At 70.1% G+C, this 57,671-nt stretch carries 51 protein-coding genes and 1 pseudogene (1 of these 52 only partly in view); 34 read left to right on the top strand and 18 right to left on the bottom strand.

The genetic code is table 11. The features are described from left to right. From ACFQV6_RS34835 to ACFQV6_RS34820, 4 genes are all read left to right on the top strand, one after another. Window positions 1-224: the 3' end of a sodium:solute symporter family protein gene (locus tag ACFQV6_RS34835; RefSeq protein ID WP_378031922.1), read on the top strand. It extends 1,276 nt beyond the left edge of the window; only the last 224 of its 1,500 coding nucleotides appear in the window; its start codon lies beyond the left edge, outside the window; its stop codon occupies window positions 222-224. 112 nt (window positions 225-336) lie between these two features. Continuing rightward, window positions 337-1,137 carry a 5-dehydro-4-deoxy-D-glucuronate isomerase gene (gene kduI / locus ACFQV6_RS34830; protein ID WP_378031921.1) on the top strand — a complete coding sequence of 267 codons (801 nt, stop codon included), beginning with the start codon at window positions 337-339 and terminating at the stop codon, window positions 1,135-1,137. After that, the gene (locus ACFQV6_RS34825) at window positions 1,134-1,880 is read left to right on the top strand and encodes an SDR family oxidoreductase (RefSeq protein WP_378031920.1); all 747 of its coding nucleotides are present in this window, start codon (window positions 1,134-1,136) and stop codon (window positions 1,878-1,880) included. Before kduI ends, ACFQV6_RS34825 begins: the two co-directional genes overlap by 4 nt. 18 nt (window positions 1,881-1,898) lie before the next feature. After that, window positions 1,899-2,669, top strand: coding sequence for an IclR family transcriptional regulator (locus tag ACFQV6_RS34820; RefSeq protein ID WP_378031919.1), 771 nt, complete (start codon window positions 1,899-1,901; stop codon window positions 2,667-2,669). Between the two features lie 6 nt (window positions 2,670-2,675). Here the strand turns inward: ACFQV6_RS34820 and ACFQV6_RS34815 are convergent, their stop codons facing one another. Continuing rightward, window positions 2,676-3,800 (bottom strand): cellulose binding domain-containing protein, encoded by a 1,125-nt coding sequence (locus ACFQV6_RS34815; RefSeq protein WP_378031918.1) that lies wholly within the window; start codon window positions 3,798-3,800, stop codon window positions 2,676-2,678. A 211-nt stretch (window positions 3,801-4,011) separates the two neighbouring features. Between ACFQV6_RS34815 and ACFQV6_RS34810 the strand changes: the two genes are divergently transcribed. The 13 genes from ACFQV6_RS34810 (at window position 4,012) to ACFQV6_RS34750 (ending at window position 19,555) form a co-directional block, all read left to right on the top strand. Then, complete coding sequence (locus tag ACFQV6_RS34810) at window positions 4,012-4,395, top strand: YbaB/EbfC family nucleoid-associated protein (protein ID WP_378031917.1); 384 nt, start codon at window positions 4,012-4,014, stop codon at window positions 4,393-4,395. Beyond that, complete coding sequence (locus tag ACFQV6_RS34805; protein ID WP_378031916.1) at window positions 4,385-4,693, top strand: type VII secretion target; 309 nt, start codon at window positions 4,385-4,387, stop codon at window positions 4,691-4,693. The genes ACFQV6_RS34810 and ACFQV6_RS34805 overlap by 11 nt, the downstream gene beginning before the upstream one ends. After that, window positions 4,690-5,943 carry a hypothetical protein gene (locus tag ACFQV6_RS34800; RefSeq protein WP_378031915.1) on the top strand — a complete coding sequence of 418 codons (1,254 nt, stop codon included), beginning with the start codon at window positions 4,690-4,692 and terminating at the stop codon, window positions 5,941-5,943. The genes ACFQV6_RS34805 and ACFQV6_RS34800 overlap by 4 nt, the downstream gene beginning before the upstream one ends. Window positions 5,944-5,945: 2 nt before the next feature. Beyond that, complete coding sequence (locus tag ACFQV6_RS34795) at window positions 5,946-6,437, top strand: SitI3 family protein (RefSeq protein ID WP_378031914.1); 492 nt, start codon at window positions 5,946-5,948, stop codon at window positions 6,435-6,437. Between the two features lie 25 nt (window positions 6,438-6,462). Further along, entirely contained in the window at window positions 6,463-7,950 is a 1,488-nt protein-coding gene (locus tag ACFQV6_RS34790; RefSeq protein ID WP_378031913.1) for a TIGR02677 family protein, read from the top strand. Then, complete coding sequence (locus ACFQV6_RS34785; protein ID WP_378031912.1) at window positions 7,943-9,163, top strand: TIGR02678 family protein; 1,221 nt, start codon at window positions 7,943-7,945, stop codon at window positions 9,161-9,163. Before ACFQV6_RS34790 ends, ACFQV6_RS34785 begins: the two co-directional genes overlap by 8 nt. Next, window positions 9,160-13,221, top strand: a complete 4,062-nt coding sequence (locus tag ACFQV6_RS34780; protein WP_378031911.1) for a TIGR02680 family protein — start codon at window positions 9,160-9,162, stop codon at window positions 13,219-13,221. Before ACFQV6_RS34785 ends, ACFQV6_RS34780 begins: the two co-directional genes overlap by 4 nt. Then, a complete protein-coding gene (locus ACFQV6_RS34775) occupies window positions 13,218-14,477 on the top strand; it encodes a TIGR02679 family protein (protein ID WP_378031910.1) in 1,260 nt (419 codons plus the stop codon). Before ACFQV6_RS34780 ends, ACFQV6_RS34775 begins: the two co-directional genes overlap by 4 nt. A gap of 69 nt (window positions 14,478-14,546) precedes the next feature. Further along, window positions 14,547-15,827, top strand: a complete 1,281-nt coding sequence (locus tag ACFQV6_RS34770) for a hypothetical protein (RefSeq protein ID WP_378031909.1) — start codon at window positions 14,547-14,549, stop codon at window positions 15,825-15,827. Window positions 15,828-15,835: 8 nt separating this feature from the next. After that, the gene (locus ACFQV6_RS34765; RefSeq protein WP_378031908.1) at window positions 15,836-16,297 is read left to right on the top strand and encodes a SitI3 family protein; all 462 of its coding nucleotides are present in this window, start codon (window positions 15,836-15,838) and stop codon (window positions 16,295-16,297) included. 470 nt (window positions 16,298-16,767) lie between these two features. Continuing rightward, window positions 16,768-18,330 carry a cellulase family glycosylhydrolase gene (locus tag ACFQV6_RS34760; protein WP_378031907.1) on the top strand — a complete coding sequence of 521 codons (1,563 nt, stop codon included), beginning with the start codon at window positions 16,768-16,770 and terminating at the stop codon, window positions 18,328-18,330. Between the two features lie 131 nt (window positions 18,331-18,461). After that, entirely contained in the window at window positions 18,462-18,848 is a 387-nt protein-coding gene (locus tag ACFQV6_RS34755) for a BON domain-containing protein (protein WP_378031906.1), read from the top strand. A 110-nt stretch (window positions 18,849-18,958) separates the two neighbouring features. Next, a complete protein-coding gene (locus ACFQV6_RS34750; protein WP_378031905.1) occupies window positions 18,959-19,555 on the top strand; it encodes a hypothetical protein in 597 nt (198 codons plus the stop codon). Between the two features lie 186 nt (window positions 19,556-19,741). Here the strand turns inward: ACFQV6_RS34750 and ACFQV6_RS34745 are convergent, their stop codons facing one another. Then, window positions 19,742-20,773: a LacI family DNA-binding transcriptional regulator gene (locus ACFQV6_RS34745; protein ID WP_378031904.1), complete on the bottom strand. Its 1,032-nt coding sequence runs from the start codon at window positions 20,771-20,773 to the stop codon at window positions 19,742-19,744. 282 nt (window positions 20,774-21,055) lie between these two features. Here ACFQV6_RS34745 and ACFQV6_RS34740 point away from each other — a divergent pair, with 282 nt between their 5' ends. The 5 genes from ACFQV6_RS34740 (at window position 21,056) to ACFQV6_RS34720 (ending at window position 26,331) form a co-directional block, all read left to right on the top strand. Further along, entirely contained in the window at window positions 21,056-22,366 is a 1,311-nt protein-coding gene (locus tag ACFQV6_RS34740; protein WP_378031903.1) for an ABC transporter substrate-binding protein, read from the top strand. Between the two features lie 74 nt (window positions 22,367-22,440). After that, window positions 22,441-23,349 (top strand): carbohydrate ABC transporter permease, encoded by a 909-nt coding sequence (locus ACFQV6_RS34735; RefSeq protein WP_378031902.1) that lies wholly within the window; start codon window positions 22,441-22,443, stop codon window positions 23,347-23,349. Further along, entirely contained in the window at window positions 23,350-24,156 is an 807-nt protein-coding gene (locus ACFQV6_RS34730) for a carbohydrate ABC transporter permease (protein WP_378031901.1), read from the top strand. Window positions 24,157-24,163: 7 nt separating this feature from the next. Continuing rightward, the gene (locus ACFQV6_RS34725; protein ID WP_378031900.1) at window positions 24,164-26,080 is read left to right on the top strand and encodes a glycoside hydrolase family 127 protein; all 1,917 of its coding nucleotides are present in this window, start codon (window positions 24,164-24,166) and stop codon (window positions 26,078-26,080) included. Between the two features lie 77 nt (window positions 26,081-26,157). Further along, complete coding sequence (locus tag ACFQV6_RS34720) at window positions 26,158-26,331, top strand: CsbD family protein (protein ID WP_378031899.1); 174 nt, start codon at window positions 26,158-26,160, stop codon at window positions 26,329-26,331. 63 nt (window positions 26,332-26,394) lie between these two features. Here the strand turns inward: ACFQV6_RS34720 and ACFQV6_RS34715 are convergent, their stop codons facing one another. Continuing rightward, on the bottom strand, window positions 26,395-27,219 hold the full coding sequence (locus ACFQV6_RS34715; protein WP_378031898.1) for a PIG-L family deacetylase: 825 nt from the start codon (window positions 27,217-27,219) through the stop codon (window positions 26,395-26,397). Between the two features lie 92 nt (window positions 27,220-27,311). On the opposite strand from ACFQV6_RS34715, the gene ACFQV6_RS34710 reads away from it, so the two are divergent. The 3 genes from ACFQV6_RS34710 (at window position 27,312) to ACFQV6_RS34700 (ending at window position 29,852) form a co-directional block, all read left to right on the top strand. Beyond that, complete coding sequence (locus ACFQV6_RS34710) at window positions 27,312-28,127, top strand: SAM-dependent methyltransferase (protein ID WP_378031897.1); 816 nt, start codon at window positions 27,312-27,314, stop codon at window positions 28,125-28,127. A gap of 24 nt (window positions 28,128-28,151) precedes the next feature. After that, complete coding sequence (locus tag ACFQV6_RS34705; RefSeq protein ID WP_378031896.1) at window positions 28,152-28,958, top strand: hypothetical protein; 807 nt, start codon at window positions 28,152-28,154, stop codon at window positions 28,956-28,958. 123 nt (window positions 28,959-29,081) lie between these two features. Next, a complete protein-coding gene (locus ACFQV6_RS34700) occupies window positions 29,082-29,852 on the top strand; it encodes a hypothetical protein (RefSeq protein WP_378031895.1) in 771 nt (256 codons plus the stop codon). Between the two features lie 13 nt (window positions 29,853-29,865). Here ACFQV6_RS34700 and ACFQV6_RS34695 read toward each other — a convergent pair whose 3' ends face one another. Genes ACFQV6_RS34695 through ACFQV6_RS34680 form a run of 4 tightly spaced genes read right to left on the bottom strand, consistent with a single transcriptional unit; the run spans window position 29,866 to window position 39,051 of the window. Beyond that, on the bottom strand, window positions 29,866-30,837 hold the full coding sequence (locus ACFQV6_RS34695; RefSeq protein ID WP_378031894.1) for a hypothetical protein: 972 nt from the start codon (window positions 30,835-30,837) through the stop codon (window positions 29,866-29,868). A gap of 58 nt (window positions 30,838-30,895) precedes the next feature. Then, window positions 30,896-31,507, bottom strand: coding sequence for a hypothetical protein (locus ACFQV6_RS34690; RefSeq protein ID WP_378031893.1), 612 nt, complete (start codon window positions 31,505-31,507; stop codon window positions 30,896-30,898). Between the two features lie 2 nt (window positions 31,508-31,509). After that, window positions 31,510-34,485 carry a family 43 glycosylhydrolase gene (locus ACFQV6_RS34685; protein ID WP_378031892.1) on the bottom strand — a complete coding sequence of 992 codons (2,976 nt, stop codon included), beginning with the start codon at window positions 34,483-34,485 and terminating at the stop codon, window positions 31,510-31,512. Window positions 34,486-34,497: 12 nt separating this feature from the next. Further along, entirely contained in the window at window positions 34,498-39,051 is a 4,554-nt protein-coding gene (locus ACFQV6_RS34680; RefSeq protein WP_378031891.1) for an Ig-like domain-containing protein, read from the bottom strand. 267 nt (window positions 39,052-39,318) lie between these two features. Here ACFQV6_RS34680 and ACFQV6_RS34675 point away from each other — a divergent pair. Continuing rightward, window positions 39,319-39,678, top strand: a pseudogene (locus tag ACFQV6_RS34675) (signal peptidase I); the annotation flags it as partial. A gap of 103 nt (window positions 39,679-39,781) precedes the next feature. Here the strand turns inward: ACFQV6_RS34675 and ACFQV6_RS34670 are convergent. Then, a complete protein-coding gene (locus ACFQV6_RS34670; RefSeq protein WP_378031890.1) occupies window positions 39,782-40,225 on the bottom strand; it encodes a MarR family winged helix-turn-helix transcriptional regulator in 444 nt (147 codons plus the stop codon). Between the two features lie 705 nt (window positions 40,226-40,930). Between ACFQV6_RS34670 and ACFQV6_RS34665 the strand changes: the two genes are divergently transcribed. Next, the gene (locus ACFQV6_RS34665; protein WP_378031889.1) at window positions 40,931-42,100 is read left to right on the top strand and encodes a D-alanyl-D-alanine carboxypeptidase family protein; all 1,170 of its coding nucleotides are present in this window, start codon (window positions 40,931-40,933) and stop codon (window positions 42,098-42,100) included. Between the two features lie 107 nt (window positions 42,101-42,207). Here ACFQV6_RS34665 and ACFQV6_RS34660 read toward each other — a convergent pair whose 3' ends face one another. The 4 genes from ACFQV6_RS34660 to ACFQV6_RS34645 form a co-directional block, all read right to left on the bottom strand. Continuing rightward, complete coding sequence (locus ACFQV6_RS34660) at window positions 42,208-43,560, bottom strand: aromatic acid exporter family protein (protein WP_378031888.1); 1,353 nt, start codon at window positions 43,558-43,560, stop codon at window positions 42,208-42,210. A gap of 286 nt (window positions 43,561-43,846) precedes the next feature. Beyond that, a complete protein-coding gene (locus ACFQV6_RS34655) occupies window positions 43,847-44,470 on the bottom strand; it encodes a class I SAM-dependent methyltransferase (protein WP_378031887.1) in 624 nt (207 codons plus the stop codon). A 22-nt stretch (window positions 44,471-44,492) separates the two neighbouring features. Then, window positions 44,493-45,692: an RNA polymerase sigma factor gene (locus tag ACFQV6_RS34650; RefSeq protein WP_378031951.1), complete on the bottom strand. Its 1,200-nt coding sequence runs from the start codon at window positions 45,690-45,692 to the stop codon at window positions 44,493-44,495. A gap of 47 nt (window positions 45,693-45,739) precedes the next feature. Further along, on the bottom strand, window positions 45,740-46,081 hold the full coding sequence (locus ACFQV6_RS34645) for a YciI family protein (protein ID WP_378031886.1): 342 nt from the start codon (window positions 46,079-46,081) through the stop codon (window positions 45,740-45,742). 99 nt (window positions 46,082-46,180) lie between these two features. Between ACFQV6_RS34645 and ACFQV6_RS34640 the strand changes: the two genes are divergently transcribed. Further along, window positions 46,181-46,819, top strand: a complete 639-nt coding sequence (locus tag ACFQV6_RS34640; protein WP_378031950.1) for a ThuA domain-containing protein — start codon at window positions 46,181-46,183, stop codon at window positions 46,817-46,819. Here ACFQV6_RS34640 and ACFQV6_RS34635 read toward each other — a convergent pair. After that, entirely contained in the window at window positions 46,809-47,990 is a 1,182-nt protein-coding gene (locus ACFQV6_RS34635) for a zinc-dependent alcohol dehydrogenase (RefSeq protein ID WP_378031885.1), read from the bottom strand. The two genes, ACFQV6_RS34640 and ACFQV6_RS34635, sit on opposite strands and share 11 nt — an antisense overlap. Window positions 47,991-48,080: 90 nt before the next feature. On the opposite strand from ACFQV6_RS34635, the gene ACFQV6_RS34630 reads away from it, so the two are divergent. Together ACFQV6_RS34630 and ACFQV6_RS34625 are read left to right on the top strand one after the other, a co-directional pair. Continuing rightward, on the top strand, window positions 48,081-48,548 hold the full coding sequence (locus ACFQV6_RS34630; RefSeq protein WP_378031884.1) for a group II truncated hemoglobin: 468 nt from the start codon (window positions 48,081-48,083) through the stop codon (window positions 48,546-48,548). A 42-nt stretch (window positions 48,549-48,590) separates the two neighbouring features. Further along, on the top strand, window positions 48,591-49,181 hold the full coding sequence (locus ACFQV6_RS34625) for a putative immunity protein (protein ID WP_378031883.1): 591 nt from the start codon (window positions 48,591-48,593) through the stop codon (window positions 49,179-49,181). Here ACFQV6_RS34625 and ACFQV6_RS34620 read toward each other — a convergent pair. Genes ACFQV6_RS34620 through ACFQV6_RS34600 form a run of 5 tightly spaced genes read right to left on the bottom strand, consistent with a single transcriptional unit; the run spans window position 49,123 to window position 54,037 of the window. Further along, a complete protein-coding gene (locus tag ACFQV6_RS34620; protein WP_378031882.1) occupies window positions 49,123-50,754 on the bottom strand; it encodes a thiamine pyrophosphate-binding protein in 1,632 nt (543 codons plus the stop codon). The genes ACFQV6_RS34625 and ACFQV6_RS34620 overlap by 59 nt on opposite strands. Next, the gene (locus ACFQV6_RS34615; protein ID WP_378031881.1) at window positions 50,754-51,527 is read right to left on the bottom strand and encodes a cyclase family protein; all 774 of its coding nucleotides are present in this window, start codon (window positions 51,525-51,527) and stop codon (window positions 50,754-50,756) included. Before ACFQV6_RS34615 ends, ACFQV6_RS34620 begins: the two co-directional genes overlap by 1 nt. Window positions 51,528-51,573: 46 nt before the next feature. After that, entirely contained in the window at window positions 51,574-51,762 is a 189-nt protein-coding gene (locus ACFQV6_RS34610) for a hypothetical protein (protein ID WP_378031880.1), read from the bottom strand. Window positions 51,763-51,822: 60 nt separating this feature from the next. Continuing rightward, window positions 51,823-52,785, bottom strand: a complete 963-nt coding sequence (locus ACFQV6_RS34605) for an ABC transporter substrate-binding protein (RefSeq protein WP_378031879.1) — start codon at window positions 52,783-52,785, stop codon at window positions 51,823-51,825. 58 nt (window positions 52,786-52,843) lie between these two features. Further along, window positions 52,844-54,037, bottom strand: coding sequence for an FAD-dependent monooxygenase (locus ACFQV6_RS34600; RefSeq protein ID WP_378031878.1), 1,194 nt, complete (start codon window positions 54,035-54,037; stop codon window positions 52,844-52,846). Between the two features lie 146 nt (window positions 54,038-54,183). On the opposite strand from ACFQV6_RS34600, the gene ACFQV6_RS34595 reads away from it, so the two are divergent. The 4 genes from ACFQV6_RS34595 (at window position 54,184) to ACFQV6_RS34580 (ending at window position 57,561) form a co-directional block, all read left to right on the top strand. Then, entirely contained in the window at window positions 54,184-55,755 is a 1,572-nt protein-coding gene (locus tag ACFQV6_RS34595; RefSeq protein WP_378031877.1) for an AAA family ATPase, read from the top strand. 54 nt (window positions 55,756-55,809) lie between these two features. Then, the gene (locus ACFQV6_RS34590; protein ID WP_378031876.1) at window positions 55,810-56,259 is read left to right on the top strand and encodes a hypothetical protein; all 450 of its coding nucleotides are present in this window, start codon (window positions 55,810-55,812) and stop codon (window positions 56,257-56,259) included. Continuing rightward, entirely contained in the window at window positions 56,256-56,474 is a 219-nt protein-coding gene (locus ACFQV6_RS34585; protein ID WP_378031875.1) for a DUF2997 domain-containing protein, read from the top strand. The genes ACFQV6_RS34590 and ACFQV6_RS34585 overlap by 4 nt, the downstream gene beginning before the upstream one ends. Window positions 56,475-56,592: 118 nt before the next feature. After that, complete coding sequence (locus ACFQV6_RS34580; protein WP_378031874.1) at window positions 56,593-57,561, top strand: helix-hairpin-helix domain-containing protein; 969 nt, start codon at window positions 56,593-56,595, stop codon at window positions 57,559-57,561. Window positions 57,562-57,671: the final 110 nt, after the last annotated feature.

Below are 57,671 nucleotides of genomic sequence, written 5' to 3'. Positions count from 1 at the left end.
CGATCGTCTCCTGGGCCGCCGGTCTCGGCGTCTGGGTGGTGGTCAAGTGGATCCTGGAGGAGACCAGCCAGACCATGGTGGTCGGCGTCCCGCTCGTCACCTCGCTGGTCCTGTACGTGGCGATCGGCCTGCTCAAGCCCGAGCGCCGGCCGGAGCGCGACGAGCTGATCGACTCGCTGGAGGCCGATCCGGTCGACGAGCCGAAGCCAGTCTCCGCCGCCTGACGGATGTGGCGGGGCCGTGAGGTCCCGCCACATCATCGATATAGTGTTTCATGTAGCGATTTTATGTCCCATGTAGTGGAATTTTACGGTAACGGGATTCTAGGGAGCGCTTATGGACTCACGACCTGCCACCGCCCCGGACCAGCTGGCGAGCATGGACACCGAGCAGCTCCGGAAACGGTTCCTGGTGGAGGGCCTCTTCGCCGACGGCGAGGTACGGCTCACCTACTCCCACGAGGACCGCATCATCGTCGGCGGATCGGCCGGCGCCACCGAGCTGCCCTGCCCCGGCGAACTGCGCTCGGAGTTCTTCCTGGAGCGGCGCGAGCTCGGCGTGGTCAACATCGGCGAACCGGGCACGGTGACCGTCGACGGCGAGCGTTTCGAGCTGGGCGCCAAGGAGGTCCTCTACGTCGGGCGCGGAGCCCGCCAGGTGACCTTCGACGGCCGGTTCTACCTGGTCTCCACCCCGGCGCACGCGAGCCACCCCACGGTGAAGGCCACCCTCGACGACGCCGAGCCGGTCCGCCTCGGGTCACGGGAGGGCTCCAACGAGCGGACGATCTACAAGTACATCCACGTCAAGGGCATCCAGAGCTCCCAGCTGGTCCTCGGCGTCACGGTCCTCGAGCCGGGCAGCATGTGGAACACCATGCCGTGCCACACCCACGAGCGGCGTACCGAGGTCTACTTCTACTTCGGCCTGCCCGAGGCCGAGCGGGTCGTCCACCTGATGGGCCGGCCCGAGTCGACGCGCAACCTCATCGTGGCGCCGGAACAGGCCGTCATCTCGCCCTGCTGGTCGGTGCACTGCGGGTTCGGCACGCGCAGCTACGCGTTCGTCTGGGCGATGGGTGGGGAGAACCAGGCGTACGAGGATGTGGAGCCGGTCGCGATCGGCGAGCTTCGGTGACGTCGGTGTTCTCGCTGGACGGCAGGACGGCTCTGGTCACCGGGTCGCGCGGCGGCATCGGCCGGGCGATCGCGGTGGCCCTGGCACAGGCCGGCGCCGACATCGTGCTGCACGGACACCGGGACGATCTCGGCGAGGTCGAGGCGGAGGTCCGCAAAGCCGGGCGGCAGTCCCAGCGCTGGATCTTCGACCTGTCCGACACCGCGGGACTCCCCGAGGCCGCGGCGGCGCTGCCCGACGTGGACATCCTGGTCAACAACGCGGGCATCATCCGGCGCGCCCCGGCCGCCGAGCACTCCTTCACCGACTGGCGATCCGTCCTCGACGTCAACCTGGACGCGGTGTTCCTGCTCAGTCGCGCGGTGGGCGTACGCATGCTGGCCCGGAACCACGGAAAGATCATCTCGGTGGCCTCGATGCTGTCGTTCCAGGGCGGGGTGCAGGTTCCCGGATACACCGCCGCCAAGCACGGCGTCGCCGGCCTGACCAAGGCGCTGGCCTGCGAATGGGCCGCTTCCGGCGTACAGGTCAACGCGGTCGCCCCCGGATATGTCGCCACCGACAACACCGCGGCCCTGCGCGCCGACCCGGCACGGGAGGCGGAGATCAGATCCCGGATCCCGGCCGGGCGCTGGGGCCGCCCCGACGACATCGCCGGCGCTGTCGTCTTCCTCGCCTCCGCCGCCGCCGACTACGTCAACGGCCACGTCCTGGCCGTCGACGGCGGCTGGCTCGCCCGATAGCCCCAGTAGGCTGAGCCGGTGGCTAGGGAAGGCAGCTCCATCGACAAGACGCTGGCAGTGCTCGAAGCGCTCGCCGAGCACCACCGCGTCACCGACATCGCGGCGGCGACAGGCGTCTCCAAGTCGACCGTTCACCGGATTCTCCAGGCGCTCGTCACGTGGGGCTTCGCCCGCCCCGACGGGCTGGGCAGCTACGAGCCCGGCCCGCGCATCCTCACCCTGGCGGGCCGGGTCATGCACCGGTTCGACCCTGCGCGGCAGGCGTCCGGCGCGCTGCGGGCGCTGCGGGAGGACACCGGATACACCACTCACTTCGCGATCCGCAGCGTGGACGAGGCGGTCTATGTCGACAAGCAGGAGGGGCGCCGGCCGTACCAGATGCCGTCTCGCATCGGCATGAGCATCGCCCTGCACACGACCGCGATCGGCAAAGCCATCCTCGCCCAGTTGAGCGACGAGGACGTGCTGGCGATCTGCCGGCGCACCGGGCTCGGCCCGCGCACGCCGAAGACGCTGACCAGCGAGGAAGATCTGCTGACGCATCTCTCCCGGATCCGTGCGATGGGTTACGCGGTCGACGACGAGGAGAACGAGCCGGGTATCCGGTGCGTGGGTGCGGCCGTTTTCGACCATACGGGGCAGGTGCTGGGCGGTATCTCGATCTCCACGCTGGCGATGGACATGGACATGAGCGGGCTGGAGGCTCGTGCGCCGGAGGTGATCGCGGCGGCGCGGGATGTGTCGGCGGCGCTCGGTGCGGCGGTGCCGGCTCGGCTTGATCAGCTGTAGTCCTGCTCAGCTGTAGTTCAGTGAGAAGCTGTTGACCGTGAAGTTCGACTGGCCGGCGGTTCCGGTCAGCTCGAAGCCGAACTGCGCCTCGCCCACCGTCACGTCACCCCACCAGTTGTTCGTCCGCAGCCAGTTCAGCATCGACAGCAAGTCGATCGTGCCGGAGTTCGTGTTGGTGCGGATGAACGAGAAGACCGCGTTGGCCCCGTTCGAGCCGCGATACACGTTCCAGGTGTGCCCGCCCACCGACAGGTTCCGGACGTTCGGCACGGCGCCGTTCGCGTCGTACTGTTCCGCGATCGGCCCGACCGCACCGCTCTGGTTGGTCCAGATCATGACCTCGTACGCGTGATTGTTCGCCCAGATGTCGTAGGCGGTCGCGTAGTCCCCGGTTCCCGGAACCGAGACGTTGAACGAGCTGGTCAAAGAATTCAAAGAGCTGAGGGTACGGTTCAGCGTCTTGCCGGTGTTCGGATACGACTTCACCCCGCTGGTCCGCGGGTGGTTCGCCACCACACCCCAGTTGGTGCCGGTGCGCGCCCAGAGCGTCTGCGTCCCGGCGCCCGAACCCCAGATGTTGTTGTAGAGGATGTAGCCGTTGTTCGTCCACGACGCCCACTGCCCCGCGTCGACGAACGCGGCGTCCGACGGGATGCCCGTTCCCGGGTTGGACGGGGTGGACGGCGACGGCGAGGACGTGGGGGAACTGGTCGGGCCCACGCCGCCGGTGCACGCGGTCCCGTTCAGCGTGAAGGCCGTCGGAACCGGGTTGTTCGTACCGCTCGACGAGCCGTTGAAGCCGAACGAGACGGTCCCGTTCGTGGCGACCGAGCCGTTGTAGCCGGCGTTACGCGCGGTCACCTGCGACCCGCTCTGGGTCAATGCGGTGTTCCACGCCTGCGTGACCGTCTGCCCGCCGGAGAACGACCACACGAGCGTCCACGAGCTGAGCGCGTCGCCCAGGTTGGTGATCGTGACGCTGGCACCGAAGCCACCGGACCATTGGCTGCTCACGGTGTATTTGATGCTACAGCCGGCGGCCGCCGAGGCGGGGAGCGCGGTGATCACGCCGGCGCCGGCGGTGAGGGCCGCGACTGCGGTCAGGGATAGCGCGAGATTTCGTCTGCGCATGTCGGTCCAATCTCCTGGGGAGTCACACACCGTTCATCGAACCGCTTCGACAATGCGGGTGAGGGAAGTGATGAACGTCAGTGCGAGATTGCGCTGATATTACGCGGGAGCGCTCCCATAGAGCAATAAATCGATCAATGCCTGGTGGTGAACCGAACCGTCACCCACCCGGTACATCCGCACGAGGCAATCGACGGCTTGGAGGCCGGCAGTGAGAGACATCGACGCGGCCGAGGAATGGCTCGACTCCTGGACAGCGAACGTCAACGCGCAGGCCTCCCGCGCCGCCGACCTGGCCCACCGGACCTCCCGGCTCACCGCCGAGTCCCGCAACAGCTCCGGCTCCATCCAGGTCACCGTCACCGCCACCGGCCAGATCGACGACCTCCGCCTCGACGACCGGGTGCACGACCTGCCCGCCGCTGAACTGGCCGAACAGATCCTCCAGGTAATGCGGCAGGCTCAGCACCAGCTCACCGAACAGCTCACCGCCGAGGTCCGCGACACCGTGGGCCTCGACTCGGAGACCGGCCAGGCCGTCCTCGACGCCTACGCCCACCGCTTCCCCCGCCCGGAGGCCACCGATGAGCGCTGACCACGTCCAGCTGCCGGTGCAGACGGTCACCGATCACGTCTCCACCGTGGGCGCCGCCGCCGACTCGGTACGCCAGGCGCGCGCGGCGGTGGCACAGGTGTCGATGGACTCCCAGGCCTACGGCCAGCTGTGCCAATTCCTCCCGGCCGTGCTGGGCGTCGTGTTCGAGGCTGCGGTCGTGGCCATGAACGGGAGTGCTGAGGCGCTGCAGGAGACCGCCCTGAACCTGCGCTCGGCCGTGGACACGTTCCAGCTGACTGACGAGTCGGCGGCGCGGCACATCGGCGGCCCTCCGTGACTGCTCCCCTGGTCGCCGCTGTCGAGGACTCGACCACGGCGGTCACCGGATTCGGCCTCGTCGAGGACGCTCACCTGATCGCCGAAGGCATTCGGGATCACAGCTGGGTCGACGCCACCCTCGGCGGCGTCGGCGCGTCCCTGGACGCCTTGGCCGTGGCCATCGACCCACTCGGGACGCTCGCCGCGTGGGGTGTCGCCTGGCTGATGGAACACGTCCGCCCGCTGCAGGACGCCCTGGACTGGCTGGCCGGCAACCCCGACGAGATCACCGCCCACGCCGCCACCTGGTCCACCATCGCCGCCCTCGATCTACCCGGTCGCCTTCCGGTTGAGGTGGCCGGATGGTCCGGCGCTTCAGCGGACGCCTACCGGGCCCACGCGCGAGAACACGTCGCCGTGCTGCAGGGCATCAGCGTCACGGCCGGCGGCATCTCGTCTGCCGTCGAGGGTGCTGGGCTGGTCGTGGCCCTGGTCCGCGGCATCGTCCGCGACCTGATCGCCCAATTCGTCGTCACCCTCGCCATCCGGCTCCCCCAATGGCTCGCCATGGAGGGCCTAAGCCTCGGCCTCGCCACACCCCTCGTCGCCGGCCAGGCCGCCGCACTCGTCGCACGCTGGGTCAACAAGATCCAACACTTCCTCCGCGCCCTGATCAACAGCCTCCGCCACCTACTCCCCAAGATCGACAACCTGAGCAAGGTCCTCGACCACCTCCGCATGGCCGCAGACCGCCTCGCCCGCTCATCACCCACCGCGCACTCCGCCGGTGGACCACCTCGCAAACCCTCCCCCGACCACCCCAGGTCCACCACCGCTCCCTCGTCCCCGCCGGATCCGGGCCGAGTGCCGCGAGGCAAGCGAACCGAGGCGCACCCGACCAAGATTCGGGAGCGTGGTCTGCGCCGCGAGAACGAAGCGGCAGACGCCCTCGCCCGCCACGGTTTCGACGTGGAACAGAATCCGCCCGGGAAATCGAACGGCAAGAACCCCGACTACAGGATCGAGGGCAGGTACTTCGACTGCTACGCCCCCGAAACCACGAGCGTCGATAAGATTCGGCGGAAGATGAGTGAGAAGGCCTCCGAGGATCAGGCGAATCGCCTCGTCATCAACCTCGAGGACACTCCATGCACGCTGGAAGAGATCGCCGACATGCTGGAACGCAAACCGATCGCGAAACTCGAAGAGGTCCTCGTGGTGAAGGACGATCAAGTCATACCCTTCTACCCCTTCGGTGAGGGACGCTGAAAATGGCACTCGAATTCGACATGCAGAGCGACGCCGACATCAGCACTGCCGACTTCCGTTCCTTTCTCGCCGCAGCCGTCGAAGGCGAGCACAGCCAGGACGGCACCATCTTCCGGCCCGACATGTATGTGATGGCCGGGCGAGTCACGCCCGACACAGAGGATCCAACGACTGAACTGTTCGGGTTCCGGGAACGGATCAGCGCCACCTATCGCTTCGCCAACCTTGCGGAAGCCTCGGCCCGCGACCACAACATCGCGGTGATGGTCAGTTCGATTCTGGCTTTCGCCGAGCGCTACACCAGCCGGGGCGTCCTGCTCTACAACGGCGACATCGCCGTCATCCAATGGGCCCCGGACGAGGTCGTCTTCCACAGCGAGTGGGAGGACTGGTCCGAGCTGGAGGAGGTGATTCCCCTGATCGCGGGCCATGTCATGCGTCCCTTGCCCCAGCCGCTGATCAGCCGGAGTACGGACGCGCGTGATTCGGGCTGAGGCCGCTGTCAACTACCCTGGACCGGTGAGCGAGCCCACCGAGGATCTGGACCGGCTCGAGGCTTTCACCTACCTCACGGTTCCCGAGCGTGGCGTCTACCTCGCCATCATGCGGCTGTTCACCGCCTCGCTGATGACCGACCTCTCCGCCCAGCAGGTCGGCGAGGATCTCGGTCTCCCCCTCGACACCGCCGTGAACCGGCTCAACCAGCTCGTCTCGTGGGGCAACCTGCTGCCCAGTTCGCACACCGTCCGGGTGAAGAGCATCGAGGAGTACCAGCGGGCCCGATCGCGGTTTCAGCTGTCGCCGCTGGGTGAGCGGGTGCAGCGGCAGGCGGACGAGGTGCTGGCCAGCGCCGACGCCGCGCGGGAGATCAGCCGGGAGCTGCTGGGTCTGATCAGTGCCGACCTGGGGCGGCTGGTGGAGCGGCTGGAGGAGCCGGGCGGGATCGGCGCGGGCGGGGCGCGGGAGACGATCGCGACGGTCTTCGCGCAGTTCTGGCAGTTCCGGGATTCGGTGCGAGACTTCTACGCGTACCTGGGTCAGGTGCTCTCCCGGTACGACCTGGACAGTGCGGAGTACCTGGGGTTCAAGGACCTGCTGCTGGACTACGTGGAGTCGATCACCGAGGAGATCGTCCTGCTGACGCCGCGGATCGAGCGGCATCTGGAGCGGATCTGGCCGCGGCTTCCCGCTCTGCTGGAGCTGCTGGAGCGTGGCAGCCTGGCCGGCGCCGCCGCGGACCTGGGCGTCGCGCTGCAGCGCAGCCGAGGCCATGATCTTGCCGATTGGGTGGCGCTGCGGTCCTGGTTCAGCGACGTCGACGGGCGGCGCAGTGAGGTGACGCAGCTGCGCGACGCCACGATGCGCGCCCTGCAATCTCTGCTCGCCAACGCGAAGCGCATGATCCGGTCCTCCGGTCAGGGTGCCTCCCGGCGGCGTGAGTTGCTGCGCCTGGCCGCCTGGCTCGACGCCGCCGGCGACGACACCGCCGCGGATCTCTACACCTCGGCGTTCGGCCTCTACCCGGCCCGGCATCTCGGTCTCGCCGCCGACCCGCAGGTGGTGGTCCCGGCGACGGCCAGCTGGTGGGCGGCGCCGGCCGTCGACGTGCCGGTGTCGCTGCGGGATCGCGGGGTCCGGGCGGCGCGGGGCCGGACAGCCGGGATAGCCGACCGCAGTGCGCAGCAGCGAACGCTGATCGAGCAGGCGGCTGACGCGCACCGGCTGCGGGTGGCGGCCGCTGCGGAGTTGCTGTCGGCTGCGCCGGATCTGGGCGCGGTGCGGCTGTCGGCGCCGGCCATGGAGCTGTTGCTGGAGCTGATGGCGCGGGCGCTGGGCGCCGGTGATCCGCTGCTGGGCAACGCCGTGACCGTCGTCCTCGACCTCGGCCTGCGGTGCGAGCTGATCAGCAAGCCGCGCCACGTGCTGACGGTCGGCTCGGCCGGCGGGAACTTCACCGCCGACGACCTCGGCATCACGATAACCCGCCTGGAGAGCGCCGATGCCTGACGAACACGACATCGCGCTGGCAACCGAACGCCGCCGGGCCGTGCGCACGTTGCTCGCCGCTCCCCTGCTGCTTCCCTCCGGCGAGGACTTCGCGCTGGTCCGGCGGCACGCGGAGTGGCTCAAGGGCTGGTTCGGCAACTTCCTCGGCTATCGCCTCGTCGTCGAGGCGGGCTTTGCCCGCCTGTTCAAGCCGGGACTCGGCCCGGGCGCGGGACGCCCGCTTCTGCGTGCCACCGGTCCGTTCACACCGCGGATGTACGCCTACCTGACACTAGCCACAGCCGTGCTGCTCACCTGTCCCGAACAGGTCCTGCTCTCCCAGCTGGTCGCGGACATCCGGGCAGCCGCCGCCGAGGCGGGCATCGAACTGGACGACGCACAGCGCCCGGCCGAACGACGGGCTCTGGGCGCGGCGTTGCGGCAGTTGGTCCAGTGGACGGCGTTGCAGGAGGAACAGGGAACGGTATCGGGGTACGCCGAGGACGACCAGGCCGAGGCAATGCTCACGGTCAACCGGGACATCGCCGCGCACCTGCCGGCCACCCCACCGGGACGCGCGGGTGATCCGGCGGACTTCCTCAGGTACGCCGCTGATCCCGGTCCCGGCGGTGCCCGGCACGCGGTGCGGCGGCGGCTCGTGGAGACACCGGTCGTGCACGTCGACGATCTCACCGCCGCGGAACGGGCCTGGCTGCGCCGGGAGCAGCGCCGCGACGAGCAGTCCTACCTGATGTACGCGGGCCTGCAGGCGGAACTGCGAGCGGAGGGTGCCGCACTGCTGGACCCGGACGACGACCTGAGCGACGTGAGCTTTCCGGGCTCGGGGACGGTGGCGCAGGCCGCTCTGCTGGCGGTGGGCGCGCTGGTCGAGCGGCTGCGACCGGATCCGGGACAGTTGGTGACGGGCGTTCCCGTACCCGATGAAGCTCTTGATCTGATTTTGGCGGATCTGACTAAGCGTCACCAGCGGCGGTGGGCCGGGCGGTATGTCGAGGATCTGGTGTCGCTGCGTGAGGCGGTCGTCGCGATACTGCTGGGCATGGGGCTGGTGGCGTGGGCCCGGCCGACGGTGGCCGACCGTGAGCCGGACGAGGCGGTCGCCGCGGAACGGGCCGTCGACGCCCGGGGTGCGCGCGGCGAGTCGCGGGAGGACGGCCTGGTTCTGCTGGCTGCCGCCGCCCGGTACGCGTCGACGGAGGCGATCCGCCGGTGAACGGTGCCGAGGACCGCTACCGGCTGCATCGCGCCGGGATCTGCAACGTCTGGCAGTACGACGACCAGGTGTTCCACTTCGAGGGTGGCCGGCTGCTGCTGCGCGGCAAGAACGGCGCGGGCAAGTCGAAGGCGCTGGAGTTGCTGCTGCCGTTCCTGCTGGACGGCGACGCGAAACGGCTGGACGCGACGGGCGCCGGGCGGACCACCTTCCGCTGGCTGATGGGCGAGGGCGCCACGGGTGTCAATCGGCAGGGTTTCGTCTGGCTGGAGTTGCGCCGCACGGACGCGGAGGGTGACGAGCACTTCCTCACGCTGGGTGCGGTCGTGCGCTGGTCGTCGTCGACAGCGGAGGCCCGGCTGGCCTACTTCGTCACGCCGCTGCGGGTTGGTGCCGGCGTCGAGCTGGCGGTGGCCCGGCAGCCGGTGCCGATCGAACGTCTCAAGGAGGTCCTCGGCGAGGGCGCTCTGATCACCACCGCCCGCGACTACCGGGCGCGGGTCGGCCGCGAGGTGTTCGGGATCGCCGACCCGGGCCGCTACCGCAACCTGGTGCACCTGCTGTACCGGTTGCGCCGCCCCACGATCGGCGACCGGATCGAGGCCGGCCAGCTGACCACGGAACTCGGTGAGGCGCTGCCGCCGGTCGACGACGACGTGCTCGACTCGGTGGCACACAACCTGGACGACCTGGAGACGGTGCGCACGGACCTCGGCCGGCTGGAGGCCACGCACGCCGCGCTGGCCGACCTGATGACCGGGTACCGCGGCTATCTGCACGGCGAGCTGCGGCGCCGGGTCGGTGCGGTGGACGAGTCCCTCGCCCGGTTGCGGGCCCAGCGGCGGGCGGCGGGGCAGGCCGAGCGGGACGTCGCGGCCGGCATCGACGCCGAGGTGACGGCGCGGGCCGGTGTCGAGGGCTGGGAGCGGGCGGAACGGGAGGCGCGTACCGAGCTGGGCGCGCTGCGGGAGAGCGCGGGCTACCGGGCGGTGCAGGAGCTGGGCCAGCGCCGGGTGGCCGTGCAGGCTCTGGAGTCGGCGGCGCGGTCGGCCGAACGCGCCGCCGCTGCCGACCGGCAGGCGGTCGATGACGTCGTGGCCCGGCTGGGTGCGGAGACCGCCCGGCTGGCGGGCACCGTGACGCGGCTGCGAGACGGCCACCGGCAGCTGCGTGATCTCGCCACCGAGTCGGGGCTGGACGTCGGCCACCTCGGTGGGGTGCCGGAGCCCCGCTATCGCGACGCGCCGGCCGACCCTTCTGTGCGGATCCTCGACGATGCTCTGGCAGCACGGGAGTTCCGCGATCACCAGGCTCGTGCCGGTGGTGCGGAGGAGGCGGTCCGGGCTCGGCGGACGGCGGTGGCCGACGTGCAGCGGCAGCTCGGGGAGGCGGAGAAGGCGGCGGAGAAGGCCGCGCGGGCCGAGGCTGACCGCGATCTGCTCGACGATCAGCAGACCGCGGCGCAGGACCGGTTCGACCAGGTGACCGCGGCGCTCGACACGTCCGGCGACGAGTACCGGTCGGCCGTACATCATTGGTTGGCATTTCCGGTCCTGACCGGTGCTGACCTGGCGCCGATCCGCTCCGCGCTCGCTGTCGAGGGTTTGCTTCCGGCGGAGACGCCGGCTGAGGTGCGTGCTGCCGCGGAGACCGCGACAGATCCGCTGCGCGCAGCGATGGAGACCCGGCGGGACAGCCTGCGCTCGGCGCATGACCAGGCCTTCAAAGACCTTGCAGCGGTACGGTCGGAGCACAGTCGCTGGAGTTCCGTGTCCGATCCTGAACCGCCGCTGTCCCGGTTCCGCGATGGCGTTCCAGGTTCGGCGCGCCACGGTGTGCCGCTGTACCGGCTGATCGATTTCGACCGAAACCTCGATGATGATCGCCGGGCGGGACTGGAGGCGGCACTGGAGTCCAGCGGCCTGCTGGACGCGATCGTCGACAGCGACGGCAGCCTCCGGGATCCACACGGTGGTGAGGTGATCCTGCGAGCCGGGCCCGCGGTCGACGGAACCGCGCTGTCCGCAGTGCTCGCCCCTGTCGCGGGCGCCGAGTTTGTCGCACCGCTGCTGAACAGCATCGGGTTGGGCGGCGGTCAGGCGACCAGCTGGGTCGCGGACGACGGCCGGTGGCGGCTCGGTGTCGCGCACGGTGCCTGGACGAAGCCGGCCGCCGAATATGTGGGCGCGGCCAATCGGGAGGCACTGCGCCGGCGAAGGCTCGCCGAGCTTCAGGCGGAAATGGATCGGCTCGCCGAGGTGCTCGCCGGGCTCGGCGATCAGCTCGCCACCGCATCGCGGGACCGGGACGAACTGGCCGCGGCGCTGCGTGCGCTGCCGGACGGCGGCGACCTGGGCGCGGCGTGGGCCCGGCACGGTGAGGCGGAGTCCGCACTGCACCGGCTGGCTCGCGAGGTCGCCGAGGCCCGGCGGCGGGTGCGCGAGCTGCGCGGCGTCGCCGACCAGCGGCAGGCGAGCGCGCGGGCGGCGGCGGCGGCCCATCTGCTGCCCGCCGAACGCGACGAGCTGACCGGTGTCGATCAGCGGCTGCGTCAGCTCGGTGCCGAGCTGCCCCGGCACACGGCGGACGTCGGCGGGCTGCTCCACGAGCTGGGTTCCTACCGGGACCTGCTCGCCCGGCACGAGCAGGCCGTGGTCCGGGCCGCCGACGCGCTGGACCAGGCGCGGACGGCCGCCGAGGAGCATCAGGCCGCGAGGCAGTCGTACGCCGTACTGGAGCAGTCACTCGGCGTGGGACCCACCGAGATCCTGCGGCAGGAAGCGACGGCTGAAGGCCGCCTGAAGGCGGCCGAGGCGGCTCTGCCGCCGGCCCGGCGCGGCCACACCGAGGCGCGGGATCAGCGGGTGCGTGCCGAGGAGGTGCGCGACCAGGCCCGGCGCATGCTCGCCGAGCAGGAGGAACACGCCTTGACCGCGGGAACGGCGCTGCCCCGGGTGCTGACCCTGCCCGGTGTCCGCCCCGCGCTGGACCTGGCCGCCGACATCGGTGTCGAACCCGGCACCGGCACACCGCCCGAACGCATCCGGCACCTCGACAACCTCGCCGCCCGGCTGCGCGACGTGCTCGGCCCGGCCGCGCGTGACGTCGGCGAGAACGCGCTGCACCAGCGGTACAACGACGTCCGCAGCAAACTGCCCGGCGGCTTCGACCTGATCTGGGAGGACCGGGACGGCGTCAAGGTGGTCGAGATCGCCGACGACATCGGCCAGCACCCGATCGCCGTGGCCACCGCCCGGCTCGGCGCCGAACTGGAGCAGAAACGCTCCGCGGTCGCCGACCGTGAACGGCAGGCGTTCGAGCGGTTCCTGCTCGGCGAGTTGGGCGACGCGCTGTCCCGCCAGATCCGGTCCGCGCAGAGCCTGGTACGGGCGATGAACGCCACCCTCGCCGGAGTGCGCACGTCGCACGGCCTCGGCGCCCGGCTGGTGTGGACACTGCGCGACGACGCGGACGCCGACACCCACGCCGCCGTCGAGCTGCTCAAGACCCCCCTGGAACTGCGCACCCGGGAGATGAACGACCGGCTGCGCACGGCGCTCGCCCGGCGGGTCGAGGACGCCCGCCGCGCCGACCCGTCAGCGGGATACGCGGTGCACCTGCGGGCGGCGCTGGACTACCGGAGCTGGTTCGGCTTCACCGTGAAGGTCACCGACCAGGCCCGGCCGGACCGGGAACGGACGTTGTCGGCGCGTACCGCGATGTCGCAGGGTGAGCAGCGGGTCGTGTCGTACCTGGTGCTGTTCGCCGCGGCGGCGGCCCACTTCACCTCGGTGGGCGACGCCTATCCGCGGGCACCCCGGCTGATCCTGCTCGACGACGCGTTCGCCAAGGTCGACGAGCCGACGCACGGCCGCCTGCTCGGCCTGCTCGTCGACCTGGACCTGGACGCGGTGCTGACCAGCGAACGGTTGTGGGGCTGTTTCCCGGAGGTGCCGTCGCTCGGCATCTACGAGTGCCTGCGCGACCCGGCCCAGCCCGGGGTGGCGACGCTGCACTTCCGCTGGGACGGTCTGCGCCGCACGGTCCTGCCATCGTGATTCCGCCCGGCACGCTCACCTACCTGCGGTCACCCGCGCTGAAGCCGCTCTGGTCAGCCGCCCATCGACGGCTGGCCCACAACGGGCGCGCTGCCACCGGCCGGCTGACCCTCACCGGTCTCGACGCGGAGCAACGCGACGCCATCGGTCATCTCATCAACCGCCCGCTCAGCGCCAGGTGCGTGGTGGACCTCGCCGACCTCGACCGCCGCCTCTCGGCGAGCGCGGCCGAAACCGGCCTGCTCGGCGTGGTGGAGGCCGTCACAGGTCCCGTACCAGACAGGCGCGCCGACGCCTCCGTGGAAGCCGGCCGCAGATCCCAGCTGCGGGACCACGCGCAAGCCGCCCTGACCGCCGCCGGCCTCGGCGACCGCGAGTGGGCGGCCACCTGGATGGATCGGCTCTGGCGGCAGGGCCTGCCCGCCAAGCTCCCCACCGGCGACTTCCGCCGCCTCGTCGCACAGGCGGCCACAGCGCTCGGGCTCACGGTCGGCGCCCAAGCGCGGCTCTGGTCCCGCGGCGAGCTGGCCCAGGCGGTCACCGGCAGCGCCCACGGGCTGGACGACGACACCACGCTGAACCGGCTGGTCCTGCGCGGCCTGGCGCTGGCACTCACCGGCTCCCCTGATTACCCGGCAAGCGCGGAAGGACGCCGTTCCCTCTGGGACCAGGCCGGGGTGGCCAACGACAGCGTGGCCACGACGGTCCTCACCTACGGCCTGCGCCCGATCGGGGTGGACTGGCTCCACGACCGCGCGGACCTGCGGGCGGAGACACATCTGACGTTGCGCGAGATCCGCAGGCTCGGCACCCTGCGGCTGAAACCTCAGACGGTGTACGTCTGCGAGAACCCGCGGGTGCTGGAGGCCCTGGCGGACGCGGCCCTCGACGTGCCGGCAATCTGCACCATGGGCAACCCGACAACGGTGACCCTCGCCCTGCTCGACACGGTCACCCAGTCCGCCGGGGTGCGGCTCGCCTATCACGGCGACTTCGACTGGCCGGGAATCGCCATCGCGGGCCGCATCTTCGACCGCTACCCGGCCGAACCGTGGCACTTCCGCGCGCACGATTACCGCCGGGCGGTGGCGCTGGCGGCCGAACGCGGGACCCCGCACCAGCCGCTCGCGGGCCGGGCTGCCCCGACTGTCTGGGATCCGGATCTTGCGGTCGCGATGGCCTCGGCCGGGGTCGCCATCCACGAAGAGGCCGTGCTCGACGGACTGATCGCGAGCCTCCGCAACGCCACTCTCTGAACCGAACCGCCCGGCGCCCGGTACACGACCACGTCACCAGCACGCCGGCACGTCGGAGGGCGGGTTCCCATGGGCACCTCCCTGGTCGCCGCTGTTGAGGATTCGACCACGGCGGTCACCGGGTTCGGCCTCGTCGAAGACGCCCACCAGATCGCCGAGGGCATCCGCGATCACAGCTGGGTCGACGTCACCCTCGGCGGCGTCGGCACCTCCCTGGACACCCTGGCCGTGGCCATGGACCCACTCGGAACCCTCGCCGCGTGGGGTGTCGCCTGGCTGATGGAGCATGTCCGCCCGCTGCAGGACGCCCTGGACTGGCTGGCCGGCAACCCCGACGAGATCACCGCCCACGCCGCCACCTGGTCCAACGTGGCCGCGTTCACCGACACCGCACACCACGACTTCGCCAACCGCCTCGGCGCCGAGACCGCCGGCTGGTCCGGCGCCTCAGCGGAGGCCTACCGTGCCCACGCCAATAAGCACCTCGTCGTCCTGCAAGGCATCAGCACCGCAGCCGCCGGCATTTCCTCAGCTGTCGAAGGCACCGGCCTGCTCGTCGCCCTGGTCCGCGGGATCGTCCGCGACCTGATCGCCCAGTTCGTCGCCACCCTCGCCATCCGGCTCCCTCAATGGCTCGCCATGGAAGGCCTCAGCCTCGGCCTCGCCACACCCCTCGTCGCCGGCCAGGTCGCCGGACTCGTCGCCCGCTGGGTCAACGAGATCCAACGCTGCCTCCGCGCCCTGCTCAACAGCCTCCGCCACCTAGTCCCCAAAATCGACAACCTGAGCAAGGTCCTCGATCACCTGCGCATGGCCGCAGACCGCCTCGCCCGCTCATCACCCACCGCAGCGGGTAAGTCGCAGGTTGCGGGAACCGTTGAGAGCGCTCCTGTCAGTGTTAGCCGGGGCTCCGGTCCCACTACTCCGTCGACTCCCCCGGAGCCGGGCCGCAAGCCGCACGGCGACCGAACCGACGCGCACCCGACGCGGAGGAAGGACAACCCGCTGCGGAGGGAGAACGAGTCCGCCGACAGGCTTTCCGAGGCAGGTTTCCATGTCGAACAGAACCCGCCGACCAGGCGGAACGGCAAGAACCCGGACTACCGCATCGAGGGCACCTACTTCGATTGCTACGCACCTCAGGGCGGCAACCTCGACACCATTCGGGCTCATATCAGCGATAAAGTGTCGACCGATCAGGCGAGCCATCTCATCTTGAACCTCGAGGACACGCCACGCTCGATGGACGAGATCGAGGCCATGCTGCGGCGCAGGCCGGTGGCAGGTCTCGACGAGATTCTGGTGATCAAGGGCGGCAAGGTCATCCCCTTCTATCCGTTTGGTGAGTGATCCCGGCGATGGCGATCGAATACACCCTGCGAAGCGACGCCCGTGCAGAGCAGGACGACCTCCGAAAGCTTCTGGTCACCGCCCTCGACGGGCGATCGGGTCCGGACGGGACGGTATTTCGGGACGGTATGTATGTGACGGCCTGGCAGGTTCCCGAGGGCGAGGGTTACGAGGTGACCCGTCTGCTCGGTTTCGAGCACCGGGTCACGGCTGTCTTCCACTTCGACAATCTCGCTGATCCGGCCACTCGCGATCACAATGTCGCCGCGATGGTGGGTGCGGTGCTTGCGCACTTCGACCAGTACCGCAGCCACGGAGTACTGCTGTTCAACGGCGAGGAGATAGTTCTGCAGCGCCTGACGGACGAGGTGGTCTTCAACAGCGATTGGGAGGACTGGTCCGAGTTGGACGAGGTGGCCCCGTTGCTCGTAGGCCACGCCCTTCGGTCACTGCCGCAGCGGCTGATGTGAGCGGATTCGGTCATATGCCGCGGGGTGGGACGGCGGCGTGAGAGTAGGTGCACACGTTGGGGTTGCGTGCGCGTTTATCCACGTCATGGGCCATGTCAGCGCACACGCAACTCCAACGTGTGCAGCTACCAACGTTGCGGGGATAAGTGGGACGGGCACGTAAGCGTCAACGTGTGCAGCTACCGCGAAGTGGACGCGGCGAACAGCCGGGTGCGGGGAACAGGCGGGCGCGGGACAGCCGGGCGCAGGGAACGGGCAGGCGCAGAGGCAGGCGGGCAGGCGCGGGGAACGGGTAGGCGCAGAGGCAGGCGGGCAGGCGCGGAGAACAGGCGGGCGCGGGGGGATCGGCGACGGGGTATTGATGGGGATTGTTGTGGGAGCGCTCCCATGTAACCATGAGGACACCTTCCCGTCCCTGAAGGAGCTGCACCGTGCCGTTCCCAAAACGCCTCTCCGCAATACTCTCCGGCTTGGCGGTTGTCACCGCCACGGCTGCCACAGCGGTTCTGACCTCCGCCTCCCCGGCGCAAGCTGCCGGCACCGGGACCGGCTACCTCCACACCAGCGGTAACAAGATCGTCGACTCCACGGGCGCCACCGTCCGGCTGACCGGTATCAACTGGTTCGGCATGGAGACCGACAACAAGACGTTCCACGGGCTCTGGTCGAGCAACCCCTGGCGCGGCCAGATCGACGTCATGGCGGGGCTCGGCTACAACACGCTGCGCATTCCGTTCTCCGATGATGCGCTCAAGGCCGGCGCGACCGCCACCAGCGTCAACGATTTCACCAACCCCGACCTGGCCGGTCTCGGGCCGCTCGAGATTCTGGACAAGGTCATCGGGTACGCGGGACAGAAAGGCATGCGGGTCATCCTCGACCGGCACCGCCCGACGGCCGCGGGGCAGAGTGCGCTCTGGTACACCGCCGGCGTGCCGGAGAGCACCTGGATCGCGAACTGGCAGATGCTGGCCCGGCGCTACGCGGGCAACACCACGGTGATCGGCGCGGATCTGCACAACGAGCCGCACGCCGAGGGCACCAACCCGAACGCGACGGGGTCCTGCTGGGGCTGCGGCGATCCGGCGCGGGACTGGCGGCTCGCCGCCGAGCGGGCCGGTAACGCGATCCTGTCGGTGCAGCCGAACTGGCTGATCTTCGTGGAGGGGGTGAGCTGCCCGAGCGGTGGCCTCTCCGACACCTGGGACAACGATCCCAGCAACGACGAGGACTGCGGCTGGTGGGGCGGCAACCTGTCGAAGGCGGGCGAGTTCCCGGTACGCCTGAGCGTGGCCAACCGTCTCGTCTACTCCCCGCACGAGTACGCGACGTCAGTCTTCCACCAGAAGTGGTTCGACGACCCGTCCTACCCGGCGAACATGCCGGCGATCTGGGACAAGTACTGGGGCTACCTCTACAAGCAGAACATCGCCCCGATCATGATGGGGGAATTCGGCACCACGCTGCAGAACCCGGTCGACAAGGTGTGGCTGGAAAAGCTCATGGCCTACACCGGTACCGGCGTCAACGGAATGTCGTTCACCTATTGGGCGTGGAATCCCAACTCCGGTGACACGGGCGGCATCGCGAACGACGACTGGACGACCGTCAACACCGCGAAACAGGCGATTCTCCAGCCGTACCTGATCGCCCCTGTTCCTGGAAGTGGCCCGGGCCCGTCGCCCAGCGCGAGCCAGAGTTCGAGCCCGGCGCCCGGTGGCGGAGGTGCCTGCACGGTGACCTACACGCAGAGCAATGCGTGGCAGGGTGGTTTCCAAGGGTCACTGCAGGTGAAGAACAGCGGCGGCGCGGCGGTCAGCCCCTGGCAGGTGACGTGGACCTGGCCGTCGGGGGTCACCCTCGGTAGTGGCTGGAATGCCACGGTCGTCCAGAGTGGAACGACGGTGACGGCTTCGGCGCCGTCCTATTCGCCGTCGCTCGCCGCGGGCAGTTCGGTCACGATCGGATTCACCGCGAACGGTACGGCGAACGCGCCGTCCGCCGTGAAGTTGAACGGGACGTCGTGCACCTGATTATCGGAAATCGTCATGCCGTTGTCATATATCCGAGTCTGAACCGCCAAGGCAGCGGCAAAGACTGCTGAGACCGTGCCCGGTGGCGGCGTTCCGGTTCGGGCGCCGCCACCAGGTACGGAGTCACTGTGATGCCATTCGACGACGGATCCCCGTTCCGCAGCGATCCGGACGTCCTGCTCACCTATCAGGTGATCGCCCGCATCGTCGGCAGCCCCGGCCTGCGCGGGGAGCGGATCACCGTCCGCGTGCAGAACCGGGTCGTGATCCTGCTCGGCACCGTCCGTTCCGCCGCCGCCCGGCTGGAGGCGGCGAGCCGGGCACGCGCCACGCCCGGGATCGAGGACGTCTGCGACCGCCTGGCCGGACCGGCCGCCCCGGAGCTCTTCGACGAGATGGTCGCCGGCCTGGAGCATCCGGCCGTGGTGGAGCCCGCTTGGACGTACGGTCACACGCTTGTCATGGTCGGCACCACGCTGACGCTCGCCGCGATGATCTGGCTGATGACCATCGCATAGGGGGAAATTCCTTCAGTGGTCCCGGGGCAGGCCGATACTCGCATCGTTCCCGGAAGATCACGGTCGCGCCGGGCCATGGAAGGCCATTTCTCGGAAGGATTCCTCCGCCCATGACCAAGGCAAACGAACGTGGTGTTCCGGTACGCGCCGATCTGTGGCGACCCGACGACGAACTGCTCAACAGCATCATCCAGAAGTGCATCGACGAGGCCTACCAGCGCTCACCCGGCGAGGGCAGCCCGGTCCTGGTCTCCGGCGGGCTGGTCCTGTCCACGCTCGCGGTGATCGTCGCCGTCGGCACCGGCAACGCGCTGCTGGCGGCCGGCATCGTCATCGCGCTCGGCGTCGCGGGCATCGGCTTCATCGCGATGCGGTCCGCTCCCGCCGTCATCGACCGCACGCAGGTCCTCGGTGTCACCGGCGGTCCCGGCAACCTGCCCGCCGGCTATCTCGTCCACCCGCCGGCCTGGGAGGCCGGCATGGAGGAGTACGTCTCCACCGTCTCGGACCGGCACCTGCGGGTCGCGGTCCGTCTCTGCCGGGAGTATCCCGGGGCGGTGTCCAGCCTGCTGCGCCTGGTCCGCCGGGCCGAGAAGCAGGTCGAGGCGAACGGCAAGGAGCTCACCGAGGCGGAGGTCTTCAAGATCGCTTCGCGGATGGTCAGCGAGCAGGCTGCCTACTCACCGACGCTGGCGCTGTCGCGCTGACGGGTGGTCCAGCTTCTTCTACGGTACGACCGGCAGCGGCCTCACGATGGTGGGGCCGCTGCCGTTTTCGGAGCCGGAGTCGCCCGCTGCCGCCGCGAGAGCGGAATGGGCCGCTGCCGCCGCGAGAGCGGAGTGGGCCGCTGCCGCCGCGGAGGCCGAAGCGCAGGACGGGCCCCGTGGCGGTTGTCAGCCGATCGGTGCCGTGGATTCCCGGGTGACCAGCCGGCCCGCGATCGTTTCCACGCCCGAGCCCGGATTTCCCTCCATCGCCGCCGACAGCCGCTGCGCCGCTATCCGCCCCAGCTGCTCCAGGTTGAGGTCGACGGTGGTCAGCGGCGGCCGCGCGTTGACAGCGAGGATGTTCCAGTTGTCGAAGCCGATCACCGCGACCTGACCCGGCACGTCGATGCGCTCCTCGTGGAGCACGTCCAGCACGCCGCGGGCTATCTCGTCCGACCCGGCGAAGATGGCGTCCACGTCCGGGCAGCGTTCCAGCAGCATGCGGGTCGCACCGCGGCCCCACGCCTCGGACCACATGCCGAACCAGACCTCGCCGCCGGCCAGTTCCAGGTTCTCCTCGGCCAGCCGGTCGAGGGCGCCCCGGGCACGGTCGTGGGCGGCGCCGTAGCCGGGGTCGCCGGTGATGTGGGCGATGCGCCGGCGGCCGCAGCGGATCAGGTGGTCGACGGCGAGCCGGCCGCCGCCGATGTTGTCGGTGACCAGGGACAGGTCGGCCGGGTCGTCGGACGGCGCGTAGGCGTAGACCACGGGCACCGGCAGGTCGCGGCCCAGTGACGGCCGGGTGTCGGGGCGCGCGCCCACGACGATGAGCCCGTCGACCCGGCGGGTCAGCAGCGCCCGCAGGTGGTGTTTCTCCCGGATGGTGTCGCCGCGCGCGTCGCAGAGGAAGACCGAGGTCTGGTCGGAGCCGAACGCGTCCTCGGCGCCCATCAGGATCGGGATGGAGAACCGGCCCTCGAGGTCGGACGTGAGCAGCCCGACGGTCCCGCTGCGCTGCGTGATCAGGCTCTGGGCGAAGGTGTTCGGCGAGAACGAGAGCTGCTCGGCCGCTTTGACGACCCGCGCCCTGGTCTCGGCACGGACCTGCGGCTGCCCGTTGAGCGCCTTGGACGCCGTCGCGACCGAGACGCCGGCCAGCCGCGCGACGTCACGCAAGGTGACTGTGCGGTGAGCCGCCACGCCGTTCGTTGCCTCCAAGCCCCGCCTCCGATCTCGACGATTCTCAGCCGGGCCATACCCGCCTGTCGAACCTCTTGACAAGAAAATCTCCACAGCATTACGTTTCTGAAAACGTTTTCGGCGACCGGTGCCGAATGATCTCTCGATGCGCTCGGTCCGGCGAAACCGTCCCTACCTGCTAATACCCGTGGCATAGCAGCAGCAAGCTTAGTACACGTGGCGGCAAGTCCGAAACATAAGCCCGAAACGACACACATGCCCGCGCGACGGTTCGCCTCCGCGCGGTTGAGGAGGAGCACAGTGAGGACACGGATATCCCGCGGCGTGCGCAGAGCGGTCGCCTCCCTGGCGGCGCTGGGACTCGTGGCGGCGTTGGCGGCATGCGGCTCCGACGACAAGGCCACCGGCTCGTCGGCGACCGTCACGGCGGAGGGCACCGACGACGGCTCGGAGCTGACCCTGTGGACCCGGGCGCCGCTCGAGTTGCAGGCCAAGGCGCTTGTCGACGCGTACAACAAGTCGCACAAGAACCAGGTGAAGCTCACGATCGTCCCGAACGACGACTACGTGGCGAAGGTCGGTGCGGCGGCCGGCAGCGGCAACCTGCCCGACCTGTTCGCCGCGGACATCGTCTACGTGCCGAACTGGACCAAGGCCGGGCTGTTCGCCGACCTGACCGAGCGGATCGGCCTGCTGCCGTACGCCGACAAGATCAACCAGGGGCACGTCACGGCCGGTACCTACAAGGACGCCAAGTACGTCCTGCCGTTCGTGCTGGACCTGTCGGTGATCTTCTACAACAAGGCGCTCTACAAGGAGGCGGGCCTGGACCCGGAGAAGGGCCCGACCACCCTCGACGAGTTCAAGGACCACGCGCTCGCGATCCAGAAGCTCGGCAAGAAGGACACCTACGGCACCTACTTCGGTGGCAACTGCGGCGGCTGCGGCGTCTTCACCTGGTTCCCGATGGTCTGGGCCAGTGGCGAGGAGGTCATGGACCCCGAGGGCACCAAGTCCCTGCTCGACGGCCCGGCCGCGCAGAAGGTCTACTCGACCTGGCGCGCGCTCCAGGACGGCGGGGCGATCGCTCCCGGCTCCAAGGACGAGACCGGTGCCACCTGGGTCGCCGCGTTCCAGCAGGGCAAGGTCGGCGTGATGCCGTACCCGGCGACGCTGCTGCCGACGGCCTCCAAGACGGTCGACGTCGGTGTCGTGCCGATCCCGGGCGCCACCGCGGGAACCGGCTCCACCTTCATCGGCGGTGACGGTGTCGGCATCTCCAAGGACTCGAAGAAGAGCGACCAGGCCTGGAACTTCATGGCCTGGCTCACCTCCGAGGCCGCACAGGTCGACGTGCTCGCCGCGGGCAACAGCACTGTCGCCCGGACCGACCTCGCCGACAACAAGTACTCGGCGAAGGACCCGCGGGTCGTCACGGTGAACAAGGTCGCGGCGTCGCCGCAGAGCAAGACCCCGTTCGCCGTCAACTTCCAGCAGGCCTTCAACGCACCGGGCAGCCCCTGGGTGACCCTCTTCCGCAACCAGGTCTACGGCGATCCCGGGACCCTCGCGAACGACAACGCCGCCATCACCGGCGTCCTCGGCCAGTAGCGCCGGAGCGGTGCCGGGGCCGACCGGCTCCGGCATCGCACGCCCTGCCTGCTCCACTGGAGGAACACCGCCCCATGCAATCCACGCCCACTCTCGCCTCGGCACCACCCGTTGTCCGGAGCCGCCGGCCGTACCGCCGCTCCCCCGCCCTGGCCGGGTGGGCGTACGCGACACCGACCTTGATCTTTGTCCTGATCTTCTTTGTGGTGCCGATCGTGCTGGTCGGCCGGATGTCGGTCTCCGACTGGGGACTGTTCGCCGGTAACCGGGGCGTCAACGTGCCGGAGAACTTCACCTCGGCGGTCGGCGACCGGCTGTTCTGGCCGGCGGTCTGGTTCACCGTCAAGTACACGGTGATCACCACCGTCATCCTGCTCGGCCTCGCGCTCGGCCTGGCCCTGCTGGTGCAGGAGTCCAATCGCTGGACCGGTTTCCTGCGTACCTCGTTCCTGGTGCCCAGCGCACTCGGCCTGGCCTCCGCCTCGCTGCTGTTCTACGCCCTCTACTCGCCGCAGAGCACCCCGCTCGGTTTCCTCGGCATCGACTCGTTCCTCGGCACCCCGGCGAGTGCGCTGTGGTCGACGGTCGCGCTGATCGTGTGGCGCTTCGCCGGTTTCTACATGCTCCTGCTGCTGGTGGGCCTGCAGGGCATACCGGGCGACGTCTACGAGGCGGCCCGGCTCGACGGCGCGAGCAGGTGGCAGACGTTTCGTCACGTCACCCTGCCGCTGCTGCGCTCCTCGCTGGCGCTGTGCACGATCCTCTGCGTCACCGGATCGATGCTGGCCTTCGACCAGTTCTACATCCTCACCAAGGGCGGCCCGGACAACAGCACGATCACCATCGTGCAGCTGGTCTACAACATGGCCTTCGGCGGTCAGAACGATCTCGGTCGCGCCGCCGCGCTGTCGATCCTGGTGCTCGCCGCCCTGCTGGTTGTCAACGTCCTGCAGTTCCGCGGCCTGCGCGACAAGGAGAGCTGAATGCGCCGGATGCCCTACCACGTGTTCACCGGTGCGCTCGCCGTACTCTTCCTGCTCCCGCTCTCCTGGGCCGCGGTGGCCTCGGTCAGCCCGCAGGCGGGCACCGCCCAGATCGACGGATGGGGTCTGGCCAACTACCAGACCCTGGCGAACTACCAGGCCGGGATCGTCCAGTACCTGTTCAACTCGACACTGGTGTCGGCGCTGACCGTCGGGTTCACGCTGGTTGTCTCGGTGCTCGGCGGGTACGCGTTCGCGATGTTCCGCTTCCCCGGCCGTAACGCCCTGTTCCTGCTCACCCTGGCCATCCTGATGGTCCCCTACGCCACCCTGCTGATCCCCCTCTACGTGCTGCTCAACGAGCTGGGCCTGCAGAACTCCCTGGTCGGGCTGGCGCTCGTGCTGGCCATGTTCCAACTGCCGTTCGCGACGTTCATGATGCGGATCTCGTTCGAGGCGATCCCCGCCGAACTGCGCGAGGCCGCCCTGATCGACGGCTGCGGCTCGGTACGCGCACTGCGGTACATCCTGCTCCCGGCCGTGAAACCGGGGCTGATCACGGTGGGCCTGTTCGCCTTCCTCGCCGCCTGGAACGACTTCATCACGCCGCTGGTGCTGATCAGCGACTCCGACAAGGTTCCTCTGCCGCTCGCCGTAGCCAACATGCGCCAGCAGGTCATGGGCATCGTCGACTACGGCGCGACGGAGGCGGGGGTGGTCGTGCTGGCGCTCCCCTGCCTCGTGCTCTTCCTCGCCCTCCAGCGGTACTACGTCCGCGGATTCATGTCCGGCGCTCTCAAAGGGTGATCCACACGTGACGATCAACGAAGCACAGACCACCGTCTCCGCGTACGACTGGAAGCGCCGTGGTGGCACCCCGGCCGCACCGAGTCACGGCCGGCTCCGGCCGCTGGGCCTGCGCGAGGTGACCCTGCGGCCCGGCTTCTGGCAGCGCCGCCAGGACGTCAACCGCACCGCCTCGCTGGCGCACATCGAACGCTGGCTGGACCGCGCCGGCTGGCTCGGCAACTTCGCCGGCATACCGCAGAACCGCCGGGGCCGCGAGTTCGCCGACAGCGAGATCTACAAGCTTCTCGAGGCGATGGCCTGGGAGTACGGGCGGACCCGCGACCCGCGCCTGGACGCCCGTTACCGGTCCATCGTCCGCCGTGTCGCAGCGGCCCAGGAGCCCGACGGTTACCTGAACACCAACTTCGGGCGGCCCGGCCAGCAGCCGCGGTACAGCGATCTGGAGTGGGGTCACGAGCTCTACTGCTACGGCCACCTCATCCAGGCCGGTGTGGCCCGCGCCCGCACGTTCGGCGACGACGAGCTGGTCGACGTGGCGGTCCGCGCCGCCGACCACGTCTGCGAGGTCTTCGGCCCCGACGGCCTGAACGCCGTCTGCGGCCACCCGGAGATCGAACCCGCCCTGGTCGAGCTGTACCGGGTGACCGGCGAGCCCAAGTACCTGGAGCAGGCCCGGCTCTTCGTCGAGCGCCGGGGGAACAAGACGCTCAGCGACATCGAGTTCGGCCGCGCCTACTTCCAGGACGACGTGCCGGTCCGCGCGGCCGAGGTGCTGCGCGGTCACGCGGTGCGGGCGACCTACCTGGCCGCGGGTGCGGTGGACGTGGCCGTGGAGACCGGGGACAACGAGCTGCTCGACGCGGTCACCCGGCAGTGGCAGGCAGCGGTCGCCCGGCGTACCTACGTCACCGGCGGCATGGGCTCGCGCCACCAGGACGAGGCGTTCGGCGACGACTTCATGCTGCCGCCGGACCGGGCGTACTCGGAGACCTGCGCGGGCGTCGGCTCGGTGATGCTCGCCTGGCGGCTGCTGCTGGCCGAGGGCGACGTACGGTACGCCGACCTGATCGAACGAACCCTGTTCAACGTCATCGCCACCTCGCCCTCCGACGACGGCACCCGGTTCTTCTACACCAACACGCTGCACCAGCGGGTTCTCGGCACCGAGCCGGCGGCCGACACGCTCGTGCCCCGGGCCGCGTCCACCCTGCGCGCGCCCTGGTTCGAGGTGTCCTGCTGCCCGACCAACCTGGCCCGCACCTTCGCCAGCCTCGCCGCCTACGTCGCCACCAGCGACGACGACGGTGTTCAGATCCACCAGTACGCCGCCGCGACGGTGCGCACGGCCCTGCCCGACGGCCGTCAGATCGGCCTGGAGATCGACACCGACTATCCGGTGAGCGGCAAGGTCACGGTCCGGGTCACCGAGGCCCCGGACAGCCCGTGGACCCTCACGCTGCGTATTCCGCGCTGGGCCGCGGGTGCCACCCTGGACGGCGTCGCTGTCGCTCCCGGTCACGTCCGCCTGCGGCGGCGTTTCCAGCCGGGCGAGGCCGTCGTGCTCGATCTGGCGGTCCGGCCCCGGCTGACTGCCGCCGATTCACGCATTGATTCCGTACGGGGATGCGTGGCGATCGAGCGCGGACCTGTCGTCTACTGCGTCGAGTCGGTGGACCTGCCGCCCTACGTACCGGTGGAGTCGCTGCGCCTCAATCCCGGAGTGTCACCTGTCGACGGGGACGGTGGTGTCGTGGTGGCCTGCCGGGTCACCTCGCTGCCGGACGAGGAGTGGCCCTACCCGCCACCCCCCGGGCGCGGCAGTGACGTGGACTCGCTGAACGTGACGCTCCGGCCATACCACGACTGGGCCGGCCGTGGCCCGTCGACGATGCGGGTCTGGCTCCCGTCGACCGTCCAATAGTGCTTTTGGCGAAAAGCGGTTGGGGAGGGCGAGGACGGGTATCCAGATCCCGTATCAATCTGACGTGGAGGTGCGAGATGGCGTTCGACGACAAGGTTGACAACAAGGCCGAGGAAGTCGGCGGCAAGGTCAAGGAAGGCGTTGGCAAGGCCACCGACGACGAGCGTCTCGAGGCCGAGGGCAAGGCTGACCAGAGCACCTCGAACCTCAAGCAGGCCGGCGAGAAGATCAAGGACGCTTTCAAGTCCTGATCGTGCTTCTTCAGGCCGGGCCGGGTTCCCTCAGGGGAGTCCGGCCCGGCCTGTTTGTGCTGATCAGCGCAGACCGGTGAACAGATCGTCCTCACGGTCGGGTGAGCCGGTGGTGTCCTTGACCCGGACGTAGCACTCGGTGCCCATGACCTTGGCGAACGTCTCCCGGCCGAGGCCGATGAAGAAGGCGCCGTCGCTCTGGCTGGCGTGGGCGGCGAGCGCGTCGAATTTCTGGTCGAGGACCGCTGACACGTCGACCCAGGCGGTGATCTCCTCGTCCGGCCAGCCCATCGGCGGCATGTCGGCCGGATCCGGGCCGTCCAGGCCGATGCCCATCTCCCGCATCCGCTCGCCGACCTGCCGCATCGCCGACTGCGGAAGCGCACTCCAGTAGACCTTCGCCGGGCTGTCCGCCAGGGCGACAGCGGCCATCGTGACCCGGTGCACCTGGATGTGATCGGGGTGGCCGTATCCGCCGTTCTCGTCGTAGGTGACCACGACGTCCGGCCGGTACTCGCGGATCAGGGCGGCCAGCTTCTCCGCGGCTTCCGCCACCGGGGCCGCCCAGAACGCTCGCGGCGCCTGGTTGCTGTCCCAGCCCATCATCCCGGAGTCGTGATAGCCGAGCATCTCCAGGTGGGAGACCTTCAGTGTGGCGCAGCTGGTCTCCAGCTCACGCCGCCGGATCGCCACGACCGCCTCCGGATCGTGGCCGGGCTCCCCCGGCTTGACGCCGTCCGGACCGTCACCGCAGCGGCCGTCCGTGCACGTCACGACGACCGTGGTGATCCCCTCGGCCGCATACCGGGCGAGCACACCGCCGGTGCTGCTCGCCTCGTCGTCCGGATGGGCGTGCACAGCCATCAGGGTCAAAGGGCGCTCACTCATGAGATCACCCTATGCCGGTGACCGGAAACCGTCGGCGGAATGGGGCCGTACCACTGATCCACAAGCGACGGCGCGGCGCTATCGTTTGGCGCGTGGATGACGCGACCGCCGCCCTCCGGGGGATCGACCCGAACGAGGCGCACCCAGCCCGCCGTTACAACTACTGGCTCGGCGGCAAGGACAACTTCGCCGCGGACCGGGCCTCCGGGGACGAGCTCCAGCGGCACTTCCCCAAAGTGCGCCTCGGCGCGCTGGCCAACCGGGCGCTGCTCCAGCGGGCCACCCGCTTCCTCGCCGAGGAGGCCGGCATCCGGCAGTTCCTCGACATCGGCACCGGCCTGCCGACCGCCGACAACACCCACGAGGTCGCCCAGCGGTACGCGCCGGAGAGCCGCATCGTGTATGTGGACAACGATCCGCTGGTCATGGTCCACGCCCGGGCCCTGCTCAACAGCAGCCCCGAGGGGCGCACAGCGTATGTCGAAGCCGACCTCAACGACCCGGAGGCGATCCTCGCCCACCCGGTGCTGCACGAGACGCTCGACATGAAGCAGCCGGTCGGCCTGATGCTGATCGCCGTCCTGCACTTCATCCACGGCAACGGCGCGGCCGAGCCGATCGTGCGGCGCCTGCTCGAGGAGTTGCCGCCGGGCAGCTACCTGGTCGCCACCCACGCCACGTCCGACTTCGGCACCCCCGAGCAGCAGGCGCTCTACCAGCAGCTCATCGCGTCCGGCCGGTCCGACGTGTGGACCCGCAGCAGGGAGGAGTTCACCGACCTCTTCGCCGGCCTGGAGCTGGTCGAGCCCGGCGTGGTGCCGGCCAGCGAGTGGCGGCCGGAGCCGGGCGCGGAGATCCCCGTGCGCTCCGACATCAACATCTGGACCGCGGTGGGCCGCAAGCCCTGATCAATCGTTGCGCATAATGCACACGTGACCCACGCTGATCTGACCCTGGCTGCCTGGCTGGACCTCTCCGACGACGCTGCCGGGCGGGTCGCCGCTGTCATCGCGGCCGGCGCCGGTGCGAGCCTGGCAGGTATCGCCGCGCACGAATACCACGGACGGCGCGGGCGAACCGCGTTCTTCGACCGGGACGGGATCCGCTTCGCGCTGGTGCCGGGCGGGACCGCACGGGCCGGGTATGACGCGAGCCGTTTCGTGCCCACCGACCGGCAGGCGGCTGACTTCGCGAAGGCGGCGGCCGAGTGGGGAATCGACGTTCCGCTCGGCGAATACGTCGACAGGGTCACGTCACCGGCTCGCGAAGTGGTCCTGCCGGCGCTGCTCGTGGCGGTCCGGGCCGAACCGGCCGAGTCGCTGGTGTCCGACGACTCGGGCGACGACTACGACTGGATGGTGGCCGGGCTGGCGAGCCGCGGGCTGCGGCCGCCGGCACCTGACGAATGGGAGTACGCGTGCGGCGCCGGCGCGACGACCCTGTTCCGGTGGGGCGACGACTATCCGGAGGGCGAGCCGTACGGCGACGTACCGCTGCTCAAGGCGCCGAATCTGTTCGGCCTGGTGATCGGCGACGACCCGTACAACAGCGAGTTCACCACCGACCCGGAAGTGCTGTGCGGCGGTGACGGCGGGTCGGCGCTCTGCGGTGGGTCCGGCGACTTCCTCAGCTGGCTGAGCCTGGCGACCGCCTTCCGCGAGCCGGAGCTGGCCGAGACTGTCGCCGAGGGCGAGCTGACCGTCGAGACCCCGGTGCGCCCGGTGGTACCGGTCCCCTGATCCTTTTCTGGCCGAACGGCCAGGTCACGCGGGCTGACCAGGCAGGCTTCACCCCGGCGCCGTGACCGGGACGGTTCATCGCCGTTGAGCGGTACGTCCGTAAAGTCACGTTTAGGGGTAACCATGCACCTCGCCTTCCGCCCCCTGTCAGCGCTCGCCGCCGGCCTCATCCTCGCCGCTGCGGCCCCGGCCGCTCCCGCGCTGGCAACTCCCGAGCCGCCCCGCGATCTGGTCCTCACCACGGCCGCGCCTGCCACTGCGACTCGCCCGGCCGGCTCGGCGCCGCGCCGGGTCACGCCCGTGCGCATGGTGCTGAACGCCTCCGCCACCACCGTCAACCGGGGCGCCGTGGTCACATTCAGCGGCCGGGTGTGGCAGGCGCCGACCGGCAACCAGGCACCCGTCTACTTCTACTTCCAGAAGCGCGGCACCACCGCCTGGACCGCGGCCGGGTCGGTGCGGGCGAACAGCCGGGGCCAATACACCAAGACGGTACGGGCGACCACCACCGGCACCTGGAAAGCCGCCTACCGCGGCACCGCCACCCGCGCCGCGACGGCACGGGGCCGCCTGGTCAACGTGCTCGGCACCGTTCCCCGCCAGATCGCCGCCTACAGCAACCCGGCCACCAACTGGCAGAGCCCCCGCCTGAAGATCTCCACGGTGGACTACCGCGCGGTGGCCACCTACCGCTGCGCCAACACCGGCCACCTGTTCCTGACCTGGAACGGCGACAACTTCGGCTACGAGTCCGCCAACTCGTCCCAGGCCTCCGGCACCGTCACCCTCAACGGTCACCGCGGCGCCCGCTCCGGCTACTTCGACGTCTCCACCTGGCTCGACTGCACCTGGTCCCTCAAGGTCTACGCCGGAACCGTCCGAGTCCTCGTCTGACCCGGGCGCGCGGTCACGAGACGGACCTGGCGCCCTCGAGTCTGGCCTGGGCCAGGAGGGTTTCCAGGCGCCGGCGGCGGTGACGGCGCAGGGCGCGCAGCGTCAGGGTGAGCGCGATCAGACCGGCGGCCGGCAGGAGTTGCGGTAGCGGCAGGACCCATGTGGTGACGGTCGCTCGGGGCATGCTGTCGGCGGGGGTGAAGTGGATGGTGGTCCGCACCCGGCCGAAGCCCCAGACGCCGTCGACGCGGGTGGTGAGGGCGCGGGTGCCGCCGGGCAGCAGTTCGCCGACCGGGGTGGTGGCCGACGCGCCGAACAGGTCGCTGACCTCGGCCTCGGCTTGCAGGTCGAGGCGCACGTTGCCAGTGTTGGCGGCCGTGTAGGAGAGCAGGACGGCGCCGGGGCGCAGCGGGTTCCAGGAGCGTTCGTAATTCACGGTGACGCCGGTGGTGGTCAGTGCGGGTTGCAGGGTGCCGGAGGCGCGGAGGAGGACGCGGAAACCAACGCGGCTCTCCACCTGGACGGTGCCCTGCGTGCCGGCGATGGAGGCGGCGATGCCCGCGGGATGATCGCCGGGGAGGGCGTCGTCCGGCACGGTGATGGTGAACGGGACCACCTCGGTCTTCCGCGGGCCGACCTCGACGGTGTCCTGGACGGTGATCCAGGTGCCTCCATCGGTGGAGCGCTGGTCCGACGGCAGCATGTTGAAGCGACCTTTGTCGGTCAGGTACCCGTCGGCGGCTTTGAGGGTGAAGACCGCGGCGGTGTCACCGAAGTTGCGGACCGCCAGGTGCTCGGTGATGACCTGGCCGGGGTCGAGGGTGTGCTCGATCCAGCGGCGGCCGTCCGGGCCACCGGCCGCGGCCGGCTGAACAGTCCAGGTGACGGACGCCGGAGCAGCCACCGGAACGGATGCGGAGGTGGGCGCCGCCGCCGGGATCGCCAGGGCCACGCAAGCCAGGATGCCTGCGACTTGAGAGATCATCGGCGCGCTCCAAGGACGGCGGCGTGCGGGGCCGCGGAACGGCCCCGCACGCGAGCGACTATTCGAACAGGGACAGGGTCAGGGTGGCGCGGTAGGAGCCGGCGGCCACGTCGGCGGGGGTACGGAGGTTGAGGCCGGCGTTGACGGTGTAGGAGCCGCCGGTCACCTCCGCGGAGTCGTAGGTGGACATCAGCAGCTCCTGATCGACCAGACCGACATTGTTGCCCGGCTGGGTCTCCTCGTCGAGAACGGTCACCACCTCTTCGCCCTCGCTGACCAGTCCGGTGTCGCCGCCGTCGAGCAGGCGGGGCTTCCAGCCGAGGTGGCCGGCGCTGATCGGTGCCTGGCCGGTGGTGCCGGTGAAGTCGCTCGAGCTGCCGAGAACGGCCCAGCTCGACCCGGCGGGAATCTCCTCGAGGGTGCGGGTGTCGGTCACGGTGACCGTCGGCAGGGTGCCGGAGAACTGGCGTACCAGCAGGTCGGAGCCGTTCTCCTGGAGAGCGACGGCACCGGCGGCGACGGTCAGCGCAAGGACACCCGGCTCCTTGATCTCGGTGATGTCGACGGTGACCTCGACCTCCGCCTCACCGGGATCAGCCAGCGCGGCGGCCGGGAACGCGGTGGCGGCGAGGAAGGAGCACACGACGGCGCTCGGCAATCTTCTGATCATTTTCAGGCTCCACAGCTCAGGGCGGGGTAATCGGTAACGGTCCCGTTGGCCGAGGCGGTGCCGGACGGCACCGAGGCGGCACGGACGGGGAAGGACTGATAGGCGCTGGCGCCGGGCGCGACTGCGGGAAAGACCTTCTTCCCGTACGCGGAAACCAGCTCGACATCGCGCGGCACCCGGTCGTCGTTACGGGCCGTGACAGCGAGATAGGCCTTCCCCGCGATGCATCGGGGCTGTGCGGTGACGGCCAGCGCTGCCGTCTCCGCGGCGAACACCCGCCACTCGCTGATCGCCACCGCGGAATACGTGGTCCCGTTCCCGTCGGCGGTGATCGTGGCGCGCAGCCGCGACGTGGTGATCGGGTCGAAGGTGACCGTGTTGAAGGCTGTCGTGCTGGTCCCGTACGTCGCGGCGATGTCGTGCCAGGCCTCGCCGTCCCAGTGCTGGAGCTTCCAGCCGTCGGGGGCGGCGACACCGTCACCGGTGCCCGGATCGGAGTCACGCCAGAACTTGAGTTCCGCTCCGGTGAGGCGAATCGGGCGGGTCCAGTCGTACTGCACCCACTGGGTGGCCGGGCGGGTGCCGGACCAGGTGCCCCAGAGCTGCCCCTGCGCCGGTGCGGCCGGGTCGGCGTCGTCGTTGAGCGCGGCGACGCTGTTCCAGCCGGCGGTGTAGGAGGCGGTCGGTACGGCGATCGGGGCGACGTTGCCGGTGAGCGGGCCGGACAGGTCGGCGGGGATGACCACCGACTTGGCGGTCTCGGTGTTGCCGGCCCGGTCGACGCCGCGGAAGGTGACGGTGTGCTTGGCGGCGTCCGGAGCGGTGATCGGGCCGGTGTAGGTGGTCCACGGGCCGGCGCCGATCGTGTACTCGATCCGGTCGACACCCGAGGTGGCGTCGGCGGCGACCACCGTGACCCGGCGATCCGCGACGGTGCCGGTGCTGGCCGGGGTGGTGGCGTCGATGGCGATGTCGAGCGCTTGCGGCGACGACGGGTTGCCGGCCCGGTCGGTCGCCGTGGCGGTGACGGTGTGGTGGCCGTCGCCGGTGACCGTCACGTCGGTGGAGCGGACGGACTCGACAGTGGTGGCGGCGGTGTCGTCCACCCGAGTCGTGATGGCGAGCCGGCCTCCGCGATCATCCGCGCCGGTCACCCGTACCCTCACGGTTGATCGGAACCACCCGGCTGCCCCCGCCGAACCACTCGGCGTGAGCACGACGGACGGTGGGGTCTGATCGCCCTCGGTGTCGCCCGGCGAGATCACGGTGACCGTCGCGGTCAGCCTCCCCGCCGCATAGCCGAGGACGCTGCCACCGGCGGTGAAGGTGCCCGGAGCGGCCACGTCCGCGGCGGTGACCGGGTCCCAGAGGACCGGGACCCGCAACGTCTCGCTGCCGAAGGTCACCGGGACGGTGCCGGGCAGGTCGGTCTCGCCCACCTCGACGGTGATCGCCGGCGCGGTGACGGTCTGCGGCTGGGCCGCCAGCACCTTCCACTCCTCGACGGCAACCGCCGAGTAGGTGCTGCCGTTGGTCGAGGCGTCGAGAACGGCCCTGACCTGCGTGGTCGTCACCGCGTCGAAGGTGGTGTCCTGGAAGCCCTGCGTGCCGGTCGGATAGGCGCTCGGGTTGGGCACGTCCCGCCACTGGCCGTCCCAGTACTGGATCCTCCATTTCGCGGGTGCCGCCACGCCGGCGCCGGTGCCCTGCGGCTGGTCGTTCCAGAACTCGATCTGCGAGCCGGTGATCCGCATCGGCTGGTCCCAGGTGTACTGGATCCACTGCTGGGGCGGGTTGCTACCGGTCCAGGTGCCCCACATGTCCGGTGGCAGCGGGTTGGCGCGCACGATCTCGTCGTTGAGCGCCTTCACCCAGTACTGCGTGGGCACCGGCTCGTTGGAGACGGTGACCTTGGCGGCCTGGGCGATGTTGGCCCGCGGGGTGCGGTCGGCCTGCTTGACCGGGGTCCGCACCACCTGCTTGATCCGCGGCGGGCTCTGCGTGTCGTCCCACTCGACCTTGTCGATCGCCACCGACCTGCGGAAATGTCCGCCACCGGCGGCGTCGGCGGTGTGGTAGGCGATGTACCACTGCCCGTTGAACTCGAGAATCCCCGGATGGCTGGTCGTGGACGAGACCGGGGTGAGGACGGTGCCCCGGTAGGTCCACGGGCCGGTGGGGCTGCTCGCGGTCGCGTAGGCGATGCACGCGTGGTAGTTCGCCGGGGTGCAGGCCGAGGTGGGTCCGGCGTTGTTACCCGCGTACGCCAGGTAGTAGGTGCCGTTGCGCTTGAACAGCCAGGGCGCCTCGAAATAGCCGGTGAGCCCGCTGACGCTCTGCTGCGTGCCGACCGGCGTCTTCATGTCGGCCTGGAACTCCAGCATGCGCAGCTGGCCGAAGGTGCCCCAGTAGACGAAGACGCGCCGGCCCTCGATCAGGATGGTCGGGTCGATGTTCTCGATCGTGTTGGCGGTCGGCGTGCGCTGGGAGATCAGCGGGCCGCCGATGTGGTCGGTCCACGGCCCGGTCGGTGTGGCCGAGACGGCCACGCCGATGGCGAACTTGTTGGCGGCGGTGGAATCGCGCTCGCTGACCGGGACGTACCAGTAGTAGCGGCCGTCGGGACCCTGAACGACCTGCCCGGCGTAGGCGCGGCCGGGTGTCGCCCAGGAGAAGACGTTCTCCGGGCGCATGAGTGACGGGTAGTGGGTCCACTCTCCCGTCGCCGGATCGGTGGTCTTGAAGGCGCCCCACTCGTTCATGATGAAGTCGTTGACGGCGGGTCCGGCCTCGTCGTGGCCCGTGTAGATGTAGAGCTCGTCGCCGACGACCAGGGGTGCGGGGTCGGCGGAGTAGTAGGAGCCGTCGGCGAGGATGGGATTGGAGTTCGGCTCGGCTGCCCGGGCCGGCGCGGCGGGTGCTGTTACCAGCAACCCGGCCGCGACCAGCCCGGCGACCGCTGTCCTGAGCAGTCTCAAGGGTTTCTCCGGTTATCCGCAGTTGATCGCTGCGTAAGGCGCTTTCAGTGCGGCGCCGCCTGCCTCGACCGTGGCCTCGCCTGCGGCGATGGCCGTGGCCCGGCTGTTGAAGGACTGGTAGGCGGACTTGCCGGGCTGCACGCCGGTCACTCTCTTGCTTCCGTACGGCGTAAGCAGCTCGATCGTCAGCGGATCGGCACCGACGTTCTTCCCGGTGACGGCGACGTACGCCTTTCCGGCGGTGCACTGCGACCGTGCCGTGGCTTCGATTTCCCGCGGGCTGCCCGCACCCACGGTGACCGTTGCCGTGGCGGTCTTGTCGGTGCCGGCGACCTGGCCGATCACCTCGAAGGTGCCCTCGGCCGCGTACTTCGCCGGGTCGATCGGCGCCCAGGTGACACCGATGCCGCTCTGCCGGGAGCCGTCGTTGTAGCCGACGGTGACTCCCGTGGGCAGGATGGGTGCGACACCGGCCCGGGTGGTGACCGCGACCGGGTCGACCGTGTTGATCTGCACCGGGGCACTGCCGCGCACCCACACGTGGGCGGAGGCGGTCAGCGTGGTCCCGGCGACGAAACCGGAGACCCGGAAGTCGCCGACCTCGGCGACCCGGCCCGGGTCGATCGCGCTCCAGGCGACCGCGACCGGCAGCCTGGTGCCGTCGGCGTAGGTGACCTCGACGGTCGCCGGCAGCGACGGCACGACACCGACGGGAGTACGCGCGTCGACCGGCTGGATCGAGCTCGCCGGCGCGGCGAAGACCCGCCATTCGGAGACGCCGACCGCCGAGTACGCCGTACCGGCCGCGTTGGGCAGCCCGTTGAACGTGGCCCGCAGCCTGGTCGTGGTGACCGGGTCGAACGAGACCTCGTTGGTGCGGCCGCGGACGGCCGGGTCGAAGCCGGTCGCCCCGGTCACGTCCTGCCAGGCGGTGCCGTCCCAGTACTGCACCTTCCAGGACTTCGGTACCGCGACGCCGCTGCCGCCCGTGGTGCTGTCCGACCAGAAGTCGATCGACGCCCGGTCCACGCGGACGCTTGACGGGAAGTCGTACTGGAGCCAGCGGGTGGCCGGCTCGTTACCGGTCCAGGTGCCCCACAGGTCGGTCTGAGACCCGCCGGTGAACAGTGGCGGTTTGCCGTCGTTCACCGCGTTGACGTTGTTCCAGCCGGCGGAGAAGCTCGCCGAGGCAGCCGCTGTGGTGGCGACGTTGATCTCGCCTTCGGTGAGGGCTGTCGCGTCAACCACGACGTCCTTCGTGGAGCCGGCGACGGTCAGGCGCAACGTGTAGCGGCCGGGCTTGGTGAACCGGGCGATCGTGGTGGGTGCGCTCGCCGGGTCGAAGGCGGCCGCTCCGCCGTCCGGCGCGTCGACGACCGACCAGGTGGAGGTGAGCGGGGTTCCCGGGTTGCCGTCGTCCTGGGCCAGGCCGATCAGGCGTACCGAGCCGGTCTGGTTGTAGGTGGAGTCGACCCAGGCGTCGGCCAGCGGTGCGGCGTGGCGCGGATCGGGGGCGGGCACTCCCGTACCGAATGCCTGGATCTCCTTGATGCCCGTTTTCGCTGTGGCGCTGTGCTGGGCGGTGATCCGCAGCTTGGTAGCCGTGACCTCGGGGAACCTGACCCGGTTGAGGTTGCCCTGCGGATAGGCGGGGAACCTGCTCTGACCGGGAACGGTCGCCCAGCCGGAGCCGTTGTCGTACTCCACGGTGAACTGGGCGGGCGGTGCGTAGCCCTGGACCGTGGCGGTCGTCGAGGTGTTGTAGAAGTACACCCGTACGTCATCGATCTTCTTCTGACCCTCGAGGTCGACGACGATCGAGTCGGTGGGATTCGGTGAGCCGGCGGTGCCCCAGAACGGCTCGTTGATCGTGGTGCCGTTGACCGCGCCGGCCGGACCGCGACCGGAGGCGGAGAAGGTGGCGGTGACCGGCCGGCCCTCGGCGGCGTTCGCGGCGACGTCGACGCCGGCCTTGTCCAGAACGTCGGTGATCCGCGCGCCGGCGGCGAACACGACGTCCTGCGGTGCTTTCAGATCCTTCGGCGCGGCGTTGCTGATCTGCACGCCGGAGGGTGCCGTGACCTGGCCGGTCGCCGGGTCGTAGACGAGCTCGGCGAGCTTGTCCGCGGTGAAGGCGAGCTGCCCGTCCAGGTAGACCGAGTAGCCCTCGGGTACGTCCGTGCCGTAGTGGCGCTCGCCGCCGGGGGCGTCCCAGACGACGCTCAGGTCCCGGTCGCGATAGCGGATGTTGTTGGCGGTGAAGTGGTCCCAGCCGATGTCGATCGGGTTCAGCTCGACCTTCGCGTCGTCGCGGGGGCGCAGGCCCATCGCGTCCTCGATGACGGTGAAGTTCGTGGCGCCGAGGATCGTGTGGTGAATCCACGAGCGGTAACCGATGCTCTGGTTCGCCGCGGAACCGTCCGCCCAGAACTCGTTCTGGTCCGGGTACCGGTTGTCGCCGTTGTTCTGGTAGTGCGCCCAGGCGTTCCAGTACAGCAGCTTCTTGTACCACTCGGCGTTCAGATACTGCGTCGGATAGTTCCGCAGCACCGAGGAGAGCATCCGGAACGTCACCGTCGAGTTGATCACCGAGAAGTTGTTGCTGCCCGGGTCACCCTGCGCCGCGGCGGCGGCCTTGTCGGCCTGGTTCGCTGTGGTGAACGGGAAGATCGGGTACTGGGTGTCGTCGGCGAACAGCCGCAGCGCTTCCCGGTACTCGGGGCTGTCCGGCATCAGCCCGACCGTGAACGGGTAGTAGTTGTTGATCTCTTTCCACGGCACCAGCGCGTTGCCGGGGACGTTGCGGTGCTTCAGCAGGTTGCCGTAGAGGCCCATCTCGTCGGGCGTCTCGCGGGCCGGCTCCCACAGGTACTCCAGGACCGCGGCCCGGATCCGCTCGGCGAAGGCGTCCATCTCCGCGGCCTTCGCCGTGTTGCCGGCGGTACGGTACGCGGCCGCGGCGGCCTTGGCGTTGGAGAAGAGGTAGGCGTTCTCCGTACGGTCCATGTTCTGGTTCTTGCGCCAGTCGAACGACACCGCGTCGGCGTCGTTGCCGGTCATCGCGCCCCAGCTGTACTCGATCAGCCCGTTGCCGTCGAAGTCGTAGGCGTCCAGCAGGCCCTCGACGTCGTACTCCGCGTACTCGCCGAGGTTCTCCGCGACCGCCTTCGGCCCGCCGTGCAGCTGGTACGACCGCCAGGCCGCCTCCGAGATGTACTGCGTGTAGCTGTTGGACCAGTTCGCCGGGTCACCCGGGTTGTCCACGTACTTCGCGCTCTTCGACGTCTCCCCCGCCGAGATCCACGGCCCGTACGAGTAGCTCGGATCGCGGAAATACTTGAGGTCGTCGACGAACATGCCGACGGTCAGGACGATCGCGTTGTTGTAACCGAGCACGCCCTCCATCGACGTCGGGAACTGGTAGTCGTTACCCGGGATATCGGCGTCGAGGAAGTTGTACCGCATCAGCCACCAGCGGTAGAACAGCGTCTTGTCGATGTTGTCCTCGGGCGTGTCCAGATAGGGCACGTTCTGCGCCCACCACCGGTTGTACGCCGTGACCTGCTCGGAGAAGGCGGCGGCGGGGGCCAGGCCGCGGAACTTCTCGTACTCCGCGGCCGACGCGGGGACCTCACGGGCCAGGAAACCGAGTTGCACCTTGGTGCGGACCGCGCCGGAGGCGGGAACCGCGATCGTCTGGCGCAGCGTGCCCTCGGCCGGGGTGAAACCGTCGCCGGAGAAGCGCGGGAACAGGTCGGTGAGCTTGTTGAAGGCGCGGACGGCGCCGGTGAGCTCTCCGTTGCTGTCGTTGACCGTACGCGCGAACGGTGAGCTCGCGGTGAGCGTGACATCCTTGGCGGCGCCGTTGGTGCTGGACACCTCGAGGTTGGTGACCGCAACGTTGGCGTCGGTGATGAACTTCGTCTGCACGACCCGCAGCCCGGCGGCGGCGTTGGTGAACACCCCGCGCCAGTAGCTGGGCGTCTGCTTGCGCTGTGCGGCATCCTCGGTGAGCGTGATGTCGGCGCCGCCCGCCGAAGCCGTGATCGTGTAGGCGCCCTGGCCACCGGCGATCGACTCGATGTAGGCGACCTCGCCGCCGAAGCCCAGCGTGGCCGGCTGGTGCGTCTTCATGAAGACGGCGCGGCCGCGGCTGAACAGGTACTGGTTGGCGTCGCCGTTCGAGCCGCCGGGCTGGTTGCCGGTGCGGGCGAGCATCCGGTCGATCCAGAAGTCCTGGTCGGAGCTGCTGCCCGCGCCGTTCGCCTGGTCGGCGTCGAAGATGGCCTGGAGCTGGTTGCGGGGGTGGTAGCCGGTGCGCTCGTCCGGGACGGGGTCGGAGCTGCCGGTGAAGACGGGGTACGGGGTGGCGGCGTTCGGTGCTGCCTTGGCTGCTGCTCTTTCGGCGTTCGGTGCGGCCTTGGCTTCGGCGTTCGGTGCGGCCTTGGCGGCCTTGGCGGCGTTTGGGGCCGCCTCGGCGGCGTTTGATGTGGTCAGCAGGCCGGCGAGCATCAGCACGGTGGCCAGGGTGGCCTTGTGGGATATCGGTATCGCTGGCGTTGTCACGAGCGGACGCCTTCCTTGGGGTCGAATCGCCGCTCGGTGGACTCGCGGCGGACGGTGGGGGCCACGGCGTCTCAGGCGGGGCGCCCCGTGCGCCCGTCCCGAGCGATCAACGAAAACCTTTTCGGGAATCCTGGCAGCGCGTCATGATCGTGTCAACACGTTCGTTTCCGCAGGTTGGATACAGATCTACAGTGACTGTCCGACGTAGTCGGACATCCCGGACCGAAACGCGTTCAGGGAAACCCGCACCCTGCCGAATTTCCTTACGTGGGCCCGGTTCGCTCGAAGACCGTCCTGACGGCTCGCATCGCCGCCGGGACCGCGGCCGTTGCGGTGCTCGGCATCGCCGTGGCGGCGGCGGCCGGCTGGACGAGTGCGGTTGTCGTCTCCGGGTCGATGGAGCCGTCGATCCGCGCGGGTGATGTGGTGGTGGCCGCACCGATCGCGGGACGGCGGATCGAGGTGGGGCAGGCGGTAATCGGGAACAACCCGGAGAGGCCAGGCCGCCTCCTGCTCCACCGAGTGATCGGGCGCCATCCGGACGGAACGCTGACAACCAAGGGCGACGCGAACGGGTTTGCGGACCCCATGCCCATGCCGGTCTCGTCGGTGCGGGGACTACCCCGCTTAGTGATCCCGTACGCCGGACTGCCCGTGCTCTGGCAGCAGAACGGCCACTACGACCGGCTCGCCCTGCTGACCGGCCTCACGATCCTGGCGTTCCGTGGGCTCACATACTGTGTCCGCCGTGGTGGTCGATCACCACGGTCAACATGCGGGCGAGTTCGGCACGCTCCGCCGCGGACAACGGGGCGAAGATCCCGTTCTCGACGCCGGCGAGCACTTCATCGAGCCGGCGGAGCTGTAGCCGCCCCGCATCGGTGAGGCTGACTACATTCCGGCGCCGGTCGGCCGGATCTGGTGAGCGCTCCACGTTGCCCTGCTCGGCCAGTTCGTTGATGACGGCCACGAGGTCACTACGGTAGATACGGGTCCGGTTGCTCAACTCAGCCTGACTAGCCGGACCGAACTCGTCGAGGGTGGCCAGCACCGCGTAGTGCCATTTACGCGCGCCCGCCCGACCCAACTCCTCATTGACCAGCCGATCCGAGTGCAGCGCGGCCAGAGACAGCAGCCGGGTCCGCAAGTCAGTCAGCCGCTTCGCACCCTCCACCCCCCAAGTCTACCAATTACGTTAGTCCCCCTAACAATCTCTCCCCTCGACCCCCTCTACCCCCTCTGCCCCTCCCCGCTCACGCCCAGCCGAGCAAACCAGCTGGCGCTCAGCGGTGCCTCCAAGCCCGCAAACCCCCGCTCACGCCCAGCCGAGCAAACCAGCTGGCGCTCAGCGGTGCCTCCAGGCCCGCAAACCCCCGCTCACGGCCAGCTGGGTAGGCGCGGGAGTACGCCTAACGGGTACGTCGGTTGACCCGGCCGGTGATACTTGCCGCGGCGCCCGGGGTGGCCGGGCCGGAGGAGCAGGAGTTCGATGATGCAGGCGCCGACGCCCGACGTTCCGGGCCAGACCAGCGGCGGGCCTGCCACACCGAGCGCACCGGCTGCCGGTTCGGTACAGGTACCCGCAGCTCCGGCGACCGGCTCAGCACGAGTACCAACGGCGCCGGCCGCGACCGCCGGCTCAGCACAGGCGCCAACGCCTCCGCCCGTTGCCGCGGCCGGCTCGGCGCAAGTGCCGACAGCGCCGGCTTCCGCGGCCGGCTCGGCGCAAGTGCCGACAGCGCCGGCTTCCGCGGCCGGCTCGGCGAAAGTGCCTGTGGCTGGGGCGTCCGGCGCGTCTGCTCCGGCGGCCGGTGCTGTCTACGGGAGTTCCAAGCCGGCGCCTAAATCGCGTCGCACCCTCTTGGCATCGCTGATCGCAGTGCTCGTACTAGCGGGCCTGCTCGGCACCGGGTCTGCTGTGCAGCTGACGCGGGATAATCCGGCGGCCACGCTCACCACGTCGATCGGTAGCACGCTTCGGGTTCCGGGGAAGCCGGCGACCATGCCGTGGCCGGGTGAGGGCTCTGCCGAGCTGATGATCGAAGGGCTGGGGCGGCTCGGGGGTTCGGGTGGTGGGCCGGCGAAGGCGATCGGCAGCGTTGCGAAGGTGATGACCGCTTTTGTCATTCTGCAGGAGCATCCGCTCAACGGGAATCAGGAGGGGCCGGAGCTCACCGTTTCCGCGGAGGACGTGGCTGACTACGAGAGGCGTAAGGCGACCGGGCAGTCCCTGGTGCATGTCGTGGAGGGCGAGGAGCTCACTCAGCGTGACGCTCTTGAGGCCCTGATGCTGCCGTCGGCCAACAACATCGCCCACCAGCTGGCTATCTGGGACGCCGGGAGCGAGGAGGCGTTCGTCGACAAGATGAACGACGCCGCCGACGAGCTGGGGCTCGCGAACACCCACTACAGCGACCCGAGCGGTTTCCTGCCGACCACCATCAGTACCGCCGCCGATCAGGTCATTCTCGGTCGGGCGGCGCTGAAGATGCCGGTGTTCGCGGAGATCGTCGAGCTGCCGGACGCGACCATCCCGGTGGCCGGGCAGATCAACAACTACAACGACCTGCTGGGTGAGAGCGGGGTCTTCGGGATCAAGACGGGCTCCACCGACCAGGCGGGCGGGTGTCTGCTCTTCGCCTCCCGGGTCAAGGTGGGCTCGCGCACGCTGATTCTGGTCGGTGCGGTGTTCAACCAGCCGGGAGCCAACACGCCGGAGCAGCTCGCCGCGACCAACCGGGTGGTGCGCAAGCTGCTGACGGCGGTGCGCAAGACCGTTAAGGAATATCAGCTTCTGGCGGCGGCGCCGGCCGGGAAGGTGGAGACCGAGTGGGGTGCCACCGCCACCGTCAGCCCGGCAACGCCGCTCAAGGTGGTCGGGTGGCCGGGCCTGTCAGTTCCGGTCAAGGTCGAGACCACTCCGCCGGCTGCGGGGATCGCCGCCGGGCAGGAGGTCGGCACGGTCGAGGCATCTGGCGTACGGGTGAAACTGCGCACCGACGCCGCCGCCCCCGAACCGTCCCTGTGGTGGAAACTCACCCGGTTCTGAACGGCCAAGGGCAGGAGCGGCCACGGGCAGGAGCGGCCACGGGCAGGAGCGGCCACGGGCAGGAGCGGCCACGGGCGGGAACGGCCACGGGCGGGAACGGCCAGGGATCAGGCGGCGATCTTGTCGCGTCGTTTGTCCCACATGCGCCGTACGGCGGGCAGCACCTCGGACACCGCGGGAATCCCCGGCTCCGGCGTCCAGTCACCGACAGCGAGGGCCGGCGCCGACCGCTCGAGCGACCCGGCCATCCGGTCCACATCAGTGATGATCGAGCCGGTCAGTACGAGCACAGCGGTGTCGTCGAGCTCGGTGCGTACCGTTCGCAGGGTCCGGCGCCGCTCCTCGCGGAGTCCGTCGAGCAGCCCGGTGAGGTGACTGGCGTCGTGCGGGGCGCCGCCGTGCGAGTCCGCCACCAGGTCGGCGTGTGCGGTGAAGGCGTCCGAGGCGGCCATCAGGACCTGACCGATCTGCTCGGGCACGTCGGCGGTGTGCGGGGTGGCGGCGGCGTCGAACATCGAGCGGGCCACCGAGTTCACCTGGTGTACGCCGTGGTCGAGGGCTCGCAGCGTCTGTTGCAGGGGCAGCACCTGGGCGACCGGGGTGGTCAGGGACCAGCGTGCCTGCTTGGAGAGCTCCTCGACGGCGGTGCCGGCATCGCTGCGGTCCTCGTCCAACTCGCGGGAGCGGGCCAGCCACTCGGCCGCCTGGGCCTGGGTGTAGCCGTCGCGGGCTCCGGCGCCGAGGTCGGCGAGCAGGCGGGCGATCTCGGCCGAGAGGTGGGCGAGCGTCTCGCGGGCGTGTTCGAGAGGGCTCTTGCCGCCGACGAGCGGTGACAGGATCACGCCGACGACGATGCCCAGGGTTGTCGTCGCGACGCGCTGCCACACGAAGGCCTCGGTGACGTGGCTGCCGGCGACGAGGATGCCCAGCGAGGTGGCCGGTACGGCGACGGAGCCGTCACCGAGGCGCAGCAGCCGGCCGACGGCGAGCCCGCACCCGGCGATGACCGCGATCGACCACGGGGTGAGGCCGAACAGCTGCCACACGCCGACCGCGACGGCGATGCCGGCGAGGGTGCCGATCAGGCGCTGGGTGCCCTCGCGCAGTGAGGCGTGCGAGCTCATCTGCACCGACAGGGTCGCCGAGATCGCCGCGGTCACCGGGCCGATCAGCCCGAGTGTCTCGGCCGCCATCCAGGCGATGCCGGCCGCGACACCGCTGACCAGCATCGTGCGGAGGATGGCCGCGTCGATCCGGGCGCGGCACCAGCGGGCCACCCGCCGCAGCGGGGCGGGCAGGTGCGGCCGGAACCGGGTCACCACGACCGTGCAGGCGGCGCCGACAGCGGGCCGGACCTTGCGGCGCAGCAGTGCGGCGAGGGCCGCGCAGAGCACGAGACCCACGGCGACGAGGGTGATCGGATCGGCGAACCGGGCGAGGGCGGCGAGCGACTGGAGCAAGGTGGCGCTTTCTCTTTCGGCGTCAGTGGATGTCTGGGCGTCGACATAAATACATCGGTATCCGGACAAAAACTACGTCGGCCGAACTACGAAAAGTCTTATTCAGGAAAAATGTGGCGGTCGTCGCAACCCTCTCGGATTACCGGCGAACGGCCTGCAAGCGCTGCATGTGACGCCCGTCGCCACCCTCCCGGATTACGGCCGAACGGCACGCCCGCGCGGCCGAACGGCGTGCACGCGCGGCCGAACGGCACGCACGCACGCGCGGCCGTCGCCACCCTCCGGATCACGGCCGAACGGCGTGCACACGCTCGATGCTGCCGGCCTTGAGCCGCTCCGTCTCGACCACGTCGAACCCCGCCTCCCGGACCAGCGGCAACTGACGGCGGGTGAAGTGCTCCCCCGCCGTAGGCACGGTGATCCGCTCCAGCAGCCACTGCACGGCGTGAACCGGCGGCCAGCTGCTCCGGATGTGGTCGAGCAGCAGCAGGCGGCCGCCCGGAACCAGCACGCGGCGCATCTCGGCGAGGGCGGCCCGCGGGTCCGGGATCGTGCAGAGCGACAGCGCGCACACCACGGTGTCGAACGACCCGTCGGCGAACGGCAGGTGCTCGGCGTCGCCCTCGCGCAGGTCGGCGGCGAGCCCGAGATCCGCGGCGCGGCGGCGCGCGTGGGCGAGCATGGCCGGGCTGAGGTCGATGCCGGTGATCGCCGCCCCGGCCGGATAGTGCGGAAGGTTGCGGCCGGTGCCCGCACCCACGTCGAGGATCCGGCCGGTCGCACGGGCGCCGAGCCACTCCCGCCCACCGGTGAACCAGTGCCGCTCCAGGAACGCGATCTGCCGGTCGTAACCGGGCGCGGCCTGATCCCAGACCTGGCGAGCCTTGGTTGTCCGCGGTGCTTCGTCCACGACTTCAGTTTTCCAGGCCAGGTCAATCCGGGCGGGATCGATCCAGGTGGCCGCGGACCTCGTCGAGCCGCCCCGACAGGAACGCTCGCTCAGCGCCGTTGCCGGTCAGGAGCAGTGCTTCCTCGTACATCTGCAGTGCCTCTGCCCAGCGACCCGCCTGCCGCAGGAAATCCGCCCGGGCCGCGCTGAGATAGCCGTAGCCCGCCAGGGCAGGTTCCGCGAGAAGCGGCTGCAAAGCCGCGAGGCCGGCCGCCGGACCGTCGCGCATGCCCACCGCGACCGCGCGGTTGAGTTCGACGACCGGTGACGGCCAGAGTGTCCGGAGCACGTCGTAGCGGGCGGTGATCTCGGTCCAGTCGGTGTCCGCCCAGGCCGGCGCCTCGGCGTGCACGGCGGCGATCGCGGCCTGGACCGCATACCGGCCCGGCGCCGGCCGCAGTGCCTCGACCAGCAACGCGATGCCCTCCTCGATCAGCGCGCGGTCCCAGAGGGTGCGGTCCTGGTCGGCGAGCAGCACGAGCCGCCCGTCGTCGTGGGCGCGGGCCCGATGGCGGGCGTCGATCAGCAGCATCAGCGCGAGCAGGCCGCTGACCTCGGAGTTCGAGGGCAGCAGCAGGTGCAGCACCCGGCCGAGTTCGATGGCCGCGTCGATCAGATCCCGGCGCATCAGATCGGTGCCGCCGGGTGCGGTGTGCCCGGTGGTGAAGACCAGGTGCACGACGTCGAGGACGGCACCGACCCGTTCCGGAAGGTCGTCCGGCACCCGATAGGGGATGCGGGCCGCGCTGATCTTCTTCTTGGCCCGGGTGATCCGGGCGGCCATGGTGGACTCGCGCACCAGGAAGGCGCGAGCGACCTCGGCCGTCGACAGCCCGCACAGCAGGCGCAGGGTGAGCGCCACCTGCGCCTCGTGGGCCAGCGCCGGATGGCAGCAGGTGAAGATCAGCCGCAGCCGGTCGTCGTCGACGGCCGGCGGGCCGTCCGTCTCGTCCGGGCCCGGTTGCGCGTCGTCGACCACGAGCAGCGGCAGGGAGCGCCGCAGCACCGACTCCCGGCGGATCAGGTCGCGGGCCCGGTTGCGGGCGACGGTGGTGAGCCACGCGCCGGGACGTTCGGGAACGCCGTCGCGCGGCCAGACCCGCAGTGCCTGGGCGTACGCGTCCTGCGCGCACTCCTCCGCGAGGTCGAGGTCCCGGGCGACGCGCACCGTCGAGGCGAGCACAGCGGCCCACTCCCGGCGGTACGCGTCGGCGACGGCCTCGCTGACGTTCAGCTCATCTCCCAGACCGGGCGGACCTCCACGGCGTTGTAGTCCCACGCCAGTTCCGGCAGCTTGCGGGCCATCGCGATGGCCGCGTCCAGGTCGGGTGCCTCGACGACGTAGTAGCCGCCGAGCACCTCCTTGGTCTCCAGGAAAGCCCCGTCGGTGATGGTGGTCCCGCGCAGCGTGGTGGTGTTGTCGGCGTCCTGGAGGCGGTTGCCCTCGACGATCGCGCCGCCGGCACCCGCAACGAAGTCCCGGTGGCCGGCGTCGCGCCGCGCGATCTCCTCGGGCGTCATCGTCGCCCATCGCTGCTCGTCGCCGTGGATGAGGAGCATGTACTTGGCCATGGTGTGCGTCCGTTTCGTCCGGGGCCTGTGTGGCCCGTTCACTCAACCGACGAACGAGCCGCTCTCTGATCGACACCCTAGGATCGCAGCGTGAGAGCAATGGTTGTCAGAGGTGGCTGGGCGGGACACGAACCGGTCGCATGCACCGAGATGTTCCTGGACGGGCTGCGTGACTCCGGTTTCGAGGTGCAGACCTTCGAGACCCTTGAGGTGTACGAGGATGCGAGCGCCCTGGCTCGCGCGGACCTGATCGTGCAGTGCTGGACCGGCGGCAGGCTCACCGCGGAGCAGGAGCACAACCTGGTCGAACGGGTCCGCACAGGTGCCGGCTTCGCGGGTTGGCACGGCGGTATCGTGGCCACCGGTTTCGAGGCCGCCAGATATCAGTTCATGGTCGGGGGCCGGTTCGTCTGCCATCCCGGTGGCTTCGTGGACTACGACGTCGACATCGTCGCCGAGCATCCGATCGTGTCCGGTGTCGGCGGCTTCAGCGTGCACACCGAGCAGTACTTCTGCCACACCGATCCCACCCTCGAGGTGCTGGCCACCACGACGTTCACCGGCGACCACGGCGCTCCGGAGACGGCGGGCGCCGTGATACCGGTGGTCTGGGTGCGTCGCTTCGGGCAGGGGCGGGTGTTCGTCTCGACGCTCGGTCACGGTCCGGACGACCTGGCCGTCCCCCAGGTCCGGACCATCACCGAGCGCGGCCTGCGCTGGGCGGCCGTCAGGGCTTGAGGACCACCTTGATGCAGCCGTCCTGCTTGTGCTTGAAGATCTCGTACGCGTGCGGCGCCTCCTCGAGCGGCAGCCGGTGCGTGACCAGGTCGTCCACGCCGAGCGGGTCGTCGTCGCCGGTGAGCAGCGGCATGATCTCGTCGACCCAGCGCTTCACGTGGGCCTGGCCCATCCGCAGCGTCACACCCTTGTCGAACAGGTCCATCATCGGGATCGGGTCGGCCTGACCGCCGTACACACCGATGATCGAGACCGTGCCGGCCCGGCGCACCGCCGCGAAGGCCGTGTTCAGCGCGGCCATCCGGTCGATGCCGAAGGTGTCGACGGCCTTGCGGGCGAGCGGGTCGGGCAGCATCCCGGCGGCCTTGACCGCGGCGGACTGGATCGGCGAGCCGTGCGCCTCCATGCCGACGGACTCGATGACGCTGTCCGCGCCCCGGCCGTTGGTCATGTCGAACACGGCGGCGGGTACGTCGATGCTGCCGGTGTCGAGCGTCTCGATACCGTGCCGCTGCGCCATGGCGAGCCGCTCGGGCACGTTGTCGGAGGCGATGACCCGCTCGGCGCCGAGGTGGCGGGCGATGCGGGCGCACATCTGCCCGATCGGGCCCAGGCCGGTGACGAACACGGTGTCGCCGGGCTTGATGTCGGCGTACTTGGCGGCCTGCCACGAGGTGGTGAGCACGTCGGAGAGGAACAGGAACCGCTCGTCGGGGTGGTGGTCGGGCACCTTGATCGGGCCGAACTGGGCCTGCGGCACGCGCAGGAACTCGGCCTGACCGCCGGGCACCTGGCCGTACAGCTTGGTGTAGCCGAACAGGGAGGCGCCCTTGCCCTGGTCGGTGTTCTGGGTGGTCTCGCACTGGGCGTAGAAGCCGCGCTTGCACATCCAGCAGTGCCCGCAGGAGATGTTGAACGGGATGACCACGCGGTCGCCCGGCTTGATGTGGGTGACCTCGGCGCCGACCGCCTCGACGATGCCCATCGGCTCGTGGCCGAGGATGTCGCCGGAGTCGATGTACATCCCCAGCACGTCGTAGAGGTGCAGGTCGGAGCCGCAGATGGCGGTCGAGGTGATCCGCACGACGGCGTCGGTGGGTTCTTGAATCGTGGGGTCGGGGACGGTTTCGACGGAGACCTTCGCCGTACCCTGCCATGTCAAAGCTCGCATGTACGGGGGTTGCCCCGCACAGCGATGATCAATCGTCGGCCGGGTTTATTACGTGATTACAAACTTACTTCGTTCGTCTAAGGTGGACGTATGACGGTCGAGAACATCCCCAGCCTGTACGAGTGGGCCGGTGGCGCCGAAGCCTTCGAGCGGCTCACCGAGCGGTTCTACGAGAAGGTGGTGGCCGACGACGTGGTCGGGCCGCTCTTCGCCCACATGGACGGTGACCATCCGCGGTATGTGGCGATGTGGCTCGGTGAGGTGTTCGGCGGGCCCGCCCGCTACAGCGAGGAGCGGGGTGGCTATGCGCACATGCTCGGGCACCACCTCGGTAAGGCGATCACCGAGGCGCAGCGGCGGCGGTGGGTGAACCTGCTGGCGGATGCCGCCGACGAGGTGGGGCTGCCGGACGATCCGGAGTTCCGGGCGGCCTTCATGGGCTACATCGAATGGGGTACGCGTCTTGCGCTCGCCAACTCGCAGCCGGGGGCGTCGCCGCCACGCCGGGCGCCGGTGCCGCACTGGGGCTGGGGCGTCGCTCCGCCCTACCTCGGCTGAGGCCCAACTTCAAACCGGCGGTTCAACGATACGGTTCAGCCTATGACGGCGGCCGGTGCGGACCTGACTATCGAGCTGAGCACGGCGGAACTGCGCGAGGTCACTGCCTATGCCGTGGCCTGCGCGGAACCCGTGCTGGCGATCTTCGAACGCGTACGCCCCGGCGATGACCGCCCGCGAGCCGCTGTCGACGCCGCGAGGGCGTTCGCGGAGGGTGCCGCGCGCACGAAGTTGATCCGTGACACCGCGTGGGCGGCGAACCGGGCGGCGCAGGAGACCCGCGATGCCGGGCAGGCAGCCGCCAGTGACGCGGCCCGGGCTGCTGTCGGTGCGGCCAGTGCCGCGTACCTGCACCCGCTGGCGAAAGCGACGCAGGTCCTGCACATCCTGGGCCCGGCGGCGTACGCGGCGCGCGCCTTCGAAATTGACGCCGGCGACGATCCGCGGGTGGGTGCCGACTACATCGCGAAGGCGCACGATCTGGCCGGCCCCGTCGTCGTGAGTGTCCTGTCGCGCTACCCGAACGCCCCGGGTGGCCGCGGCCGGATGGGAGAGCTGCTGCGGATGCTGGACGTCAGTGCCCGCGGAAAGCCTCCTCCAGCCACCAGGACGGCCGTCCCGCCGCCACCTTGAGGTCGACGACCATCGGGACGTCACGCGGACCGGCCACCCAAGCCGCGACCGAAGCCAGGTCGGCCGGGGTGCGCACGGTGACTGCCGCACAGCCGTAGCCGCGGGCGATCGCGGCGAGGTCGGTGCTGGGGAAGACCACGGTGGACAGCGGGTGACCGTGCGGGCCGAAGTGGTGCACCTCGGCGCCGTACGCGTCGTCGTTGTAGATCACGATGAGCATGCCCAGGCCGAGCCGGCGGATGGTCTCCAGCTCGGAGATACCCATCAGGAATCCGCCGTCGCCGCAGGCAGCGACCGGCAGGCGGTCGGGGCGGGCCAGGGCCGCTCCGAGGGCGCTGGCCAGGCCCAGGCCGACCGACTGGAACGCCTGGGTGAAGCAGAAGCCACGGTGGTCCGGAACGGACAGGAACATCGACGGGTAGCCCATGAAGTTGCCGGAGTCGACGGCGATCACCCGTTCGGCGGGCAGCAGGTCGTCGAGGGCGATGCTGGCCGTACGCGGATCGATGTGGGTGGCGTCGCCGTCGTCCGCGAAACCGACGTCACGCCACCGTCCGGCGGCGGCGACACGTAGGCGTACGTCATCTGTGCGGTAACCGCTCGTGGCACCCGGCAGCGAGGCCGCCACGGCCCGGGCGCTCTGCGCCACATCGCCCACGATGCCCAGGTCGACGCGGTGATGGGCGCCGATGGCGGCCGGATCGAGATCGATCTGCGCCACTGTCGCGCCGACGGCGATCAGCGCACCGTGCCGGCTGGTCCACATGTTCAGCGCGGCGCCCCAGGCCACCACCACGTCGGCGGCAGTGATCAGTTCGGCCGCGAGCGGGGTGGCGAAACCGCCGGAGACGTCGAGGTTCCAGTCGTTGCCGGCGAACAGGCCCTTCGCCGCCGCCGAGGTCGCCAGCAGCGCGCCGCAGGCCGACGCCAGTGCCTCCAGCTCGGCGCGGGCTCTTGTCGCGCCGCGCCCGGCGATGAAAACCGGTCGTTCGGCGCGGGCGAGCAGGGCGGCGAGGTCCGCCACCGCCTGGTCGGAGGCGCGGGGCGGCTGCACGACGGGCACGGCCGGCGGATCGGTGAGCGAAGCGGGGGCGGCCTGCACGTCCAGGGGCAGGTTGAGGACGACGGTGCGCCGCTCCCCCACCGCCAGGCGCCACGCGCGAACGGTGTCGGCGACAGCGGTGTCCGGGCCGTGCACCCGGTCGCTGTGCGCGCCGACCGCGCGGGCCAGGGCGTCCTGATCGACCCGGAAGTTGGAGCGCAGGGCGGTCGCTGCCGGCTCGGCGGCGAGCACGATCATCGGGGTACGGGACTTCGCCGCCTCCGCGATCCCGGTCATCGCGTTGGTGAGCCCGCAGCCCTGGTGCACCGTGACCACGCCGGCCTTGCCGCTGACCCGCGCGTACGCGTCGGCGGCGGTGGCCGCGCCGCCCTCGTGCCGGGTGGCGACGAACCGCGCCCCGTGCGCGACGAGCGCGTTGGTGACGTGGAAGTTGCCACTGCCGACCACACCGAAGACGTGGTCGGCGCCCAGGCCCGCGAGGGTGGCGCCGACCACCTCCGCGACGTTCATCAGCGCTCGACCAGGGCCAGCACCCGCGCCGGGCTGCCGGAGCCGCCGACGATGGGCAGCGGCGCGGCGATGACGACAGCTCCGGTCGGCGGCAGCTGCCGCAGGTTCCGCAGCTGGGTGAGCCCGTACTTGCCGGCGCCCAGCAGGTAGGAGTGGCAGGGGAACGGCGGGTCGAAGGAGTGCGCGGCCCCCGCATCGGTGCCGACGGTCTCCACCCCGATCCCGATCACCGGCGCCTCCTCGGCCAGCCACTTCGCGGCCTCGACGGAGACACCGGGGGTGTGCGGGCCGGTCTCGTCGGCGTTGAGGAACGCCTCCTGGTCGTCGGAACGGGAGTCCCATCCGGTACGCAGGAGCAGCCACCCGCCGTCGGGCAGCGGCCCGTTCGTCTTCTCCCACTCGCGGATGTGCTCGACCTCCAGCAGGAAGTCGGGATCGGCGGCGACCCGGTCGGCGACGTCGATGACGACTGCCGGTGCGATCAGCCGGCGCAGCGGCACCTGGGACACGTCGTCACCGTCGCGGCCGGTGACCCAATGGACGGGTGCGTCGAAGTGGGTGCCGGTGTGCTCGCCGGTGTGGATGTTGTTCCAGTACCAGGCGGGGCCGCGGTCGTCGTACCGGCTGATCTCCTCGAGGCTGAAAGTGATCGTGTTGGCGAACGGTTCCGGCAGCTTCAGGATCGGGGTGCCGCTGGACAGCGGCGCGGTCAGTTCGACCACTTCGATCGCGCCGCTGCCGACGCCGGAGACGAGTGCCTGCAGGATGCTCATGCCGCCCGAGCTTAGGGCCGCGGGTGGCCCGGCGTCTTCAGCGCCGTCACGACGAACTCGGTGTCCCCGCGTGATCGTCGCGGCGCCGCGACAGCAGCGTCTCGAACAGCGACACCGAGACCATGGCGACGGCGGCCACGGTGACGCTCAGCCAGAGATCGACCCGGACGGAGAACCCGAGGACGGCGATGAGCACGAGGACGACGAAGTAGGCGATGCGCCCGGGACCTGTCATCCTCAACTCCTTACCGCAGAACTCGGTGTGCGTTCACAGTATTGAACAGCAACCACACACTCAGGGCAGCAATGCGGCTACGTCCGGTTGCTGACTCAGCAGCCCGTCCTCGACGGCGAGCTTCCCGAGCGCCTCGATCGAGGCCGTGTTCACCTCGGCCGGCCACCGGGGCAGGATCAGCGCGTCCCGCGTCTCCGGCGGGATCTTCGTGTACGTGCCGAGTGCCTGACGCACCTCCTCGGGGTGCCCGTCGGCGTAGGTGAGCGACTCCTTCATCGCCTCGGTGAACCGGCTGACCAGACCGGAGTCGCTGGCCAGCAGTTGCTGCGAGGTGAAGTACAGGGCGACGGTCAGGTCGGGTGCCGCGTCCACGTAGGGCGAGGCGATCCTGCGGGCACCCGCCGCGATCGCCGCCTGCTGGAACGGCTCGACCACGAAGATGGCGTCCACCTGCCCGGCCTGCAGCGCCGGCACCTGGTCCGGGAAGGCGAGCTCAGTGAACTTGACCGCCTTGGCGTCGCCGCCGTCCTTCTTCACCGAGGCCTTCACCGTCGTCTCGACGATGTTCTTCAGCGTGTTCGCCGCGACCGTCTTGCCGGCCAGGTCCTTCGGCGATTTGACCGGGCTGTCCGCCTTGACGAACAGGGCACCGAAGTCAGCGTCGGCGACACCCGTCGAGTTGTTGCCGTTGACGACCGCCTTGATCGGCACCTTCTGGCTCTGTGCCAGCAGCAACGAGATCGCGTTGCTGAACCCGAACTGGAACTGCCCGCTCAGCACTCCCGGCACGATCGCCGCACCGCCCTGCGCGGTGGTGAGCGTCAGGTCGATGCCGCGGGAGCGGAAGAAGCCCTTCGCCTGGCCGAGATAGATCGGCGCGACGTCGACGATCGCGATCACACCGACGTCGACCTTCTGGAGCGCACCGGAGGCGCCGGGCGCCGGGTCGTCCCCCGAGCTGCCGCAAGCGGCCAGGGCGAGTGCGGCTGCGGCGAGGGCCGCAACGATGGGGCGACGTCGCATCGGGACTCCATCCAAAGACCGATATCCATCAAGATCGATATAGAGTTCTCCCCGAAACCTAAGTACGCGAACCGTGAGCGGTCAAGCTCGTTTCGCCCGCGTCGTGCTCGTAGAGCCAGCCGAGCGCGTTGAACGACCAGGAACGGGAGCCCTCGGCCATCTGACTGTCCCGTTCGGCCTGAGCGTCACCGTCCGGCAGGTGGAACCGGGTCTTGTTGCCGGCCGACATCTCCTGGAGTCGAGAGGTGCGCGGCAGGCGTACCTCCTCATAGCGGCGCAACGCCGCAACCGGCGGCAATTGCCGCAGGCACGCACTCAGCGTGGCCCCGTCCTCGATCGCCTGCGCGGCACCCTGCGCCATGAACGGCAGCATGGCGTGCGCCGCGTCGCCGAGCAGCGTCACCCGCCCCCGCGACCAGCGCGGCAGCGGCGGCCGGTCGAACAGCGCCCACCGGAACGTCTCGTCCGCCGCACCGATGATCTGCCGCACCTGCGGATGCCACCCGGCGTAGGCGGCCAGCGCGTCACCGACGTCGCCACGGTCGGTCCACGACTCGCGCGTCCACTCGTCCTGCTCGATGACGGCGACGAAATTGATCAGCCGCCGGGCACTGATGAAGTAGTGCACGAAGTGCCGGCCAGGACCCAGCCAGATCTGCGCGGTCACCTCGAGTCCGAGGTGGCCCAGCCGCTCCGCCGGAACGACACCGCGGTAGGCGACGCAGCCGGTGAAATGCGCCTGGTCAGCGCCGAACAGGGCCTGCCGCACCGCTGAGTGGATCCCGTCGGCGCCGACCACCACGCCGGCTCGGACCCGCTGCCCACCGGCGAACCGGACGTCGACATCGTCGCCGCCGTCGGTGAGCCCGACGACGCGATGTCCGAGATGGATCCTTTCTGGCGGGAGGGCACCGACGAGGGCGTCGAGCAGGTCGGCGCGGTGCATCTGGTAGTGCGGGTAGCCGTAAGTGGCCTCCAGGGCCTCGGCGAGCGGGGCCCTCAGCAGCGTGCGGCCGTTGTCCCATCTGCGCTGGTGCCAGGCCAGGGGCTTGACGCCGGTGGCGGCGAGTGGGCCGGCGAGGCCGAGCCGGTGCAGGATGCGGGAGGCGTTCGGGCTGACCTGCACGCCGGCGCCCACCTCGGATAATCGGGATGCCTGCTCGTATACGTGAACGTCCAGCCCGGCCTGGAGCAGGCACGCCGCCGCTGTCAGGCCACCGATTCCCCCGCCGATCACCGCGACCGAAGTCATGGCTCGATCTTTCCCGCGGCGGCGCGGCCTCGCTGCCGGGTTGCGGACACTTCCCAAGCAGCCGTACGGGTGTGAGCTCCCCGGCGCGCGGCGGTGGGCTGTGCGGGTGCCGCTGGGCCGTACGCTGCACCGGGAGGTGGGGCGTGGTGAGGTCGTTCGCGGAGACGTTCGCGCAGTTGTTGAAGGCCAGGTTCCCGGTGCTCTACCTCGAGACCTACGAGGAGCAGCGGGCACTGCACCACCTCGCCGGCATCGCGGCGAGCGCCGAGCTGGTCCGGGTGCCCCGCGCCGTCTGGACCTGGTCGCTCACCGGCGGCCTCGTCCAGCCGGACGGCGAAACCCGCTCCGGTGGCCAGCGAGCCACCGACGCCCTCAAGGCGGTGCAGCGCGTCGACGAACCGGCCGTCTTCGTCTTCCGGGACCTGCACCCGCTCTTCGCCCAGAACGCCGAGGTGGTCCGGCTCGTCCGCGACATCGCCCAGGCCTTCCGCGCCGGCCGGAGCCCGCGCACGCTCGTGCTGCTCTCCCCGGTTCTCGAGCTGCCGCCCGAGCTCAACAAGGACGTCACGATCGTCGACTTCCCGCTGCCCGGCCCGGCGGAGCTGCGCGGACTGCTCGACGCCATGGTGCGGGGCAACTCCGCGTCCGGGCGGCTGCGGGTGGCGCTCGACGAGGCGGGGCGGGACCGGTTCGTCACGGCGGCGGCCGGGCTGACCATGCAGGAGGCCGAGAACGCGTACGCCCGGGCGATGGTGAACGACACCGTGCTCGACATCGCCGACCTCGAGATCGTTCATGACGAGAAGCGGCAGACCGTACGAAAGTCCGGCGTTCTTGAATTTCTGATGGACGAGACAGTCCTCGACGACGTCGGAGGGCTGGAGAACCTCAAGGCCTGGCTGGTCAAGCGCAACGGATCGTGGCTGGACGAGGCCGCCGAATACGGGCTGCCGGCACCGCGCGGCGTGCTGATCACCGGCGTGCCCGGCTGCGGTAAATCGCTGACGGCGAAGGCGGTCGCCACCGCGTGGAACCTGCCGCTGCTGCGCTTCGACATCGGGCGGGTCTTCTCCGGGCTGGTCGGCTCCAGTGAGCACAACATGCGCACCGCCCTGCGTACGGCTGAGGCGGTCGCACCCTGTGTGCTGTGGGTCGACGAGATCGAGAAGGGCTTCGCGGGCGGCGCCGCCGGTGACTCCGGCACCGGAGCCCGGGTCTTCGGAACGTTCCTCACCTGGATGCAGGAGAAACAGCATCCGGTCTTCGTGATCGCGACCGCCAACGACTTCGACGGCCTGCCGCCCGAACTGCTGCGCAAGGGGCGCTTCGACGAGACCTTCTTCGTCGATCTGCCGAGCCGGGCCGAGCGGATCGCCGTGTGGCGCGTCCACCTCACCCGGGCGCTGCGGCACCGCCTGGCCGCGGGCGAGCTGCCGGTCGACACCGAGCTCCTCGACGAACTCGCGGGCCTGACCGAGGGCTACTCCGGCGCCGAGATCGAACAGGCCGTCGTCGTCGGCCTGTTCGACGCCTTCTCCGAACGCCGCCCGCTGCGCCGCGACGACCTCATCCGTGCCGTGATGAGTATCGTGCCGCTCAGCGTCACCCAGGCCGAGCGCATCGACGCCCTGCGCGGCTGGGCCCGCAACCGCGCGGTCTCGGCCAAGGCCACCGACGACTGGGACCTCAGCAACCGCCCCGGGCCCGCGGGAAGGTGAAGTGTCGGTGGGGACCGCTAAAGTGTGCGCACTGCAGGCGAACGGGGGTGCACGGTGAGTGTCTCACTGCTATTGGTGCCGTTGGCGCTGGCCGGGGCGGCCGCCGTCCAGGCCGCTGCCGAGCGCAAGTCCGACGGTCAGCTGATCTGCCAGGTGCAGACCCGCATGCGCGACGTGACGCTGCTCGAGGCCGCCCTGCGCGACACCGGCGCGACGGTGACCACCAGCGGCGACTCGCTGACCGCCGCCTGGGCCGAGAGCACGGCGACGTTCACCCGCGACGCTGACGGCATCTGGGCCGCCCACGTCACCGGTGTCGACCAGGCCGGTGCGGTCGAGCTGATGACAGGCGTCGACGCGGCCTACGGACGGCGCGTCCAGCAGGCCGTGCTGGAGCGGCTGCGGGATCAGGCACCCGCTGCCGGCCTGCGCCTGGAGTCCGAGTCGGTCGAGCAGGACGCCAGCGTGCGCCTGGTCTTCGAGGTCGAGCGGGAGCGGGCATGACCGACCGGCCCCGCATCGTCGTCACCATCGGCGCCGACGGCCAGGTCCGCGCCGAGACCGTCGACATCGTCGGCGACCACTGCCTGGACTACATCGCCGTGCTGGAGGATTTGATCGGTGGCGAGGTGCGCGACAGCGCGTATACCTCCGACTTCACCCGCGAGACCCGCACCGTGCAGGATCGGAATGTGAATCGTGACGTGGACCCCGCCTGAGAGAGGCCGGCCTCAGCCTTATCTGCCGCCCACTCAAGCCCCACCCCCGTTTCCGAGTTCAGGCATGCCGCCGTTTCCGGCGCCCACGTCGGGTCTGCCGCCGTTCCCGGACCCCGGGATGCGTAACGCTCACGGAGTCCAGTCGGCCCACCACGCCCGGCCGGGGCAGCCGGCACCGAAACCGACAGGCCCGGCCCGGCTCTCGTGGCGCATCATGCACAGCGCCTGGGTGGTCGCTCCGATCCTGCCCTTCAGCTGCCTGTCCGCCACCGGCTTCCTCTATGTCGGCGTGCGCGCGAAACGACCGTCCTGGGCCATCGCCGGCGTCATCTACAGCGTCATCGCCAACGTCTGCTTCTTCTTCGGCAGCGAGGCAGCGGCAGACTCTGTCGGGCAGAACGTCGCCTACACGATCATGTTCATCCTGTGGCCGATCAGCGTCGTCCACGCCTTCATCATCAACGCCTCCTGGCTGCGCTGGCGTGCCGGCCACGTCCCGTGGTATTCCCAGCCCCAGCCGGTGCCCTACGCCGGCGCACCAGCTCCGGCAGCCACGCCACTGCCACCGCAGCTGCAGGACGTGGTCCCGCCGCCCCAGCAGTTCTACGGTGACCCGGCACCCCCGCGGACAGCCGCTCCCGGATATCCGCCGGCCGCCGTTTCCTCGCCGCCGGCCCCGGCGTCGGCCTATCCGCCGGCCGCCGTTTCCTCGCCGCCCGCCCCGGCGTCGGCCTATCCGCTCTCGCCCAGCGCGGGATCGGCCAACCTGTACCCGGCGACGCCTGACCTGTACCCGGAGACGTCAGGCCCTGGCTCGACGGCGCAGTCCGCCGGCCGCACCGACGTCAACACTGCTGGTGAGGAGCAGCTCGCCGCTTTGCCCGGCATCGGCCCGGAACGAGCCGCCCGCGTCGTGGCCGCCCGGAATGCCCGCAACGGCTTCAGCAGCCTCACCGAGTTCGCCGCCGCCGCGGGTCTCGCGCCACACGAGTTCGTCGCTGTCCGGGACCGGCTCTCCTGCGATCCGCCACCGCCGCCTCCGGACAGCACGGAACCACCGCCCTTCGGCCGGATAGTCGATGTCTGAGCCCGCTGCCGGGGCGGTGCCTCTGCCCACCCCCGGGGCGGTGCCTCTGCCCACCCCCGGGGCGGTGCCTCTGCCCACCCCCGGGGCGGTGCCTCTGCCCACCCCCGGGG

Origin of the sequence: Actinoplanes sp. GCM10030250 (assembly GCF_042666575.1) — a bacterium.
Lineage (GTDB): Bacteria > Actinomycetota > Actinomycetes > Mycobacteriales > Micromonosporaceae > Actinoplanes.
The sequence above is the reverse complement of the archived record's forward strand: the minus strand, read 5'-3'. Positions and strand labels throughout refer to the sequence as shown.

Excerpts from the sequence above, each read along its gene's own strand:
- ACFQV6_RS34805 (WP_378031916.1), top strand. The coding sequence starts at position 4,385 with ATGAGCGCTGACCACGTCCAGCTGCCGGTGCAGACGGTCACCGATCAC.
- ACFQV6_RS34730 (WP_378031901.1), top strand. The coding sequence starts at position 23,350 with ATGCGCCGGATGCCCTACCACGTGTTCACCGGTGCGCTCGCCGTACTC.
- ACFQV6_RS34755 (WP_378031906.1), top strand. The coding sequence starts at position 18,462 with ATGCCATTCGACGACGGATCCCCGTTCCGCAGCGATCCGGACGTCCTG.
- ACFQV6_RS34765 (WP_378031908.1), top strand. The coding sequence starts at position 15,836 with ATGGCGATCGAATACACCCTGCGAAGCGACGCCCGTGCAGAGCAGGAC.
- ACFQV6_RS34615 (WP_378031881.1), bottom strand. The coding sequence starts at position 51,527 with ATGAGCATCCTGCAGGCACTCGTCTCCGGCGTCGGCAGCGGCGCGATC.
- ACFQV6_RS34580 (WP_378031874.1), top strand. The coding sequence starts at position 56,593 with ATGCGTAACGCTCACGGAGTCCAGTCGGCCCACCACGCCCGGCCGGGG.
- ACFQV6_RS34750 (WP_378031905.1), top strand. The coding sequence starts at position 18,959 with ATGACCAAGGCAAACGAACGTGGTGTTCCGGTACGCGCCGATCTGTGG.
- ACFQV6_RS34585 (WP_378031875.1), top strand. The coding sequence starts at position 56,256 with ATGACCGACCGGCCCCGCATCGTCGTCACCATCGGCGCCGACGGCCAG.
- ACFQV6_RS34700 (WP_378031895.1), top strand. The coding sequence starts at position 29,082 with ATGCACCTCGCCTTCCGCCCCCTGTCAGCGCTCGCCGCCGGCCTCATC.
- ACFQV6_RS34795 (WP_378031914.1), top strand. The coding sequence starts at position 5,946 with ATGGCACTCGAATTCGACATGCAGAGCGACGCCGACATCAGCACTGCC.
- ACFQV6_RS34605 (WP_378031879.1), bottom strand. The coding sequence starts at position 52,785 with ATGCGACGTCGCCCCATCGTTGCGGCCCTCGCCGCAGCCGCACTCGCC.
- ACFQV6_RS34715 (WP_378031898.1), bottom strand. The coding sequence starts at position 27,219 with ATGAGTGAGCGCCCTTTGACCCTGATGGCTGTGCACGCCCATCCGGAC.
- ACFQV6_RS34785 (WP_378031912.1), top strand. The coding sequence starts at position 7,943 with ATGCCTGACGAACACGACATCGCGCTGGCAACCGAACGCCGCCGGGCC.
- ACFQV6_RS34610 (WP_378031880.1), bottom strand. The coding sequence starts at position 51,762 with ATGACAGGTCCCGGGCGCATCGCCTACTTCGTCGTCCTCGTGCTCATC.
- ACFQV6_RS34645 (WP_378031886.1), bottom strand. The coding sequence starts at position 46,081 with ATGGCCAAGTACATGCTCCTCATCCACGGCGACGAGCAGCGATGGGCG.
- ACFQV6_RS34600 (WP_378031878.1), bottom strand. The coding sequence starts at position 54,037 with ATGACTTCGGTCGCGGTGATCGGCGGGGGAATCGGTGGCCTGACAGCG.
- ACFQV6_RS34625 (WP_378031883.1), top strand. The coding sequence starts at position 48,591 with ATGACGGCGGCCGGTGCGGACCTGACTATCGAGCTGAGCACGGCGGAA.
- ACFQV6_RS34630 (WP_378031884.1), top strand. The coding sequence starts at position 48,081 with ATGACGGTCGAGAACATCCCCAGCCTGTACGAGTGGGCCGGTGGCGCC.
- ACFQV6_RS34635 (WP_378031885.1), bottom strand. The coding sequence starts at position 47,990 with ATGCGAGCTTTGACATGGCAGGGTACGGCGAAGGTCTCCGTCGAAACC.
- ACFQV6_RS34735 (WP_378031902.1), top strand. The coding sequence starts at position 22,441 with ATGCAATCCACGCCCACTCTCGCCTCGGCACCACCCGTTGTCCGGAGC.
- ACFQV6_RS34640 (WP_378031950.1), top strand. The coding sequence starts at position 46,181 with ATGGTTGTCAGAGGTGGCTGGGCGGGACACGAACCGGTCGCATGCACC.
- ACFQV6_RS34770 (WP_378031909.1), top strand. The coding sequence starts at position 14,547 with ATGGGCACCTCCCTGGTCGCCGCTGTTGAGGATTCGACCACGGCGGTC.
- ACFQV6_RS34620 (WP_378031882.1), bottom strand. The coding sequence starts at position 50,754 with ATGAACGTCGCGGAGGTGGTCGGCGCCACCCTCGCGGGCCTGGGCGCC.
- ACFQV6_RS34690 (WP_378031893.1), bottom strand. The coding sequence starts at position 31,507 with ATGATCAGAAGATTGCCGAGCGCCGTCGTGTGCTCCTTCCTCGCCGCC.
- ACFQV6_RS34815 (WP_378031918.1), bottom strand. The coding sequence starts at position 3,800 with ATGCGCAGACGAAATCTCGCGCTATCCCTGACCGCAGTCGCGGCCCTC.
- ACFQV6_RS34720 (WP_378031899.1), top strand. The coding sequence starts at position 26,158 with ATGGCGTTCGACGACAAGGTTGACAACAAGGCCGAGGAAGTCGGCGGC.
- kduI (WP_378031921.1), top strand. The coding sequence starts at position 337 with ATGGACTCACGACCTGCCACCGCCCCGGACCAGCTGGCGAGCATGGAC.
- ACFQV6_RS34695 (WP_378031894.1), bottom strand. The coding sequence starts at position 30,837 with ATGATCTCTCAAGTCGCAGGCATCCTGGCTTGCGTGGCCCTGGCGATC.